General features: G+C 42.5%; 63 protein-coding genes, 4 tRNA genes and 3 pseudogenes (1 of these 70 cut by a window edge). 34 read left to right on the forward strand and 36 right to left on the reverse strand.

Translation table 11 applies throughout. The annotated features are described in order from the left end of the window. The 4 genes from Xets_RS14490 to Xets_RS14505 form a co-directional block, all read right to left on the reverse strand. The coding region (locus Xets_RS14490; protein WP_255430659.1) for a condensation domain-containing protein at window positions 1-1587 on the reverse strand (1587 nt) is incomplete at its 3' end. A 605-nt stretch (window positions 1588-2192) separates the two neighbouring features. Continuing rightward, window positions 2193-2408 carry a cold shock protein CspG gene (cspG, locus tag Xets_RS14495; RefSeq protein WP_099133603.1) on the reverse strand — a complete coding sequence of 72 codons (216 nt, stop codon included), beginning with the start codon at window positions 2406-2408 and terminating at the stop codon, window positions 2193-2195. A gap of 281 nt (window positions 2409-2689) precedes the next feature. After that, window positions 2690-3085: a structural protein gene (locus Xets_RS14500; RefSeq protein WP_187651974.1), complete on the reverse strand. Its 396-nt coding sequence runs from the start codon at window positions 3083-3085 to the stop codon at window positions 2690-2692. Beyond that, the gene (locus Xets_RS14505; protein ID WP_099133599.1) at window positions 3066-3398 is read right to left on the reverse strand and encodes a phage holin, lambda family; all 333 of its coding nucleotides are present in this window, start codon (window positions 3396-3398) and stop codon (window positions 3066-3068) included. The genes Xets_RS14500 and Xets_RS14505 overlap by 20 nt, the downstream gene beginning before the upstream one ends. 393 nt (window positions 3399-3791) lie before the next feature. On the opposite strand from Xets_RS14505, the gene adiA reads away from it, so the two are divergent. The 5 genes from adiA (at window position 3792) to Xets_RS14530 (ending at window position 9486) form a co-directional block, all read left to right on the forward strand. Continuing rightward, window positions 3792-6065 carry an arginine decarboxylase gene (adiA, locus tag Xets_RS14510; RefSeq protein WP_099133597.1) on the forward strand — a complete coding sequence of 758 codons (2274 nt, stop codon included), beginning with the start codon at window positions 3792-3794 and terminating at the stop codon, window positions 6063-6065. A gap of 17 nt (window positions 6066-6082) precedes the next feature. Further along, on the forward strand, window positions 6083-7426 hold the full coding sequence (gene adiC, locus Xets_RS14515; protein WP_099133595.1) for an arginine/agmatine antiporter: 1344 nt from the start codon (window positions 6083-6085) through the stop codon (window positions 7424-7426). Window positions 7427-7775: 349 nt separating this feature from the next. Next, window positions 7776-8222 (forward strand): hypothetical protein, encoded by a 447-nt coding sequence (locus Xets_RS14520; protein WP_099133593.1) that lies wholly within the window; start codon window positions 7776-7778, stop codon window positions 8220-8222. A 305-nt stretch (window positions 8223-8527) separates the two neighbouring features. Then, window positions 8528-8956, forward strand: a complete 429-nt coding sequence (locus Xets_RS14525) for a universal stress protein (RefSeq protein ID WP_099133592.1) — start codon at window positions 8528-8530, stop codon at window positions 8954-8956. A gap of 92 nt (window positions 8957-9048) precedes the next feature. After that, window positions 9049-9486, forward strand: coding sequence for a universal stress protein (locus Xets_RS14530; protein ID WP_099133590.1), 438 nt, complete (start codon window positions 9049-9051; stop codon window positions 9484-9486). Window positions 9487-9585: 99 nt separating this feature from the next. On the opposite strand, the gene Xets_RS14535 is transcribed toward Xets_RS14530, so the two are convergent. Then, complete coding sequence (locus Xets_RS14535) at window positions 9586-9768, reverse strand: hypothetical protein (protein ID WP_099133588.1); 183 nt, start codon at window positions 9766-9768, stop codon at window positions 9586-9588. Between the two features lie 279 nt (window positions 9769-10047). Between Xets_RS14535 and Xets_RS14540 the strand changes: the two genes are divergently transcribed. Together Xets_RS14540 and phoH are read left to right on the forward strand one after the other, a co-directional pair. Beyond that, on the forward strand, window positions 10048-11088 hold the full coding sequence (locus tag Xets_RS14540) for an endonuclease (RefSeq protein ID WP_099133587.1): 1041 nt from the start codon (window positions 10048-10050) through the stop codon (window positions 11086-11088). Between the two features lie 332 nt (window positions 11089-11420). Continuing rightward, entirely contained in the window at window positions 11421-12200 is a 780-nt protein-coding gene (gene phoH, locus Xets_RS14545; protein WP_099133585.1) for a phosphate starvation-inducible protein PhoH, read from the forward strand. Between the two features lie 104 nt (window positions 12201-12304). Here the strand turns inward: phoH and Xets_RS14550 are convergent, their stop codons facing one another. The 4 genes and pseudogenes from Xets_RS14550 to Xets_RS14565 form a co-directional block, all read right to left on the reverse strand. Next, window positions 12305-12463 carry a DUF2474 domain-containing protein gene (locus Xets_RS14550; RefSeq protein ID WP_167450564.1) on the reverse strand — a complete coding sequence of 53 codons (159 nt, stop codon included), beginning with the start codon at window positions 12461-12463 and terminating at the stop codon, window positions 12305-12307. Next, window positions 12444-13451 carry a cytochrome d ubiquinol oxidase subunit II gene (gene cydB, locus Xets_RS14555; RefSeq protein ID WP_187651975.1) on the reverse strand — a complete coding sequence of 336 codons (1008 nt, stop codon included), beginning with the start codon at window positions 13449-13451 and terminating at the stop codon, window positions 12444-12446. Before cydB ends, Xets_RS14550 begins: the two co-directional genes overlap by 20 nt. Next, complete coding sequence (locus tag Xets_RS14560; RefSeq protein WP_187651976.1) at window positions 13441-14790, reverse strand: cytochrome ubiquinol oxidase subunit I; 1350 nt, start codon at window positions 14788-14790, stop codon at window positions 13441-13443. Before Xets_RS14560 ends, cydB begins: the two co-directional genes overlap by 11 nt. Window positions 14791-14934: 144 nt before the next feature. Beyond that, a pseudogene (locus Xets_RS14565) lies at window positions 14935-15420 on the reverse strand (transposase); the annotation flags it as partial. 220 nt (window positions 15421-15640) lie between these two features. Here Xets_RS14565 and Xets_RS14570 point away from each other — a divergent pair. From Xets_RS14570 to Xets_RS28725, 4 genes and pseudogenes are all read left to right on the forward strand, one after another. Continuing rightward, window positions 15641-16015, forward strand: coding sequence for a hypothetical protein (locus tag Xets_RS14570; protein WP_187651977.1), 375 nt, complete (start codon window positions 15641-15643; stop codon window positions 16013-16015). Between the two features lie 131 nt (window positions 16016-16146). Next, window positions 16147-16977, forward strand: a complete 831-nt coding sequence (locus Xets_RS14575) for a hypothetical protein (protein WP_187651978.1) — start codon at window positions 16147-16149, stop codon at window positions 16975-16977. A 26-nt stretch (window positions 16978-17003) separates the two neighbouring features. After that, the gene (locus tag Xets_RS14580; RefSeq protein ID WP_099133574.1) at window positions 17004-17399 is read left to right on the forward strand and encodes a hypothetical protein; all 396 of its coding nucleotides are present in this window, start codon (window positions 17004-17006) and stop codon (window positions 17397-17399) included. 259 nt (window positions 17400-17658) lie between these two features. Beyond that, window positions 17659-17763: pseudogene (locus Xets_RS28725) on the forward strand (transposase); the annotation flags it as partial. Window positions 17764-18081: 318 nt separating this feature from the next. Here the strand turns inward: Xets_RS28725 and Xets_RS14590 are convergent. The 4 genes from Xets_RS14590 to Xets_RS14605 all read right to left on the reverse strand — a co-directional run bounded on the left by Xets_RS14590 (window position 18082) and on the right by Xets_RS14605 (window position 20762). Further along, window positions 18082-19221, reverse strand: a complete 1140-nt coding sequence (locus Xets_RS14590; RefSeq protein ID WP_187651979.1) for an ISAs1 family transposase — start codon at window positions 19219-19221, stop codon at window positions 18082-18084. Between the two features lie 591 nt (window positions 19222-19812). Continuing rightward, a complete protein-coding gene (gene nadS / locus Xets_RS14595) occupies window positions 19813-20109 on the reverse strand; it encodes a NadS family protein (RefSeq protein WP_099133572.1) in 297 nt (98 codons plus the stop codon). 46 nt (window positions 20110-20155) lie between these two features. Further along, window positions 20156-20509 (reverse strand): type II toxin-antitoxin system RelE/ParE family toxin, encoded by a 354-nt coding sequence (locus Xets_RS14600; RefSeq protein WP_187652033.1) that lies wholly within the window; start codon window positions 20507-20509, stop codon window positions 20156-20158. Window positions 20510-20686: 177 nt separating this feature from the next. Next, window positions 20687-20762: transfer RNA gene (locus tag Xets_RS14605), tRNA-Lys, on the reverse strand. A gap of 233 nt (window positions 20763-20995) precedes the next feature. Between Xets_RS14605 and cycA the strand changes: the two genes are divergently transcribed. Then, window positions 20996-22402, forward strand: a complete 1407-nt coding sequence (cycA, locus tag Xets_RS14610) for a D-serine/D-alanine/glycine transporter (protein ID WP_099133568.1) — start codon at window positions 20996-20998, stop codon at window positions 22400-22402. A 56-nt stretch (window positions 22403-22458) separates the two neighbouring features. Here cycA and Xets_RS14615 read toward each other — a convergent pair whose 3' ends face one another. Then, entirely contained in the window at window positions 22459-22842 is a 384-nt protein-coding gene (locus Xets_RS14615) for a DUF4440 domain-containing protein (RefSeq protein WP_099133566.1), read from the reverse strand. Window positions 22843-22983: 141 nt separating this feature from the next. On the opposite strand from Xets_RS14615, the gene Xets_RS14620 reads away from it, so the two are divergent. Continuing rightward, window positions 22984-23487, forward strand: coding sequence for a GNAT family N-acetyltransferase (locus tag Xets_RS14620; protein WP_099133564.1), 504 nt, complete (start codon window positions 22984-22986; stop codon window positions 23485-23487). Window positions 23488-24036: 549 nt separating this feature from the next. On the opposite strand, the gene Xets_RS14625 is transcribed toward Xets_RS14620, so the two are convergent. Both Xets_RS14625 and Xets_RS14630 read right to left on the reverse strand, forming a co-directional pair. Beyond that, window positions 24037-24939, reverse strand: a complete 903-nt coding sequence (locus Xets_RS14625) for a leucyl aminopeptidase (RefSeq protein ID WP_187651980.1) — start codon at window positions 24937-24939, stop codon at window positions 24037-24039. 767 nt (window positions 24940-25706) lie between these two features. Next, a complete protein-coding gene (locus Xets_RS14630) occupies window positions 25707-26618 on the reverse strand; it encodes a LysR family transcriptional regulator (RefSeq protein ID WP_099133609.1) in 912 nt (303 codons plus the stop codon). Between the two features lie 119 nt (window positions 26619-26737). Between Xets_RS14630 and Xets_RS14635 the strand changes: the two genes are divergently transcribed. The 9 genes from Xets_RS14635 (at window position 26738) to Xets_RS14675 (ending at window position 32509) form a co-directional block, all read left to right on the forward strand. Next, a complete protein-coding gene (locus Xets_RS14635; protein WP_255430661.1) occupies window positions 26738-27661 on the forward strand; it encodes a DMT family transporter in 924 nt (307 codons plus the stop codon). Window positions 27662-27704: 43 nt separating this feature from the next. Next, complete coding sequence (locus Xets_RS14640; RefSeq protein ID WP_099133559.1) at window positions 27705-28076, forward strand: hypothetical protein; 372 nt, start codon at window positions 27705-27707, stop codon at window positions 28074-28076. A 176-nt stretch (window positions 28077-28252) separates the two neighbouring features. Beyond that, on the forward strand, window positions 28253-28657 hold the full coding sequence (locus tag Xets_RS14645; RefSeq protein ID WP_338066714.1) for a GFA family protein: 405 nt from the start codon (window positions 28253-28255) through the stop codon (window positions 28655-28657). 341 nt (window positions 28658-28998) lie between these two features. After that, a complete protein-coding gene (gene uvrY, locus Xets_RS14650) occupies window positions 28999-29658 on the forward strand; it encodes a UvrY/SirA/GacA family response regulator transcription factor (protein ID WP_099133557.1) in 660 nt (219 codons plus the stop codon). 23 nt (window positions 29659-29681) lie between these two features. Beyond that, a complete protein-coding gene (gene uvrC / locus Xets_RS14655) occupies window positions 29682-31514 on the forward strand; it encodes an excinuclease ABC subunit UvrC (RefSeq protein WP_099133555.1) in 1833 nt (610 codons plus the stop codon). 56 nt (window positions 31515-31570) lie between these two features. Continuing rightward, window positions 31571-32119, forward strand: a complete 549-nt coding sequence (gene pgsA, locus Xets_RS14660; RefSeq protein ID WP_099133554.1) for a CDP-diacylglycerol--glycerol-3-phosphate 3-phosphatidyltransferase — start codon at window positions 31571-31573, stop codon at window positions 32117-32119. A gap of 144 nt (window positions 32120-32263) precedes the next feature. Further along, window positions 32264-32339, forward strand: a tRNA-Gly gene (locus Xets_RS14665). 3 nt (window positions 32340-32342) lie between these two features. Further along, window positions 32343-32416, forward strand: a tRNA-Cys gene (locus Xets_RS14670). Between the two features lie 6 nt (window positions 32417-32422). Next, window positions 32423-32509 (forward strand) — tRNA-Leu (locus tag Xets_RS14675). Window positions 32510-32640: 131 nt separating this feature from the next. On the opposite strand, the gene Xets_RS14680 is transcribed toward Xets_RS14675, so the two are convergent. From Xets_RS14680 to Xets_RS14710, 6 genes are all read right to left on the reverse strand, one after another. Next, window positions 32641-33657: a tyrosine-type recombinase/integrase gene (locus Xets_RS14680; protein ID WP_187651981.1), complete on the reverse strand. Its 1017-nt coding sequence runs from the start codon at window positions 33655-33657 to the stop codon at window positions 32641-32643. After that, a complete protein-coding gene (locus tag Xets_RS14685; protein ID WP_187651982.1) occupies window positions 33657-33884 on the reverse strand; it encodes a DUF4224 domain-containing protein in 228 nt (75 codons plus the stop codon). The genes Xets_RS14680 and Xets_RS14685 overlap by 1 nt, the downstream gene beginning before the upstream one ends. 69 nt (window positions 33885-33953) lie before the next feature. Next, complete coding sequence (locus tag Xets_RS14690) at window positions 33954-35336, reverse strand: DEAD/DEAH box helicase (protein ID WP_187651983.1); 1383 nt, start codon at window positions 35334-35336, stop codon at window positions 33954-33956. 42 nt (window positions 35337-35378) lie between these two features. Then, window positions 35379-36206, reverse strand: a complete 828-nt coding sequence (locus tag Xets_RS24765) for a Bro-N domain-containing protein (protein WP_370588248.1) — start codon at window positions 36204-36206, stop codon at window positions 35379-35381. A 10-nt stretch (window positions 36207-36216) separates the two neighbouring features. After that, window positions 36217-36714, reverse strand: a complete 498-nt coding sequence (locus Xets_RS14705) for a hypothetical protein (RefSeq protein ID WP_187651984.1) — start codon at window positions 36712-36714, stop codon at window positions 36217-36219. Between the two features lie 10 nt (window positions 36715-36724). Continuing rightward, window positions 36725-36901 (reverse strand): hypothetical protein, encoded by a 177-nt coding sequence (locus tag Xets_RS14710; RefSeq protein WP_187651985.1) that lies wholly within the window; start codon window positions 36899-36901, stop codon window positions 36725-36727. Between the two features lie 153 nt (window positions 36902-37054). Between Xets_RS14710 and Xets_RS28730 the strand changes: the two are divergent. Beyond that, window positions 37055-37183 (forward strand): annotated as a pseudogene (locus tag Xets_RS28730) (Arc family DNA-binding protein); the annotation flags it as partial. Between the two features lie 147 nt (window positions 37184-37330). Here Xets_RS28730 and Xets_RS14720 read toward each other — a convergent pair. The 12 genes from Xets_RS14720 to Xets_RS24795 form a co-directional block, all read right to left on the reverse strand. Further along, window positions 37331-37462 (reverse strand): Arc family DNA-binding protein, encoded by a 132-nt coding sequence (locus Xets_RS14720; RefSeq protein WP_187651986.1) that lies wholly within the window; start codon window positions 37460-37462, stop codon window positions 37331-37333. Beyond that, a complete protein-coding gene (locus Xets_RS14725) occupies window positions 37459-37725 on the reverse strand; it encodes a VRR-NUC domain-containing protein (RefSeq protein ID WP_187651987.1) in 267 nt (88 codons plus the stop codon). The genes Xets_RS14720 and Xets_RS14725 overlap by 4 nt, the downstream gene beginning before the upstream one ends. After that, the gene (locus Xets_RS14730; protein WP_187651988.1) at window positions 37685-37924 is read right to left on the reverse strand and encodes an ANR family transcriptional regulator; all 240 of its coding nucleotides are present in this window, start codon (window positions 37922-37924) and stop codon (window positions 37685-37687) included. Before Xets_RS14730 ends, Xets_RS14725 begins: the two co-directional genes overlap by 41 nt. 277 nt (window positions 37925-38201) lie before the next feature. Beyond that, a complete protein-coding gene (locus Xets_RS14735; protein WP_187651989.1) occupies window positions 38202-41135 on the reverse strand; it encodes a hypothetical protein in 2934 nt (977 codons plus the stop codon). Further along, window positions 41120-41605 carry an NUMOD4 domain-containing protein gene (locus Xets_RS28735; RefSeq protein WP_187651990.1) on the reverse strand — a complete coding sequence of 162 codons (486 nt, stop codon included), beginning with the start codon at window positions 41603-41605 and terminating at the stop codon, window positions 41120-41122. The genes Xets_RS14735 and Xets_RS28735 overlap by 16 nt, the downstream gene beginning before the upstream one ends. Before the next feature lie 49 nt (window positions 41606-41654). Continuing rightward, window positions 41655-41894, reverse strand: a complete 240-nt coding sequence (locus Xets_RS24785) for an Nmad5 family putative nucleotide modification protein (protein WP_255430663.1) — start codon at window positions 41892-41894, stop codon at window positions 41655-41657. 35 nt (window positions 41895-41929) lie between these two features. Then, a complete protein-coding gene (locus Xets_RS24790; RefSeq protein ID WP_255430664.1) occupies window positions 41930-42289 on the reverse strand; it encodes an Nmad5 family putative nucleotide modification protein in 360 nt (119 codons plus the stop codon). Between the two features lie 23 nt (window positions 42290-42312). Beyond that, complete coding sequence (locus Xets_RS14750) at window positions 42313-42507, reverse strand: AlpA family transcriptional regulator (protein ID WP_187651991.1); 195 nt, start codon at window positions 42505-42507, stop codon at window positions 42313-42315. A gap of 49 nt (window positions 42508-42556) precedes the next feature. Further along, window positions 42557-43126, reverse strand: a complete 570-nt coding sequence (locus tag Xets_RS14755) for a DUF2815 family protein (protein ID WP_187651992.1) — start codon at window positions 43124-43126, stop codon at window positions 42557-42559. A gap of 32 nt (window positions 43127-43158) precedes the next feature. Beyond that, entirely contained in the window at window positions 43159-44445 is a 1287-nt protein-coding gene (locus tag Xets_RS14760) for a DUF2800 domain-containing protein (protein ID WP_187651993.1), read from the reverse strand. Further along, window positions 44445-45287: a hypothetical protein gene (locus Xets_RS14765; RefSeq protein ID WP_187651994.1), complete on the reverse strand. Its 843-nt coding sequence runs from the start codon at window positions 45285-45287 to the stop codon at window positions 44445-44447. Before Xets_RS14765 ends, Xets_RS14760 begins: the two co-directional genes overlap by 1 nt. 15 nt (window positions 45288-45302) lie before the next feature. Continuing rightward, window positions 45303-45434 (reverse strand): hypothetical protein, encoded by a 132-nt coding sequence (locus Xets_RS24795; RefSeq protein WP_255430665.1) that lies wholly within the window; start codon window positions 45432-45434, stop codon window positions 45303-45305. A 209-nt stretch (window positions 45435-45643) separates the two neighbouring features. Here Xets_RS24795 and Xets_RS14770 point away from each other — a divergent pair, with 209 nt between their 5' ends. Continuing rightward, entirely contained in the window at window positions 45644-45844 is a 201-nt protein-coding gene (locus tag Xets_RS14770; RefSeq protein ID WP_187651995.1) for a transcriptional regulator, read from the forward strand. 20 nt (window positions 45845-45864) lie between these two features. On the opposite strand, the gene Xets_RS14775 is transcribed toward Xets_RS14770, so the two are convergent. After that, window positions 45865-46290, reverse strand: coding sequence for a helix-turn-helix transcriptional regulator (locus Xets_RS14775; protein WP_187651996.1), 426 nt, complete (start codon window positions 46288-46290; stop codon window positions 45865-45867). Window positions 46291-46716: 426 nt separating this feature from the next. After that, window positions 46717-47388, reverse strand: coding sequence for a S24 family peptidase (locus Xets_RS14780; protein ID WP_187651997.1), 672 nt, complete (start codon window positions 47386-47388; stop codon window positions 46717-46719). A 143-nt stretch (window positions 47389-47531) separates the two neighbouring features. On the opposite strand from Xets_RS14780, the gene Xets_RS14785 reads away from it, so the two are divergent. The 10 genes from Xets_RS14785 to Xets_RS14830 form a co-directional block, all read left to right on the forward strand. After that, window positions 47532-47729 (forward strand): helix-turn-helix domain-containing protein, encoded by a 198-nt coding sequence (locus Xets_RS14785; RefSeq protein ID WP_187651998.1) that lies wholly within the window; start codon window positions 47532-47534, stop codon window positions 47727-47729. Between the two features lie 11 nt (window positions 47730-47740). Beyond that, entirely contained in the window at window positions 47741-49909 is a 2169-nt protein-coding gene (locus Xets_RS14790; protein WP_187651999.1) for a VapE domain-containing protein, read from the forward strand. A 302-nt stretch (window positions 49910-50211) separates the two neighbouring features. Further along, the gene (locus tag Xets_RS14795; protein WP_187652000.1) at window positions 50212-50604 is read left to right on the forward strand and encodes an antiterminator Q family protein; all 393 of its coding nucleotides are present in this window, start codon (window positions 50212-50214) and stop codon (window positions 50602-50604) included. 743 nt (window positions 50605-51347) lie between these two features. Then, entirely contained in the window at window positions 51348-51671 is a 324-nt protein-coding gene (locus Xets_RS14800; RefSeq protein WP_255430666.1) for a phage holin, lambda family, read from the forward strand. Then, entirely contained in the window at window positions 51668-52069 is a 402-nt protein-coding gene (locus tag Xets_RS14805; protein ID WP_187652001.1) for a structural protein, read from the forward strand. Before Xets_RS14800 ends, Xets_RS14805 begins: the two co-directional genes overlap by 4 nt. Further along, complete coding sequence (locus Xets_RS14810) at window positions 52066-52542, forward strand: lysis protein (protein ID WP_187652002.1); 477 nt, start codon at window positions 52066-52068, stop codon at window positions 52540-52542. The genes Xets_RS14805 and Xets_RS14810 overlap by 4 nt, the downstream gene beginning before the upstream one ends. Further along, window positions 52523-52765, forward strand: a complete 243-nt coding sequence (locus Xets_RS14815) for a hypothetical protein (protein WP_187652003.1) — start codon at window positions 52523-52525, stop codon at window positions 52763-52765. The genes Xets_RS14810 and Xets_RS14815 overlap by 20 nt, the downstream gene beginning before the upstream one ends. Window positions 52766-53269: 504 nt before the next feature. Continuing rightward, on the forward strand, window positions 53270-53839 hold the full coding sequence (locus tag Xets_RS14820; RefSeq protein WP_187652004.1) for a terminase small subunit: 570 nt from the start codon (window positions 53270-53272) through the stop codon (window positions 53837-53839). A 2-nt stretch (window positions 53840-53841) separates the two neighbouring features. Then, a complete protein-coding gene (locus Xets_RS14825) occupies window positions 53842-55461 on the forward strand; it encodes a TerL protein (protein WP_187652005.1) in 1620 nt (539 codons plus the stop codon). Continuing rightward, window positions 55461-56638, forward strand: partial view of a DUF1073 domain-containing protein gene (locus tag Xets_RS14830; RefSeq protein WP_187652006.1) — the 5' portion only. The gene runs 277 nt beyond the window's last position; only the first 1178 of its 1455 coding nucleotides appear in the window; the start codon lies at window positions 55461-55463; its stop codon lies off the right edge, out of view. The genes Xets_RS14825 and Xets_RS14830 overlap by 1 nt, the downstream gene beginning before the upstream one ends.

Raw genomic sequence — 56638 nt, forward strand, 5'->3', positions numbered from 1 at the left:
CTGATTAGCACGGCGGTTCAGTTCGCCATAGCGAATAGTTTGCTCTTCAAATATCACGGCGGGGGCATTGGGTTGTTGCTCTGCCAGTGCTTCAAACTGGGAATGGACTAAGGTATCGGGCGGGAAATCCATTTGTGTGGCATTGAAATCTACTAACAGTTGCTGCTGCTCTGCTAGTGGTAATAGGGGTAAGTTTCGGATCTGGGTTTTCGGAGACGTCAGGGCGGCTTCTATCAACACCATGAGGCGAGATTGGAGTGCTACCACTTCAGCACGACTCAGGTAATTGGGTGAAAAATTAAACTCAAACGTGATAGGCTTATAGGCATCCTCACTGTTAGCGAATGCATATTGATGGACAGCAATGACAAGCGGGAACGGTGCGCCACGTTGTATTTGGCAGTATTTGAGTGTAGCGTCGGGTATATCGGCGTTCACGTCTATCCGCTCAAATGACAGCATGATATCGAATAACTGAGCACGCCCAGTCTTCTGCTGGATTTGTATGAGTCGATTGATTTCTGCGATTGGTAAGCGCTGACGTTTATAGCAACGGCGCAATTCTGCTGCGGTTTTGCCCATCACATCAAGGAAAGTATCATGGGGCGAAACGGTTATACCGACCGGAATCACCGATGAAAACATCCCCACCGTGTGTCTTTGTTTACTGTTTTTACGGTTATGCACGGGAATACCAATAACAATATCTTCATCTTCGGTACGGTTTGTCAGCGAGTAAGCAGTACGTGAGAAATAGCAAGCCAGCGCGGCATACATAAAATGCAGGACGGACAATCCATGTGCAGCGACAGTGTCTTCGATTCGCTGGAAGAGCGTGTTATCCAGTGACCAAATTAAAGGTTCGGCATGTTCGTTATCTGTTGTTTGCTCTAAAGTTGATGGCTGAATTAAGGCTGGCGGTAAGTTTTTATAGCGCTCTGACCAGAATTGTTGGTCTTGTAGATAGCGCTGTGAGTTTAAATAGGTGCGATCTTCATTAATAAAGTCGAGATAAGAAGGGGCCGTTTCGGTAAATTTTTCTCCTCTGATTAACCGAGTATACGTGTTAGCTATCTCTTCAGGAATAAGCCCTAAAGTAATCCCATCCCCGATGAGATGATGACAGCAGAAATGCCAGTACCAACGATTATCACTCACCCGTATCAGTTCAAAACGCCATAGTTCATTGTACAAATCAAACGGACGCATGAAGGCAGTACGGATATATTGTTCAGCCTGTTCTTCTGCGTTGTCATGATCTGAGAAATCGTGGATTGTCACGGATACAGGCAAAGTGTCGGTGAGTGTTTGCAGCGGTAATTCCTGAGTTTTAACGAGTCGTAAACGCAATGCATCATGACGATAAACAACGGCCTCAACAGCGCGTACTAGCAGCGCTTTATCCAACTTTCCTTCAACCAGAATCACTGAACCTAAGTTATAGCAGATACTATGAGGACGGAAGAACTGGTCGAGCCAGACAACTTGCTGGGGAGAACTGAGTGGGACTTTGTAAGAGGGAGATGCAGAAGCATTCTCTAATGAAAGTGGGTTTTCGTTGTTAATATTATTGCATGATATAGACATTGCTTAACTCCTGCTCGTGAGACTGGTTAACCGGGTTAATAATGAATTAAATTTGATTTATGTGGCATTACTGCACACTGGAGATATTGAAGAACTAACTCTTTATGAGCAGGTACTTTATTTTTAAAATTTCCGCTATAAAAGGGATTTAGACTATTTATTTTTGATAGGGGTTTTTAAAAATTCTGATGGTGTGCCTATGTGGCGAGTTTTGGGGAGGCTTAACAGAACATTCATGGCGCTCTATGGGGCTATCATATACTGGCTCTTAATGATTCAGTTCTTCAAAATCCCTATATAATGTTTTGTTCTTACATAATCTTCTTTGCGGTGTATTGAAGGCATCTGGCATAAATATCCCCTCGCTAGAAAAAGGATTAACTAGCACGGGAACACGGTGGGAGCAGAAGATTTGAGAGATTCAGGAAGTTAAGCTTTCAACGGATAGAACGCTTCTATTGATAATGAAGCCAAAGAGGAAGGGGCAGAAACCGGTCCAGTTTTATCCATACCGGCAACTGAAAATATTTTGACATCCCGTCACTCTGTCCACTCAAGCCAGAGGCTGTCTTCGTTATCGCAGAGGAAGGGACTCAGGGAAGATTTTACGCTGTAGGCACAACGTTTACTGCTGCCGGGCCTTTAGCACCCTTCTCGATAGAGAACTCGACCTTCTGGCCTTCGAACAGAGTGCGGTAGTCGTTACTCTGAATAGCGGAGAAGTGTACGAAGACGTCTTTGCTTCCATCAGTAGGGGAGATAAAACCAAAACCTTTATCCGCATTAAACCATTTTACTAAACCAGTCATTTTATTAGACATGTGATATTTCCTTTAATTGAGCCTTTTTAGGCGAATATGGCTTGTTTTACAGAAACTACTTAGCGCTTAATGGAGAAACTCAAAAAGAAAGGGATATCTGGGATAACGCCTGAGGATGAGAATTGCTTTAATAAACTGCTTTGTATGAGGTCTGTCTTTCAAACCGACCCAGCTATTAACGCATGATTGCGAATATTAAGCAAGTTATATTTTTAGTTATCTGGCAGGGAAGCGGGATACGATACTGTTGAAAATCACCGCCAGTAGGCGGTGATTAGAACTTATAACAATTCAAATGCTCGCTTAATGATCTCATCGGAATAAGGCTGTTGGCCGTTTTCCATTTGAATGATAGCTTTAACCAGTCGGCTCATTGTGGCGACATTTTCTACATCCACCACGGCACTGCTAGCTATGCCAACTGATTTACATACATAAACGATATAACTCTCGGTATTATTTTCATTCGGTGGTGCCCAGCGGGAAATAAACTGGCGAATAGTATTGTCCCCGTATTTGCGTTCGTAGTTGCGCAGAATTTTTAGCATCGCCCGTATGCCATATTCCGGCGCCCCAAATTGACAAAATGATTTGTCTGTCTGGATATCATGCAAACCCTGCCATTTATCACCGTGGCGGATATTGCCCGGGTTGTGGTTACGAATCCCTCTTGTCATTGTTATCTCCTAAACGTTTATTGATGGCACGAATGGCAAACTCTCGTATTTTCTCTACGCCAATAAAACCAACGGCACCGCCGAGGGCAGGTGAAATACTGTTTGGAATACCAAATAGTTCCAGTCCACTGGAAAATCCCCACGACAGCGCTCCACATAGTAGCGGCTCGACCCAGCGATTTTTCCGCTCCACACCGTCATAAATAAGTCGGCCGTAACAGATCATGATGGCCAAAATAGAACCAGAAATTTGCGGCCAAGCGTTTCTTAGACCGTTTAATAAATCGGCCCATAAATCAGGATGTTCTTTCATATTGTTCCCATAATTTAGTGATGGGCATCATCAGCACTTACTTAATGACGTCCCGTACTCTTCCATAGTAACGCTGGTAAAGAAAATCCACATGGTTACGCTATTGTGCTCTGGCTCTTACTAAACCCATAAACGCCAAATTTTAGAGATAGACAAAAAACAAATGGATTGCACAAATTCAAATAGGCACTATATTAATCAATGTGATTTTTAATCTTAAAGTTATATATTAACAAATAGTTAACTTAGATAATTATATTATTGATAGCTTTTACTGTGTCTCATTTAGCATCGTTAAATTTTCCTGATCGTATCAACTATTCGATGGTCATTGCCAAGTAACTCTGAATTTATCCTGTCAGTTCAAGTAGAGATAGAGTAAGGAATAATGTCATGAAAGTATTGATAGCAGAAAACGAAGTGGGTACACGATATCATAGTCACTATGTGGAAAATGCTGTGCATAGGTTGGCTGATAAATTAATCGAAAAAGACGTGGATGTTATTATTGCTGAGTCTTTTGATGATAGTTATACAATAATTTCAGCCAATGAATCGTTCGATTGTTTAATGATAAGCTGTGCACTCATCGATGATGATTTATATCGTCAAATACAGAAACTTCTCAATAAATTATTTGAACGACAGGAAAATGTTCCGGTCTTTTTGTTAAGTGATCGGGAAAAAGCGGTATTTTTGCTAAATCATGAATTACTGGAACAGCTAACTGAATTTGCCTGGATATTGGAAGATTCTGCGGATTTTATTGCGGGTCGTGCCATTGCAGCCATGCAGCGTTATCGTCAACAATTATTTCCTCCTTTAATGTCGGCATTGATGAAATACAGCCGAACCTATGAATATTCCTGGGCGGCGCCAGGGCATCAAGGGGGCGTCGGATTTAATAAAACACCAGTTGGTCGCTTTTATCATGACTATTATGGGGAAAATCTTTTTCGTACCGATATGGGAATTGAGCGAGCTTCATTGGGTTCGCTATTAGATCATTCCGGTGCATTTGGTGAAAGTGAAAGAAACGCCGCCAGAGTATTTGGTGCAGACCATTCTTATTCTGTCGTGGTCGGAACGTCAGGCTCTAACCGCACGATTATGCAGGCTTGTATGACCGAAGATGACGTGGTCATCATTGACCGAAATTGTCATAAGTCCATTGAACAGGGGCTGATACTGACAGGCGCCAAACCGGTTTATATGCTGCCGAGCCGTAACCGCTATGGCATCATCGGGCCTATCTATCCACAAGAAATGCAGGCTAAAACATTACAGAAGAAACTGAAACAAAATCCACTGTTCCAAGGCATGGCTAATCAGAAACCTGTTTATAGCGTAGTGACAAACTGTACCTATGATGGTGTCTGTTATAACGCTAAGCATGTACAGGAGTTATTAGATAAAAGTGTCGATAGAATACATTTTGATGAAGCATGGTATGGCTATGCGCGGTTTAACCCAATTTATCATGATCATTTTGCCATGCGTGGAGATCCGAAAAATCACTCTGGGCCGACAGTTTTTGCTACCCATTCATCTCACAAGTTGTTGAATGCACTATCTCAAGCTTCCTTTATCCATGTACGGGACGGACGCAAACCTGTAGAATTTTCGAGGTTTAATCAGGCCTACATGATGCATGCAACAACTTCTCCTCTGTATGCGATTTGCGCTTCAAATGATATCGCGGTTTCAATGATGGATGGCAATAGTGGCTACTCATTGACTCAGGAAGTTATTGAAGAAGCTGTTGATTTCCGTCAGGCATTAGCGCGTTTGAATCGAGATTTCAGTAAGAAAGGGGATTGGTTCTTTAAGCCCTGGAATCAGGAAAAAGTGACAGATCCTGTGACTGGTAAAAAAATGGCTTTTGAGGATACACCCAAGGAACTACTGACGAAAGAACAAAGTTGTTGGGTAATGCGTCCGGGAGACAGTTGGCACGGATTTGAAGATTTACCGGATAACTGGAGTATGCTTGATCCGATTAAAGTCAGCATATTGGCTCCGGGCATGGGGGATAATGGTAAGTTGAAAAAACAGGGCGTGCCGGCAGCATTAGTCACCGCATGGTTAAGTCAGCACGGTATCGTACCAACCCGTACCACGGACTTCCAAATTATGTTCCTATTTTCAATGGGGATCACCAAAGGAAAATGGGGAACATTGCTTAACACCTTGCTGTCTTTCAAACACCATTATGATGCTAATACGCCTTTGAATAAAGTTTTGCCGGATTTGGTAGAGCAGCACCCAGAGGTGTATGAGCATTTAGGATTGAAAGAGTTAGGCGATAAAATGTTCGATTATTTACGGCAGAATAATCCGGGTGAAAAACTGAATCGGGCATATGCTGGTTTACCCAAAATGGAAATGACGCCGCGAACCGCTTACCAGGCCATTGTGACCCATAATGTGGAAATGGTGGCACTGGACGATTTACCTCATCGCATTGCTGCGAACTCTATCATCCCATATCCGCCCGGTATTCCCATGCTGCTTTCAGGCGAGAACTTTGGTGATAAAACCAGTCCCCAAATTGGATATTTACACGCATTACAAAAGTGGGATCACGAATTTCCTGGTTTTGAGCATGAAACGGAAGGTACAGAGATTATCAATGGCATTTATCACGTCATGTGTATAAAAAAGTGAAAACGGGAAGATAAATTATGGCTATTGTTTCAAAGGCAAATGTTTCAGAGGCAAAAAAAGTCGGATTGATCCCCGTTACTCTGATGGTTGCGGGTAACATCATGGGATCGGGCGTTTTTCTCCTGCCTGCCAGTCTGGCCTCAACAGGAGGTATTGCGATCCTTGGATGGCTGGTAACTATCATTGGTGCCGTGGGGTTATCGATTGTCTATGCGAAAATCTCCTCACTGGATGACAGTCCAGGCGGTTCTTATGCCTATGCACGACGAGCCTTTGGCCCTTTTTTAGGCTATCAGACTAACATTTTATATTGGCTGGCGTGTTGGATCGGTAATATCGCAATGGTTGTGATTGGCGTTGGTTACCTGAGTTATTTTTTCCCTATCCTGAAAGATCCCATTATTTTAACCATCACTTGTACAGTCATACTGTGGATATTTGTCATTTTGAACATTATCGGGCCACATGTTATTACCAGAGTGCAAGCGGTAGCGACAACCTTAGCATTGATTCCGATTGTAGCAACCGCTGTATTGGGTTGGTTCTGGTTCAACGGTAAGACCTATATGGATGCGTGGAACGTCAGTGGATTGAATACCTTTGGCGCGATTCAGAGTATTTTAAACGTAACATTATGGTCTTTTATTGGCGTTGAAAGCGCTTCTGTTGCGGCTGGTGTGGTTAAAAATCCTAAGCGTAATGTGCCTATTGCGACTATTGGCGGTGTGCTGATTGCGGCCGTCTGTTATGTTCTGTCCAGCAGTGTAATTATGGGTATGATCCCCAACGCGGCGTTGAAAATCTCATCTTCACCTTTTGGTGATGCTGCCCGATTGGCATTGGGAGATACCGCTGGAGCAGTCGTTGCCTTTTGTGCCGCGGCAGGCTGTTTGGGATCATTGGGCGGCTGGACATTGCTTGCAGGGCAAACAGCCAAAGCTGCCGCAGATGATGGACTGTTTCCTTCAATCTTTGCCAAAGTGAACAAAGCAGGAACTCCGGTTGCGGGTTTGTTGATCCTGGGGGTTCTAATGACGATTTTCCAACTCAGTAGTATTTCGCCAAATGCAGCGAAAGAATTTGGCTTGGTCTCTTCCGTCTCTGTGATTTTTACCTTGATACCTTACTTATATACCTGTGCAGCTTTGCTGTTAATTGGTCATGGTCATCTTGGGCAAGAGAAAACGCGATATATCATTATTACGTTTATCGCCTTTATCTATTGTATCTGGGCAGTTTTTGGAACTGGAGCAAAAGAAGTGGTATGGACGCTCGTTGTTATGATGGTCATAACGGCAATGTATACCTTTAATTACAATACGAAACATCCTGTCCCTTTTCCGTTAGATAAAAAAGCTTAACTGCGATTTTTCGGTGTCACTATTTTGGTGCTGTCATTACAGCACCTTTTTTTGATCAAAAAACATTCGTAATTTGTGATCTTGCCCTAATATTCACGCTTCTGCGCGTAGTATTTAAATAACAAAGGAAATGATTTCATACTGGGTTCAGATGGTAAGGCTTTACCTGGCAGATTGTTATCTTTCTTTGTGGAGAAATAAGATTATGAAAAAATATATATTACTCATACCGATAATGGTGGCTTAGGGTTGTTCGGCTTGCGCAAACGATACGAAAATAACAAAGGCAACACATTCTTTAAAACCTGACAATATTGTTCATAAGCCACTGGTTTTCAGAACCGGCGACATGAAGGAATGTGGGTATGGTTATGTGGTTGGGGTATGGTCAAATGGCGATAGATGGTATGAATGTTATCAGCGTCTGATTGATACTTTTGGGCATCAGGCAGAATATGTGGCACTTGGCGGTATTAGTCTCGAACAAGTTTATGGAGTGCAGGAGTATGTGTATGATGAGGGGGAAGAAGATTATGTTGAAAGGGGGGCTTATATACCTAATACATTGTACCGAGATGTTCAAACAGGACTCAATACCGGCCCTTATATACAGCACTCCCAACCACAAAATGAAATAATCACATCTGTATCTTATTGTGCTCTTAATCTGTCTCTCCCGCGTTATTCTGCTCGTCTTACAGCCAGTATTCACGATAAATACCCATTCTTAAAAAAATTAAAAATATGTCATGACAGCTTATCGATAATCGCTTTTTTAAACGCCACTATTTTGTAATAGTATTCAATTTAATTTCACTCCACCGGTTCTAAGGTGGAGTGATTAGTTCTGGATTAATAAGACGATTTTTGAGCAGAAGTAGTAACATTTTCTGCTTATTATCTTAATCAATAAGGTTTGTGAAATAAATTATCATTTGATGTAATAGACAATTATGAGTTTGTCAGGCTAATCTCTATCCATGAATCTGAATAGGAGCTAACTTGTTTTAGGTGTTAGATAACTCACAGTAAGTTTTCCGCATTTCAATATACTAAAAGAAATCAGGATAACTTGGTATTTCGATAAGTAGGAGCGTGCATATGTACAAAACTATTTTAGTACCAGTAGATATTTCAGAAGAAGATCTAACCAACAAGGCTGTTGACTGCGCTCTTAAAATTGCCAGGGAAACAGGGGCCAAATTACATTTTTTACATGTATTACCCATTTCATCGGCGATTATTAATGCTTATGCATTAGGCTATATGGAAATTAAGGACAAGGCGACTATCAAGGCAGAACGGGACTTGAAAAAGTTGGTTGATTCCATTGAATTACCAAATCGTCAGCTCTCTTATTCGATTGCATTTGGTTCACCAAGAGACGAAATTACTGCTACAGCAGATGAAATTGGCGCTGATTTGATTGTTATCGGTTCAAGACGACCTAATATCACGACGCATTTGTTGGGTTCCAACTCTGCTGGAGTTGTCAGATATGCAAAAACATCTGTATTAGTAGTGCGATAATTATTGGTGGTAAGAATGATAATTTGTTGATTTTACTGCTTTTAACTGATGCTCAATAGCTAGCGGTTATATCCGATTACAGGGGAGTATGTATGTATAACACGATCTTAGTTCCAATTGATATTGCGGAAGATATATTAACTGATAATGCAATCAAACATGCTGAATATTTAGCAAAAATATCTAATGCAAAGGTTCATCTTTTTCACTCTGTGCCAGATATTTCCCGATTTTCCGTGAATTATAGTTACCACTATGATTTATTGAGTGCTTTTGCCAAAAAAGCAATAGCGAATTCTGAAGAGGAACTGAAAAAAGTCGTAGAACGAATGGATTTACCTAAAGATAGGGTATCATTCTCTGTTGCCTTCGGCTCTCCACGGGATAAGGTGTTGTCTACAGCGCGTGAGATTAATGCAGATTTGATTATTGTCGGATCTCGTCGGCCAGATATCTCAACTCACTTGCTGGGTTCAAATGCGTCGGGCATTGTAGGATATGCTAATATCTCTGTTTTAGTTGTGAGATAACTGACTGCATCCGGATAAAGTTGATTTTTATCTATAAAAACCGTGCTCGAACATAGCACGGTTTATTTGGGTTATGGAAAACTACAGAGAAAATTTCGGTTAATCAGAAAACGAATTCAGTGTAATATCTAACTGATTCTTACCGGCGATAATAATCTGAATCTGTAAATTGTTTTCTGAACTGTTAGTGGTAATAACGGTCACCTCTTCATTCCCTGAATATTTTTTTACAACTTCCAGTAATTCTTGCTCAAGTTGTTCAGTTTTAGTGCTAATGGCCATTTATCCTACTAAATTCAATTAAATATTTTAGGAGTGTCTTAATATTACCCAAATAAACAGAGCTCAATAGTTTAATAAGATTAATGTTTTTCCGCTTAATATGCCAATAAAATATGTTAATCGGTAGATTAAATTATATTATTATCAATTACATCAAATAATGTATTGACGTTTTCCTAATCGTTAAAGAGAAATCGACGAATAATATTTGTCATTTTAGAGGGGGATCAGGCAGGATAATAGATGGATGTTATGCACAATAAGTAAATAGGTATTATTTTGAATAGTAAAATAGGCCAGTTGGCACGTTATCTTTTGGTTTTTGGATTAACCCTCTCTTTTCATGCATGGAGTGCACCGACCAGCTTCGAACAAGCTAAAGTTGAATCAAGAAAAAATGTTTATAACGGACAAACAAAATCAGGCATAGGCACACTATATTGTGGATGTGATTGGCAATGGGTTGGCAAAAGTGGTGGGCGTGTTGATCTGGCTTCTTGCGGTTATCACGTTAGATCACAGCAAACAAGGGCTGCACGTATTGAATGGGAACATATGGTGCCAGCTTGGGTATTCGGGCATCAGCGTCAATGTTGGCGGAATGGTGGGCGGAAAAACTGCGTTGAAACCGATCCTGTATTTCGCATGATCGAATCAGACATGCATAACCTGGCTCCATCGATCGGTGAAGTTAACGGTGATCGCAGTAATTTTGGTTACGGAATGCTCGCCAGAAACACACCTAATATGTATGGTTCATGTAGCAGTAAGGTGGATTTTAAATCACATTTGTTTGAACCACGCGATAGAGTAAAAGGTATGGTTGCCAGAGTCTATTTCTATATACATGACCGCTATAATCTGACTATGTCACGCCAGCAGCAACAATTGATGATGGCATGGGATCGCCAGTATCCAGTGGATGCCTGGGAGCGTGAAAGAGATAACCGAATCGCCAAGATTATGGGGCACCATAACCCATTTGTGACTGGCAGCAAAAAGTGGGAATTGGGACATAAAAATTCAGGTCAAGGTTTAATATCGCAGCAAGGATTGATGGCGCAAAAAGGGGGAGAGGTACAGAGCCGTGCGCCAAAGCAAAGTAATTTGTATGCAGGGAATAGCCAGATATCAACCCAAAGGATGACATCAAAAACGGCGCAAGATGAGATAATTAAGGGGAATAAAAATAGCCAGATTTATCATTTTGCACACTGTGCTAGCTATAAAACGGTGGCAGATAAAAACGCAATTTACTTTCGCTCAGAAGCCGAAGCCAAAAAAGCGGGATATCACTTGGCTGGTAATTGTAAAAAGTAGTTGTTAATGCATTGCTAATAAAAATTAAACAATGTTTCAGTAAAATTTAACCTTTGAGCTTGTCATAAATAAAAAACTGTCATTATACTGACATCATAGTCCGTTAGATTACACCAAAGAAAACGGAAAGAGGCGAGGAATGCTAATGACAGATGCTAAAACTGCATTCTCGGTTAGGAGCCGGCGCGTAAGATCATGTCACTGATAAAAAGTGACGATCTTAGCGTCGGTTTTTTTATGGGCCTTTGATGAGCTTAAAAGGGAGCTCCTATCTATAAATAACATCGATGTTAAGACACCGCAAAGTGAGGCTAACGATAAGGTGTGCGACTATGGGTAGACAGAAAGCAGTGATTAAATCTCGTCGTGAAGTTAGAAGAATGTTAAAAAGGGACTCACGTTATCGGGATAACGATAATGTCACTTCACTGGTACAGCTTGGAGGTGTGGAAGCTATCGGAATGGCGCGTGAAAGCAGGGATATTTCAGAAATTATGCCGCGCAGCGAAGCACAGTATCGCTATATGCGGGCGATCAATAACAAGCAATTGATTATTGCTAATGGTGAAGCGGGTTGCGGAAAAACCTACGTTAGTGCTGTGATGGCGGCCGATGCCTTAATCAATAAAGAGGTTGATAAAATTATTGTGACGCGTCCGGTATTACAGGCAGAAGAAGATCTTGGTTTTCTGCCGGGAGATATGGCGGAGAAATTTGCACCTTATTTCCGTCCGGTTTATGACGTGTTATTAAAACGCATGGGAGCTTCATTTTTGCAATATTGCTTGCGTCCTGAAATTGGCAAAGTAGAAATTGCTCCTTTTGCCTATATGCGAGGAAGAACATTTGAGAATGCATTTGTGATCCTTGACGAAGCGCAAAATGTTACCGTTAATCAAATGAAAATGTTTTTAACGCGGTTGGGAGAAAATGTAACAGTGATTGTAAATGGTGATGTTAGCCAGTGTGATTTGCCGATAAAAATTACATCAGGGTTGGTAGATGCATTGGAGCGGTTTTCCGATGACGAAGCTATCAGTGTGATCCATTTCTCCCAACAAGATTGTATTCGTTCTAAATTATGCCAGAAAGCATTGATAGCTTACAGATAATAGATTTTAAATTGCATAGACACGTAGTATAGGAATAAATCCCCCAGTTAACTTTGTGGCTGGGGGATATAAGATATCGTCTCAGTAATTAGAAAAGTTAGTTATCACTTGATCTTCATTCCCGCCATTGTCATTAGAGTACGAAATAACGTGGATACAGCGTATAAGGCCATTACACTGCAAAACCAAATTGCCACCATCCAACCCAAGCGCTTCCAGAGTGAAGGGCGTTGTGATGCTGTTTTAATGGTAGCCTTGTTCATGGGTGATTTTTCCTCGGAAGACATAATAACTCCAAAAGGTATAAGTCAAAATTATCGGGATAATGAACAGAGCACCAACCAGCATAAAACCCAATGATTGAGGAGGGGAGGCCGCCTCTTCATAGCTAATAGAGGGCGGGATAATGTTCGGCCAAATGCTGATCCCTAATCCAGTAAAGCCCATGAAAATTAACAACAGTGCTGCCAAAAACGGGGTGTAATGGCTTGAGTTCTGGTTAGATTTCAATAGCAGCCAGCTTGACCATAATACCAATAATGGTACGGGCATGAAGAAAAATAGATTCGGTAAGCTGAACCAGCGTTCGGCAATCGTTGAGTGGGCAAGTGGTGTCCAAATACTGATAATGGCAATAATTGCTAGCATCAGCAATGTCAAGGGATGCAGAACACGATACATCTGTTGTTGCAAGTGGCCTTCTGTTTTCATCACTAGCCAACCACACCCCAATAAGGCATAAGCGATGACAAGTCCAATCCCACAAAATAGAGGAAAAGGAGCCAGCCAATCAAAATGGCTGCCGATATAAACACGATTTTCGACAGGAAAACCTGCAATAACTGCCCCAACAACGATACCTTGCATAAAGGTGGCGAGAATCGAACCGGCCATAAATGCCTTATCCCAGAAGTGTTGGTGCTTTGGTGTGGCCTTGAAACGAAATTCAAAAGCAACACCACGAAATATCAGGCCCAATAACATAATGGTCAATGGGATTGCCAATGCATCTAAAACTACCGCATAAGCCAGTGGGAACGCGCCAAATAACCCAGCGCCTCCCAGCACTAACCAAGTTTCATTACCATCCCAGACAGGAGCAACAGAATTCATCATCAGATCACGATCGGATTGCTCTTTAATCGCTGGATATAAGATGCCGATTCCAAGATCAAAACCATCCATCACGATATACATCATGGTGCTAAATATGATGATCAGGAACCAAATGAGAGGAAGATCAATGCCCATTTACTGACTCCTTATTTGGGACTGGTGGAAGACCTTTACGGATAAGTTTCATCATATAGGCGTAACCAACACCGAAGACGGCGGCATAGACGACAAAGAAAATAAGTAGGCTGATGCTCATGTGGATTTCACCGTGTGCAGATACCGCATCTTTGGTGCGCATTAAGCCGTAGACGACCCACGGTTGGCGGCCAATTTCTGTTGTGAACCAGCCTGCCAGAATTGCAATAAGGCCGGAAGGTGCCATCAAAAGCATAAAGCGGAGGAAGAGCGGGTTTTCATACAGGCGTTTTTTATGACGCAACCATAGTCCCCAGGCGCCGGCAAAAATCATCAAAATCCCCAATCCCACCATGATGCGAAATGACCAAAACACCATAAAAGCATTTGGGCGATCTTCCGGGGCAAATTCTTTCAGTGCCGGAACTTGTTTATCCAGACTGTGTGTCAGAATCAGGCTGGCAAGATAGGGGATTTTGACTGCATAACGTGTCTCTTCTGCTTCCTGATTGGGAATGCCAAATAGAATCAGTGGGGTGGCTTCACCAGGATGATTTTCCCAATGACCTTCCATCGCAGCGATTTTAGCCGGTTGATGTTTTAACGTATTCAATCCGTGCATATCGCCAATCACGGCTTGTAATGGGGCAATAATCAGGATCATCCACATCGCCATTGACAACATTTTCCGCATGGCGGATGAATCATTGCCTTTCAGCAAATGCCAGGCAGCAGAAGCAGCAATGAAAAATGCTGAGGCCAGGAATGCCGCAGTCCCCATATGCAGCAGGCGATAGGGGAAAGATGGATTGAAAATCACCGCGAACCAATCAACAGGAACAACTAGATTATCTATAATTTCATGGCCTTGTGGTGTTTGCATCCAGCTATTAGAGGCCAATATCCAGAATGTAGAAATAATTGTGCCGAGTGCCACCATACAAGTTGAGAAAAAATGTAGCTTTTCTCCGACCCGATGCCAGCCAAACAGCATGACACCAAGGAATCCAGCCTCAAGAAAAAATGCGGTCAGCACCTCATATACCAACAACGGGCCTGTAATGGTACCGGCAAAATCAGAAAAGAAACTCCAGTTGGTGCCGAACTGATAAGCCATCACCAAGCCAGAAACAACTCCCATACCGAAATTAACCGCAAAAATTTTTGACCAGAAATGATATAACGTTTTGTAGTCCGTATTACGTGTTTTAAGCCATAAGCCTTCCAATACCGCCAGAAAGCTTGCCAAGCCTATGGTAATGGCAGGAAAGATAATGTGAAAAGAAACAGTAAAGGCGAATTGTATCCTTGCGAGTTCAAGGGCAGTTAACCCTAACATAGTGACCTCTTATTGCAATCTTTGGGTATATGGGTAAACGAAGTTAGAAGGTGCAGACAAGTAGAACACAGGGAAATGGGGTATAATAGTGACAATTTTTTATATATTGACTATAACAGTTTGAGTGAAAGCCAGTTATATGATGTGTTGTGAGCAATGGATAAAATTTTTCAATGACGGCTTGATCGTTTCGATGATAAATCGTTTTGATAACATCATATTATGCTACTCAGCAAATCGGCGGGCTTTTATATTGCGGTGTTTTTAGTGATAAGCGTGATCTCGCTTTTTGCTAAATCGCCCGTGAGTTCCTGGCTGAGATAGCCTTTATTGCCGTAAAGAGAACCTGTTAAAAAACGGAAGGGGAGATACTAATAAAACGGGTATAACTGAGCAAGGTGGAAAAATCGTTGTGGTGATATTTCCAAATATGCACCAGATAAAAATGTTTAAAATCACGGTAATATGACAGATGAAAGAGGATCAAAATGGTCATGATTTCACTGGAACACATGCGATTTCGTCGGTGGCGTAGACGGTATCCGTTATCAAGACAAAACTGCGTCCAGTGGGGATGAAAAAACGACAAAAATTGTCGACATCGCAGAAAATTTCAACTAAGTTATTCATAGCCTGTTCCTCCCGGAGCGGTTTTTGGCGTTCACCAAAGTTTTGCTTCCGGAACAGACTTCTCGTCAATTTCTTATCCAGAATTCGGATTAAATATCATATCATGAAAATTAATTATTAAATAAAAGGTCAACATGAAAAAAATATTTTAAAACTAGCTATTAGCTTATTAGCTTTTAGTATTGTAAATATCGCTCATGCAGAAACTGACAAAACCCAATTGAATTCTATTACAAAAAAAGAATCTGCTCGACTTAAATATGAACTAATCGATTTTTCAAATGGTAAAAAAAGTTGTACCGATCAGGTTAACTATTTGGGCTATGTTAGCTCGGTTGGTATTTGGTATGTAGGCAGAAGTACGACTGGTAATACCAAAAATTGGATAAATATTGCAGTCATGGATAAAAACAGGAAAAATCGTGAAGAGTATTGGACGCAATATGATGCAAACACAGATGCAGGTAAAGCGATCAATACTGTAGCAATGTATACCGCTGCCAGTGGAGAAAAAGTCTCTGCTCAATGCACTGTAGGAAGTGATGGAAATGATTATAACATAAAATCTTTATGGGTTGGACCAGACGCTTGGTAATGTAGGGATGCATATCATGAGTTTAGCAAAGTTTGCGCTGAGAAATAATGGCGGCGGAAGATGAATGTTTATAATCCCAAGGTAAACCGCCACAAACATTATATTTAAAAAAATCAAAGGAAATTAAATGTATGAAATTTTTTTTGAAACGATTACAGACGATATTTTTTCTAAGTTTTACACTGTCTGTTTCAGCGGTACAAAGCTATGCCGCATTTAATGAAAATGATCCAGTCAACAACCGTTATTCAGCTTCATATAATCACGGGGAAAAGATAAATTGTGGGCGTGGACATTCTCCTCCATTATCGCATACAAAGAAAAGTTTGGGGGATTCACAATGCATTGATTTTTTTGTTGTTTACCCCCTGGCAAAAAGTTTAATTCCCATTACCAATATATTGCTAACTCACTCTGAGCCTAAGCCTAAGCCCAAGCCCAAGCCCAAGCCTAAAACTAAAACATGCGGAGTAGAGCTAACCACAACAAAGACTTGGGCTTTCAGTTCATGGTATAGTACCTTTACTCGTCAGGGTGGTTGTCAGATTAAGCTTAGGTTAATTTGTGATGGAAGTGAAAGTGCATGCTCCCCTTCTGTTGGAGACTATTCATCATCCAATAAATTTCAAGTGATAATATTTGATGATAAAACAAACTATAAAAAAGAAACTCTTGATCGCACTCAAAACACAGAAAAAGCTAACGTAACTCACCATTCGACCATCGTAGAATCAACCGATAATATGATGGTTGAAAATAAAGGAAGTGGAACAGCAAACATTTCATATATTACTTCTAGTTGTTATAATGACATAGGCCCTAGTTCATTTCATGTTAATTCAGGTTCAGTTTATTCTTTTACTGTAAAAACGAGCAATGCCTATAATCTAGTCCAGTGGTGGAGTTGTTGGGACAAAGTTAAAACAATCAGTTGGAAAATTGAATATACTACATATGAATAAGTACGTTAAAAAAGAGGTTAAATAAGATGAAAACATTTTCTATACTTGCTTTATTTTTGAGTATAATTAGCAATGTAGCGGCTGCTACACCTAAAGATACTACAAATAATACACAACCTAAATTAAATATAGTTGGCTCAATAATTAAGACGAATCCTGCAAAAGACTGCACTCTCAATGCGGGTTATCTTATTTCTCTATCTGTAGGATATGGTGGTAATAAAAACTGGACAACTTATACCATTAAAAATAAAGAAGGTGCCCAGGCTTGGTATTGGGGGGCTTATCAAGTTGATACCCCTGCAGGGAACGCCATGCTTGCAACGGCAATTTATGCTGCATCTAGCGGACAAAAAGTTATGATTCAATGTGACACCAATAATTATATTAGTTCTTTGATGGTAGGGCCTGATGCTTACTAATTCATTTAGTTGTATTATTATGTAGAAAACAGATGTTGATATTCAACAAATGCTAACTTTGCTACGAGCCTTGCCACCACCACGGCACATATAATTACCGAAATATTTAAGATGCTAATGATTAAAGCAGATTTCATAATTTTACTTTTATTTAAAAGTGTATAAATATTTATTTATTTATTTTTTCCATATGAAAGGTTAAAACCGATTTTAGTCAGTCAGCTTTAGCTGTGATACTGTGTTGCACGAGAGGTGCAATATGGATTACAGATATGGCAGCCACACGGTATTTAGGATTGAATATTATTTTGTGTGGGTAACGAAATACAGGTACAAAGTGCTGACAGGAGAAGTTGTGCTACGGTAAGTTAGGTCAGTTAACGGAAGAGATGATAAAGGCTTATCTGGCGCATCATTTTGAATCGAACTCGGATGATAACTTTAGGATGGACAATTGACGCATCGTTCAGCCGATGTGTATCGGGGCTTTCAGTCCGTTAATCACTCACCCACCGACTTGAGTCGGTGGGTGTTGGATTATTTATTTATGTTTGTATCAAAATTAAAAACTTTTCACAATCTTAGGCTTGGGAACTTACCGGAAGCGGACGTACGTTTGCTTCGCCAGATATAATCGCCTGTCAGATTGATATGTTCCCAGTCTAGGGCAAACGGGTCTAAATTATACTGACGTAAAACCCATCGTAAGGACTTTCAGCATATAGCTATTATCCCAACCTGCTTTATGTCGCTTGGTTTTAATACTGACTTTAACCGTTTTCTCGTTTTTTAGCAGGTTTAACGCGATTTTATTCATTAAGGCTATATTTTCTGCACCGTAACCACTTCTCAGGCGGTTTTTGTCTTCATGGAAACTCACATCCAACTGCCAGTGTAATTTCGATTCAATGTGCCAATGACTGCGTATTGCATACGCGATAAATTGGGCGGTCTTAGCCTGATGGCTGGTGATGTAGTAACGTCGTTCATACGTCTCCGCTTTCCCTTTGATTTCCCGATGAGATTCAACCACGGCAACTCCGCCCAACGTTTTCCATTGCGGATGCCGTTCTTTCAGCCCGTTAACATCACTGACCAGCCATACTTGCCGCTGTTCTATACGCCCATGATCCCCGTCGACACATCGGTTTCGGTCATGTGCTATCCCGGTAAAGTGAGTGGCCAGATGAGTATCTAAAAACAGCTTGATATCCTCATAAAATTCGCCTTGGTTGCCTTTTAACGCCAAGACATAATCAGCCTGACCTGTCACAATTTGCTCCGCTATCTGAGACTGACAACCCATCGCATCAATCGTGATTGTTGCTTCTTCAATATCCAGTAAGGCCAGCAGTGTGGGGATCGCAGTGATCTCATTGGATTTGTCCGACACTTTCACTTGACCAAAACACAGCTGATTGGCGACGGACCAAGCACTCACTAGATGGATAGCCGGGACACCCCTGGCTTTATCCAGCGTGCCTCGCATCGTTTTACCGTCTACCGCAATAATCTCTTCGGACAGGTTAGCCAGACTTTTCACCCACGCGGTAAAGGCATGGCTAAACTCGTGTGGATTGAGTCGGTTGAGAACATCATTGAAGGTATCATGACTGGGTATTCCGTTCGGTAACGCCAGAAATTGCCTGAACCAGTCTTCTTTGGTCTTGCCATATTCTTCAATATCATTGAAATTTTCATAGCCGCAGATGATGGCACAAATTGAGATAGTGAGAATATCGATAAGCGAGTGACGCTGAGTCCGGTTGACACGCGGATCGCTGAGATGCCCGAAGGCGTGACTGATAGAGGTGGTTTTCATCGTGGGGGTTCAGGGTGATGTGGACGGAAATATAGATGATAAACCACAATGCGTTATTAATGACACATTGAATGGGCAAAAGTATCTTAAAAAATTAATTGGTCAATTTAGACCCGTTTGCCCTGGTCTTTGTATGCCAGTACTCGCTTTCGAAAATCTAAGCTGTAGCCCATCTCATTTTATGCCTTGTCATCTTAGGTTTAGATATTATGTCATATTAGTATGATTTAGCTATAACACCAAATCAGGCGAGCATGTTTCACCTGCCTGCACGTTTTGGATCAAAAAGTTTTTTCAGTTTTAAAATCCTGCAAACCGAATCGCCAGAGCGCGCCAGTACTGGCGGCGTGGGAAAAATCCCGAACTGAAAGACGTGAAAAGATTTTCAGGCAATTCCAGCTTTTGGATCGCAAACGGATCGCGGGGCAAATATCAATATGATGATATTAAAGGAAAAATTCTATTTTACGTGGGATGAATGGATCACAAAATAAAGCCGCATATCATCATAGAAATCAGATGGAATGCGGCCTTGCAAGATATGCGGAACTGAAATTACTTTCTCTCCTTACATCAGGGCAAGGAAGAAAATTAAAGTGCGCTTAATTCACTAATCAGCGCAGGATTACGCTCAAGCATCTTAAGCAGCTTAAGTGATGAACCAGAAGGAATACGGCGGTGTTGCTCCCAACTTTGAATTAGGGAAGCAGAAACGCCAACAGCTTCGGCAAATTCACTTTGTTTTAACCCAAAGGTTTCGCGTAGGTTTTTTACATCAGGCAGACGGTGGCGATGAATATTTTCAACAGGAACGGAAAGCTTTCCTTTTTCAATCGCTACCATCTGATTCATGCTTTCAACCAGATCATCAAAAAGTTTTTTGTCCATAGTTTCTCCGTTGTATGAACATTGCCGCGTATCTACGCGGCGTTGATTATTGCAATTTGTTACTGATGGCTTTAAGTACTTCTTTCTCTTTTGGGGTTAAATCATCTTTTTTATTCTTAGGGTAAATCAAAAGAAGATAAAGCCTTCCTGTTTTCGTGATGGTGTAGTAGATGATTCTTACTCCGCCACTTTTTCCCATTCCTTCTCGCTGCCAGCGAATTTTCTTACATCCTCCAGTAGCGCTAATGGTACTACCTTGTTCATGATTCTTTAGTAAGTGCTCCTGTAGTTTTCTGAATTCATCATCGGTTAATAAATCAGCTCGATCTCTACTAAATACAGGGGTTTCGATAAAAAGTAGGTATTCCTTAAAAACACATCCTTGCCGTTTATGGAAAATAGTTTATTCGTACCTTGTACGAATGCCAATATAAAATCGTACATGGTACGAAAACTAAAAGAGCATGGGAAAATATAGCCCAAAAATCCCTATCGCCACTTTGTCGCCACTGGTTATAAAATGCAAAAAAGCCACTTGCGAAAAGTGGCTTAATACTATGATTTAATTATTAAAATTTGGTGGGTCGTGGGAGGCTCGAACTCCCGACCAATTGATTAAGAGTCAACGGCTCTACCGACTGAGCTAACGACCCAACACGATTAATTATTCTCCAACGTCAACTGGGCGTCAATGGCCTATATCCATTTTTTTACTAATTGAATAAAATACGCACAGAAAACCCTTAACTAATTGGTCGAATTGTAATCACTCTGTTTTTCATGTGAAATCCTTCTGTTAATAGCGCGGTTGTCTATGTCAAAATGTTCTATTAAACACAGCTTGAGGGTATTAAGGCCATGCTGTGAGAATAAATTGGATACAACTATGGAAGAAAAAATACAACCCACTCACACTACTGAAACTGGAAGCTCGCACTTGCAGCGAAGTCTCACCAACCGACATATACAGCTAATCGCAATTGGTGGTGCCATCGGTACTGGCCTGTTTATGGGATCAGGCAAAACCATCTCTCTTGCGGGGCCATCGATCATTTTTGTTTATATGATCATAGGCTTTATGCTGTTTTTTGTTATGCGGGCAATGGGAGAGTTATTGCTTTCTAATTTGCACTATAAGTCGTTTAGCGATTTCTCCGCGGATTTACTAGGGTCATGGGCCGGTTTTTTTGTAGGCTGGACTTATTGGTTCTGCTGGGTAATTACTGGTATAGCAGATATTGTTGCCATCACTGCTTATGTTGGGTATTGGGTATCCGGCTTTCCAGAATGGGGAACTTCGCTTTTGTGTGTTCTGATATTGTTAACTCTGAATCTCGCGACAGTTAAGCTGTTTGGTGAACTGGAGTTTTGGTTTGCCATGATCAAAATTATTGCCATTATTGCCTTGATTGTGACAGGAGGCATTTTGATTGGCATCAACTTTAAATCACCAGCAGGACATGTTGCAGCACTTTCTAATGTCTGGAATGATGGTGGTATGTTCCCCATGGGGTTAAGTGGTTTTTTTGCCGGGTTCCAGATCGCGATATTTGCTTTTGTTGGTATTGAGTTGGTGGGAACTGCCGCAGCGGAAACTAAAAATCCGATGAAATCTTTACCAAAAGCGATTAATGCTATTCCAATCCGCATTATCACGTTTTATGTGTTAGCTCTGATTGTCATTATGTCAGTCACACCGTGGCGAGCCGTCAGTGCGGATAAAAGTCCTTTCGTGGAATTGTTTATCTTGATCGGATTGCCAGCCGCCGCCAGCGTTGTTAACTTTGTGGTTTTGACTTCTGCGGCATCTTCGGCAAATAGTGGGGTTTTCTCTACTAGCAGGATGTTATTCGGGCTGGCGAAAGAAGGAGATGCACCAAAGCAGTTTAGCCTTCTTTCCCGTCGTTCGGTTCCTGCATCAGGGTTGATTTTTACTTGTCTGTGCCTCTCTTTGGGGGTCATTTTGATCTATTTTATCCCCGATGTGATGAGAGTTTTTACTCTAGTGACAACCGTTTCTGCGATCCTGTTTATGTTTATTTGGAGCATGATCTTATGTTCCTACCTGGTTTATAGAAAGCGTCGCCCAGAACTACACCAGGCTTCGGTGTATAAAATGCCATTTGGTATTGTAATGTCTTGGGTATGCTTGGTTTTCTTTGCTTTTGTTTTGGTATTGCTTTCCTTGCAGCCAGATACTCGCCAAGCGTTAGTGGCCACACCAATTTGGTTTATTATTCTAATGATCGGGTTTCAGATTGTGAAAAAGCGTAAAACCCGCCTTACTCATTAAGTAAAAGGATCCTGCTGATTAATTCTGATGGCCCAAATATTGGGCCATTTTTTATCTTAAACAGGTATGATCGTACCTTGATGAAATCTAAGCTGCCATTTACCGGTTGAAGATAATTGCCAAATTGATGAACGAAATGCTTGATTGAATAGGGTGCCAGTTCGATCCAATTCGTAAGACTGATAAGTTAATAATATAATATTTTCATCAAGACAACTCATAGAAAAATCTTTTGAGAAAAGTTGAAAAGTAGTTTTTATTTCCGTAGTTAATGCATCGAGCACCTCTTTTTTAGTATAAACATAACCTGATTTACTAATTTCTAGAAAGTCATCGTGTAATATCATATTCAGCCAATCGGCATTATTTCTTTTTTTACCGTGAAGACTCACTTCAAGGCTTTTGAGTAATTCAAAAATAGCTACATTTTCCTGAACCATATGAACTCCAAAAAAATAAATGGGTATGAAATAATTTCAGTGGAAAGCTGAATTATTACTTTAAATAGATATTTAACACACTATTTACATTTGTTTCTTTATCAGGTAATTATAAAGAGGGCAAGTTAAAAAGAGGTGTGTATGGAAATTATAATAAGGGCAACTGAGCCAGAGGATGCTGAGCATTATCAACGAATTTTTAGCCACCCTGATGTTTACTTCAATACGTTACAACGACCATGTCCTTCGCATGAAATGTGGCGTGAACGTTTAAAATTAAAGAAAACACAAGGGCATATTGATTTTGTGGCCGAAGTAAATGGCAAGGTCGTGGGTACAATAGCATTATTTACCTATGCTAATCCGAGACTTAGACATGTCGTGGGGCTTGGTATCGGTGTTGATGCGGCTTATTTTGGTAAGGGTGTTGGTTCAAAGTTGATGGCTTTTACCATTGACTATGCATTCAATTGGTTAGGCTGCATCAGAATTGAACTGGAAGTTTTTACTGATAATGAAAAAGCGATTGCCTTGTATAAAAAATTTGGTTTTGAAGCTGAAGGCATACGGCGTATGCAGTCGTTTAGAAATGGTCAATATTGTGATGTGATGGGGATGGCATTAATTAATAGTCGATTTGTATGATGCTTTTAGAGGTTATAGTAGTAAATAATAAACTGGCTCTTGGCAAAAGGAATTTTGCAGAAAACTTGAAATATGAAGACGGAGAAGAATTTCTCCGTCTTATATAATCATTAATATACTAATGTGAAGAATATATATTCTTTTAAATAGGCCACATGGCTGTTCCAACGGGAACAACGGCTTTTTCTTGCATAATTTCAACAGCCTCTTCAAAAGTTTCTTCTTCAAACCATTCGCTTAATTCGATAGTGATATCTTCCATATTAACCTCAACTTTAATAAGTTTATGATGATTAGACTATATGACGAATAATTTATCTATGATATGTTGCAGGTAACAATGCTATATGATAATGAAGAAAAATGGATTGTAAATAAATATGTTGTGCAAAAAATAAAAAATGCTTTTATCTGGTGTAATGGTACGATTCTATTAATTATGTATAAATATTTTACTGTTTAGTTGGTTTTTTAGACTTTGAAGTAATTATAATATTGTTTTTATTGGTTGCCATATATGAAATTGAATTTTATGAAGTTATTTTTAATCTAAATATTAAATAATTTTTTATGAAAAAATTTCTTCTTATCAAAGAATAGGTTTCCTCCTTGAAAAATAAGATCTAAATGGTGGCTACCCATTGCACCGCCACCTAATCCAAGATGCAGGCCAGGATGTCGTTCTTCAAAACCAGCGTTTAAACCGTACAGCCTTTTAACACCATAATTTGTCCCAATACCAAATTCTTCAATCACACTATTGCTTGGATTTGCGGATAAATATTTGTCAAAATCTTGGGAGAAAATAGGATCACGGCATGTAAAGTCAATGATTTGGCTATTTTTTACTTTTATTCTGAAAAAATCTTTTACGACACCATATTTAATAGCAAAAGGGATAGTGCTGAGAAAAGTACCACTAAAAGTGATACATCCTTCTAGATTGTGCAGTTTTGTTGCTATTTCACCAGGAGTGATATCATAACTATCTTTACCATCAATTGATGTCCATGATTGGTTTCTATTACTTATTATTTCTATTTGCTCAGAGAAAGCTTCATAAAAATGTTCACCATAATCCTTAAAGATAATTGATTTTCGCCAATTTTCTTGCATGACTTGCCTTATGGGAGATAAAAACTGAGGCCCAGATGATGTAAAAGGTTTTAATGTTGATGAAAGATAAAAAAACATGAAAACATCACATTTTTCAATTTGTTCAATTAAAATTGATGAAGGAGTAGAATCGAGAGGCAGTAAATAAATTTTCAGCAAAGGGAATTCTGTCGTGGCACTTGAAATATTTTCAATAATATTCTTATGTCGCTCATCCCATCCAATTAATAAGTTAATGATCTCTCCATTTTCTTTCTTTTTATTGACTGAAGGATGATGAAACAAGTTAGAAAACATGTTTCTTATGCTTTTGTTTTTTTCATCAATGATTAACATAATAACCTCATGATTAAAAATGAGTAAGCATTTTCCCGTTTTTTCTATATATGAATATAGCGGCATATTAATGATAATTAAGAACATATACCAATTTTAGAGAAATTACTTGGCTGCCCCGATAGTAGAAGTAGCAGTCTTACTGCATTATGTTTCAATAGATTGTTAAAAAATTTCTTTTTTAAGAAATTGCTTTAATGAGACAATAATACCTCTCATATTAATATCGAATTTACCTAATGCTATGACTATTAGGTTATGTTATAAGTCACAATATCACAACTAGATCATAACGTGAACAAATATATTGTAAATAATATGTATGTGAAATCGGATAGGAAATTATTTTTATCCGATTTTATCTGTGTTTTCAATTTATTAAAGATATTAAATTGTTTGGTTTATTTTTAGAGTTTTTTATTTGGGTGTTTTTACTTCTATTTCAATTAATTAATTTATTATCAGGATATTTGTTAACTTGTTTTAACAGGTAATCTCATAGAGACGGATATAATCGGATGGAAAATATTTATTCATCTTTAACATCTTAATCTAAGCTTAAACGGGAGCCTGGCCGATAGCAATTGATTAGGCAGGAGTCCGGATTGAAATTAGTATATCCAGCATGGCTAGCTGCTTGTTGAGCGATTTGTTGAAAAAAAATTTTTTGGCTAGGCCAGACCTGGAAGCGGATCAACCATTGTATAACGATACTCTTATTTATTGCTTATCCAACCAAGCGTGCCACAGTTGGTCATGCTGAATGATTATAGTATGCCCGTTTGGTGTGACCGTCCTGACAGTTTATCCTGATTTTGAAAAACCACATCTGCTAAAAAATCTGCTACTTTCCGTATCCTGGGGGAATGGGCTAAATCAGATTGAATAACAAGCCAGATGGGTTTATCTATGCCTAACTCAGGCGAAATACAAGTAAGCCCTGCGTTATTGGCTGCAATATGAGGTAGCACGGCTAATCCCAGATTCGCAGTTGCTGCTGCAATTTGAGAACAAATCGAAGTTGTTGCGACTGAAAGAGAGCGCCCTTGTAAGACTTGTTTAAGCCAGTTAACGGAAGGAAATTGCGAGTATTCACTTGTCCAGCCAATAAAATGGGCGTCGTTGTATTCACCTCTAAATATACCGGAAGTGCAGGTGGCTAAATAGGCTTCGCTTCCATAAAGGCCAAACCCCAGCGTTCCTAGTTGTCGGACATTAACATGGCCTTGCTCCGGTCTGATGATACGAAGTGCTAAATCAGCATCGCGGCGGTGAAGGTTTACCGGGTAGTTATCCGTTGTGATTTCTAATGTCAGGTTTGGGTGATTTTTTTGTAAGGTCAGCAAGTTTGGCATAATTAAATAATTGGATAATGTTTCGAGTGTTGCAAGGCGTACACTGCCTGCAATCGTTGCCCGTAGATCGGCTTCAAACAGAAATGAACTTGCTGCCATCTCCATGGTTTTGGCTTTTTCCAATAGTTCTGCGCCATCCTCTGTTAGTTGATAACCTGTTTGATGCCGCAAAAATAATGGCATTCCGAAGGTATTTTCCAGACGTTCAATTTTTCTCGATACCGTTGCCACACCAATACCAAGAAGCTCAGCTGCTTTACTGATAGTACCTGCTCGTTCGATTGCCAGGAATATTCGGATATCATCCCAAATAAGTGATTGCATGATTTGTTTTCCATTTCTGAAAATTTGATTACCAATTTTGCCTAAATATTTCAATTTTAAAAGATGCCACAATGATTTTGCCAAGGATCACTTTGTTTAAGATAAATTAAGATAGGGTAATGAATATGAAAACAACTCCACAGTTAGCGATTGTACTGACGTTAATTGCAACATTCTTTTGGGGATCAAATTTTCAGGTAACAAAATTTGCACTTACGAGTTTGCCTCCGTGGACAGCTTCTGTTGAGCGTTTTTTTTATGCAGTTATCTGTATTTTTATTTTTTTTGTATGGAAAGAGGGGATTCACAGTAATGTTTTGAAACAAAATTGGTTGGCTTTTATTGTTCTTGGAGCAATTGGTGTGGCGGGATTTAATGGGGCATTTTTTGTTGGTCTTCAAAGTTCCAACCCCGTTACGGCTGCTCTGATTGTGGCAACGACGCCTATCTCTGCCAATATTCTGGAAGCTATTATAAATCGTAGGTTACCTGGATTGATGCGAGTTATTGGTATGGCGATCAGTTTGTTGAGGGTTGCTTTGGTTATTACCAACGGTAAATTGATTTTGGGCGATGTAGTAATCGGAGATATAATCATTTTTATGGGAAGTCTTGGTTGGTCAATTTACACAGTGGGAACACGGGTATTTGTCAAAGATGCGACGCCATTGGCGACTACGAGCTGGACGATGCTTTTTGGTGCGATCATATTAGTGTTTATTGCGATTTTTGTGGAATCGCCAATAACTGCATTATCTTCCGGAACATTTGAAAGCCATTTGGCCTGTCTCTATATAGGTATTGGTGGTTCTACTGTTGCCTATCTTTTTTGGAATATGGGGGTTGCTATTCGTGGAGCAGGAAAAACGGCGGTATTTTTTAACTTTGTTCCCATGTTTTCACTCATTATACAGCTAATGATGGGAAATATACCCAGCTTGCCACAAATGATTGGTGTTGTTATCACTATTGTGGGTGTGCTCTTGGGGCAGGGAATATTGAGTGATGTCCGGTTCATGAACATTGATAAAAATAAAAACTAACATACAATCACCATGGTAACTAATTTATTAGTGGAGATCTGGTATGGAAAAATTTACTGATAAATTAATTAGCTTTGACCGATTTCTTTTACGGATACTGCGCTTTATTTTGCATGCATTCATTATCTTTCTGATCGGTATTATTCCTGGTGTACTGGGTTTTTTCTTGATCGAAAGCCATGCTATTCCTGATGCAATACTAAATTCAGTTTCAATGATTGGGACACAAAACTTGCATATTGAACCAGTCAGTACTCTGGGAAAATATTTTGCTGCCGTTTATGGACTATTCCTTCAGGCTATCTTTTTTATCGCAGTAGGTATGGTGGTGACGCCTTTTGTCCACCGAATATTGCATAGCTGGCACATAGATGATGATGAAGAGGAGGAGGATAACGAAGACGTGGAAAAATAAATAACTTATTTTCCTGTTATCAAGCCATAACTTGAAGTTTCTAGAACGTATTTGTATGGCTAAAAATTAGAGGGGCATTGTAGTGAATATGGTATTTTGATGAAATATAGTGGTAGATTTATTCAATCTCAGATATAAAATTTTTCCCTTTAAATTTATTATAGATAGAGAGTTAAATGATGAATAAAGGTCATTGTTTATGTGGTGTGGTGAGTGTGAAAACCAATCAACGCATTGAAGATATTCACGTATGCCATTGTGAAACGTGTCAAAAATGGAATGGGGGGCCATTTTTATCTGTAGACTGTAAGGATGATCTAAAAATAGAGGGAGCTGAAAATATTTCAACATATCCGTCATCCGAATGGGCAGAGCGCGCTTTCTGTAACAGATGCGGCACACATCTTTTTTACCACCTGCATCAACCAAGCGCTTATTATGTCCCAGTTGCTTTGTTTGAGAATAGTAATTCAGGTAAATTATCTCGCCAAATTTATGTGGACAGTAAGCCAGCGTATTATAACTTTGTTGAAAAAACCCCTATGCTGACTAAAGCAGATCTCCTTAATTTATTTAAATAATCGCTGCAATATGGGGGAAGTAACACCCTCATATTGTTCTGGGTTAAAATGGATTGCTATAAATAATATAGAGATATGTTATTAACAAAATATTAAATGAAATTAATTGGCTATATGTTTATTTCATTTCATTGATATGTAACAATTTTCTTTCTGTTTTGCACTAATGTTAGTATAATCTGTTATCTCATCCAAAAGGTTTTGATCTCATTCGAGAGAGAATGTTATCTTTTGTCAATTTATCTTATGCAAATCATAAAGATAAACTCAGCGTGTCCGTTTTGTTTTGGAGTTTATTAATTTTATCATTATTGTGGATATTACGTTAGTGGAGATGTTGTTTGATTAATGTTTTATTAGTTGATGACCATGAACTGGTGCGCATTGGTGTGAAAGGCGTCCTTGATGATATAAAAGGGATAAAAGTCGTAGGAGAAGCCAGTAGTGGCGAAGATGCGGTCAGATGGTGTAGATCAAACAGCACGGATATTGTCATGATGGATATGGGAATGCCCGGTATAGGAGGGTTGGAGGCGGCTAAAAAAATCATCCGTTATTCACCTGATACACGAGTGATTATGCTAACTATCCATACTGAAAGTTCTTTGCCCACAAAAGTAATGCAAGCAGGGATTAGGGGATATTTGAGCAAGGCTGCAGCGCCTCAGGATATGATCAATGCAATTCGGGCTGTTTATGCAGGCCAGCGTTACATTTCACCGGACATAGCCCAGCAGATGGCACTCAACCAGTTATCACCCCCAAAAGAAAACCCGTTGGATGAACTTTCGGAGCGGGAATTGCAGATCATGACAATGATAACTCAGGGGCGTAAAGTTAATGAGATTTCTGAGTTGCTTAATCTGAGTCCAAAAACAGTGAATAGTTACCGCTATAGGATGTTCAGTAAACTAAATATCAAAGGTGATGTAGAATTGACCCATATGGCAATACGCTGTGGATTGCTTGATGCGCAGAATATGGTAACTCACGGTGGGTAATAAGATTTGATGGGTGATCAGTCATGACGGAACTATTTAATTCAAATGCATTTTTAAAAACAGTTACCAGTCAGCCGGGCGTCTACCGCATGTATGATATCACTGGCACAGTGATCTATGTTGGTAAAGCTAAGGATCTAAAAAAACGGTTATCTAGCTATTTTAGGGCACAAGTTAGTAGTCGCAAAACAGAATCATTAGTGAAAAATATCGTCCAGATAGACGTCACCGTTACCCATACAGAGACAGAGGCGCTCCTGCTCGAACATAACTACATCAAGCTGTATCAGCCTCGCTACAATGTATTACTGAGAGATGATAAATCTTATCCTTATATTTTCTTGAGTAGTAATATCCATCCCCGTTTATCCTTATATCGTGGAGCCAGGCATGCGAAAGGAGAATACTTCGGCCCATTCCCCAATTCTCATGCAATACGTGACACTTTGGCTTTATTGCAGAAACTATTTCCTATTCGCCAATGTGAAGACAATGTGTATCGCAATCGTTCAAGACCTTGTTTGCAATATCAGATTGGGCGTTGCCTGGCCCCTTGTGTTAAGGGGTTTGTAACAGATGAAGAATATCAGCAGCAAGTTGAATACGTCCGCTTGTTTTTGGCGGGGAAAGATCAGCAAGTATTGGATGAGCTGGTTGCAAAAATGGAAAAAGCGAGTCAACAGCTTAAATTTGAAGAGGCTGCCCGTTATCGCGATCAGATCCAAGCAGTACGGCAAGTTACGGAACGACAATTTGTTTCCGGAGAAGGTGATGATCTTGATGTTATTAGCGTCGCTTTTGAGGCGGGAATGGCTTGTGTGCATGTCTTATTTATCCGTCAGGGCAAGATATTGGGCAGCCGAAGTTATTATCCTAAAATTCCGGCTGATACGAAATTAGATGAAGTAGTGCAAACTTTCCTTGGTCAATTCTATCTCCAAGGAAGTCAAAACAGGACGTTGCCAACAGAAATTTTATTGGATTTTGCATTACCTGAAAAAGAACTATTGGAAAAATCACTTGCTGAAATATCGGGCAGAAAAATTTATATCCAGGCACGGCCAAGAGGCGACAGAGCGCGTTACTTAAAATTAGCACGTACTAATGCCGCTACAGCTTTGATTACCAAACTTTCCCAACAATCGACAATTCATCAGCGATTAGAATCACTGACCACATTTGTCGGCCTTGAAAAAATCCAACGTATGGAATGTTTCGACATCAGTCACACGATGGGAGAACAAACTGTTGCATCATGTGTTGTTTTTGATGCTAATGGCCCGGTTCGTGCAGAATACCGACGCTATAATATTACAGGTATCACTCCAGGAGATGATTATGCTGCGATGAATCAAGTCTTGCGTCGTCGATATAGCAAAGCTATCGATCAGACAAAAATCCCGGACATTATTTTTATTGACGGTGGAAAAGGGCAGCTTGCACGTGCGATTGAAGTTTTCGATTCTTTGGAGGTTGAATGGAATAAAAAGTATCCTAAGCTGATTGGCGTTGCGAAAGGTAGTGATCGTAAGGTTGGGTTAGAAACTCTATTTTTTGAAGCGGAAGGAGAAGGGACGGCACTTCCTCCTGATTCACCTGCGTTACACGTTATTCAACATATTCGTGATGAATCTCACAACCATGCCATTACAGGGCATCGTCAACGTCGGGAAAAAGTGAAAAAGACCAGTACATTGGAATCAATTGATGGTATTGGGCCAAAACGTAGACAAATGTTACTTAAATATATGGGTGGATTACAACCTTTACGCAACGCAAGTGTAGAAGAGATCGCAAAAGTGCCTTCTATCTCTTATGCATTGGCAGAAAAAATCTATAATGCGTTGAAACACTAGAAGTATTGATGCACCATACTGATAAACTTAACTTGGGCAGATAGTTACTAAGCATTATGCAATTAAATATTCCAACATGGCTTACCCTATTTCGTATTGCCTTAATTCCATTCTTTGTTTTGGCATTTTACTTGCCATTTCAATGGGCACCGATGTTATGTGCCATTATCTTTATTATTGCTGCTGCAACAGATTGGTTTGATGGTTTTCTTGCCCGTTTGTGGAAACAGACGACGCGTTTTGGCGCATTTCTTGATCCGGTGGCGGATAAAGTTATGGTGGCTACTGCGCTGGTACTGATTGCAGAACATTACCATACGTGGTGGATCACTCTGCCTGCTGCGACGATGATTGCTCGTGAGATCATCATATCTTCTCTGCGTGAGTGGATGGCGGAATTGGGAAAACGCAGTAGTGTCGCTGTTTCTTGGATGGGAAAAATAAAAACTACAGCACAAATGGCGGCATTGGTTGCCTTATTATGGCGTCCTTGCATTGAACTTGAAGTGGGAGGATTCATCCTATTATACGCTGCTGCGGTCTTGACATTCTGGTCAATGTTTCAATATTTGAGCGCTGCATGGGATGATTTGCGTGAAAGTTGATCCGAGTGACGCAAAAATCATCGAACGAACGAGTTTTATAAATAATTGTATTGACTCATTTCGTGAAGTAAGTAGAATGCAACGCATCGAACGGCACATGAGGTTTACGAAACAAGTTAAGTAAATCAAGAGGTTCGAAGAAAGGCGGGAATAGCTCAGTTGGTAGAGCACGACCTTGCCAAGGTCGGGGTCGCGAGTTCGAGTCTCGTTTCCCGCTCCAAAAGGCGCGTTGGCAGAGTGGCCATGCAGCGGATTGCAAATCCGTCCACCTCGGTTCGACTCCGGGACGCGCCTCCAAATTCAGCCCAGGTGGTGAAATCGGTAGACACAAGGGATTTAAAATCCCTCGGCTGTAAGGCTGTGCGGGTTCAAGTCCCGCCCTGGGCACCATATAAAAACTTGCTGTTAAACAGTGAGTTAGGGTAAAAAAAGAGCCACCTTTGGGTGGCTTTTTTTATGACTCAAATCACGTTTCACTATTTGTTCACTATATTCTTTCACTATATTTTTTGACCATCCGTTTACTTTTTTTGTCCCCCAACGACCGGAACAACATTCACTTTTCTATCATATCTTGCCGTTTGAGTAATGTTTTTATGTCCAGTGATTTTTTGTTTTTCGGCCAGTGTACCCTCTAGATCTGAAATCCCTTTTGCTTTCAGATCATGAAATGTGAAGTTAAAGTCCAGCTCTGGAAATTTTTCAATAGCGGCGGCTCTGGCTTTTTTCCAGCGGCTGTTAAACCCATCACGGGTGTACTTAGACCCTTTGCGCTGGTGGAGCACATAAATACTGCTAACACCATTATCTAACGGTAACGCTTTACTCATTGCAATTACATTATCTAGCCGTTCTGTCCAGGCTTTGATTTGGGCAACGCCCGTTTTTCCCTGCTTAATGAAAATACCATCTTCCCGCACCTGCGCATAGGTCAATGCCAGAACGTCAGCCTGTCGGGCACAACACAGATAGGCTAGCTCCATTGCAACCTGAACTACTGGTGGGGCAACGGAGTAGATAGCATTGTATTCATCATCGGTGATATACCGATCCCTAGGAATTTCCTTGAATTGGCGAACACCTTTACACGGGTTACTACGTACAATTCCCCTTTCATACCCCCAGCCATATACACGAGACAAGAAATTTTTCTCGCGATTAGGCTGTGTCTTGGCTTTTAATCCGCGTTTATCCATGTACTTTCGAATATGCTCCGGTTTGATATTGTCCGGTAACATATTCCCAAATACAGGTAACAGCTTACCTGCATATTTTCGGTAATCTTTTTTGGTTTCGGTAGCCAGTGCGGAAAAATCAGGGGAAAGAAAAAACGCTTTAACCAAACCGTTTAGTGTCTCGTCATTTTTCTGATTGGCGATTAATTTTTCGTATGCAACCCAAACCTCGGCCTGAGTCGCTGAGAATTCACACAAACGGACTGTCCGGTTATCATAGGTCTGAAACTCATACGCTGATCTCCCCCGTCGAACGCGCGGAGGCATCCAGTTATCCGCGGGATTTTTGCGTTTTCTGCCCATTAGTCTAACGCTCCAAAATTGGGTTCTTGAGGAGCAGGAGCATAGTTTCTAACACGCTGGGACAGAGGGTTGTTAAAATGTTCCCACGTGGTTCTAGGTCGCCCGTCTCGTCGAACAATAAAAAATATGCCTGCGTTTTTCAGCACTGCGCATTGCTTTGACGGAATTTGGTAACCCGTCAGTTCGGCGATATCAGAATCGCTAATGATGCCGATTTTTACATCCATATTGACCTCGATTATCTATTAACCGTTCGTATTGAACGTCACAGTTACATAAACGGTGTTGCAGAAAATTTACCTCTTCTTCATTGCCTCTAATAAAATGTCTTGTACTTCGCGTTTTGAGTTTCGCCGTTCCATCACCATCTCATCCATCGTACGGGCTGCGATAATATGGTGAACAAACACAGGGCGGTTGTGTCCGGCTTGTATCTGTCGGGTAGGGCCGATGCGTTCAATGATTTGCTGGTACTGTTCCAGATCCCACCAGTGAGAGAAAAACACCAGGATATTTCCGCCGTCTTGCAGGTTTAACCCGTGCCCGGCGCTGGCGGGGTGGGCGAACATGACGGGGATCTTTCCGTTGTTCCAGTCGCGCAGTGTCTGCGGATCTGAATCAAGATGCGTCCCTTTCGGGAATGCTTTCTGTAAACGTTCTAAATCGTGTTTCCAGTGGTAGGCAACGAGCACCGGCATTCCAGCGGATTCATAGATGATGCTATCTAATGCCTGTAGTTTGGCGTCGTGCAGTTCCTGCCAACCGCCATTCTCGTCGGTATAGATAGCACCGCTGGCGATTTGCAGGCATTTAACGGTTTTGGCCGCAGCGTTCAGTGCCTCAACCCCAGTGCTACCTAATTCCATGAACATTTCTTTTTCCATCGCGCGGTATTGCTGGCGAACCTTGGACGGCAAATCGACACTGATCACGTTGTGGATAGGCTCCTGAATATCAAACCAGTCCGCCGCGTTTAGCGCGATGGTCACGTCATTCAACGCGGTTTGCATCTGCTCTTGGGCAAATGGCCACGGCTCCAGTTTCACCCATTGTTGCCCAGGGAAACGAATACTATTGAACCAGCGCGAGGTGAACGCACTGTACGTCCGGCCTAGTCGTTCGCCCTGATCGATAAACCACGCCTGCCCCCATAAATCGACCAGACCATTTGGGGAGGGTGTGCCTGTGAGATTGACCCAGCGTCTGACATGTTTATGTGCAACCTTTGCCAGTGCAGCGGCTCGCTTTCCCCCTTTACGTAGCCGGAACGATTTTAGCCGTGTACTCTCATCGGCAATGACGGTAGCGAACGGCCATTTATCACCTAATGTTTCCACCAGCCAGACGAGATTGTCATAGTTAGTGGTGAATACACTGGCATTGGTATTTTTGAGCGCGTCCATGCGCTCTTTTGCACTGCCTACAACGGGTTGAACTTCGATATTGTGGAAATGGTTCCATTTGTCCGCCTCGTCCGGCCATGTGGAGCGGGCTACACGTAACGGCGCCAATACTAATGTTGGTTGGGTTTCCATACCTGCCATGTAGAGATCTTCCATTGCAGTTAATGTTGCTACCGTTTTGCCCATACCCATTCCCGCCCACACGTTGCAGCGGGGTATATCCAGTTCGTGATTAATAATGAGGTTTTGGTAGGGTCGGGGTGTGAATTGTTTCATAGAGTACCTTTTAAACCCCGCGTTACAGCGGGGTGCTATGGGTTAAAATAATTCACTGATATCTACGCCGTGTACTTCAAGCCACGCTTGCCGTGGGTATATAACTTCGTGGCAATTTTGGTAAATGTTGTAGGCCATTGGGTAACCATCGGTGACGGGGTCATAAATATTATTTTCGTCCAGCCAAGCATTTAATACTTTCCACCCGTACATTATCCCCGTTGCGCGCCATACTGCTTGTTGAGACGCCCATTCTTTACTCGCACCGAAACGTGCGGCCATTTCTTCACGTTCCCGTATCGCTCTGTTTGCGACACGTTGGTATGCCGAATTACGTTGAAGAGCGGTTGCTTCTCTTTTTCGGCTGATTTGGGCTTTTGTACGAACAGCTTCATCACGTTCTGCGGTCACGGTTTCTACCGTGTGGTTTAGTTTAAGAATTTCCCCTGCTTGTAACTGCGCCAGTTCACGAAGGAAATGAGGATCTTTCACCAGTTCAGCGATTGATGATTGAGGCTGTATTTGGTATTTACCGGTTTGACGAATAGCCGGTAACACTTCTTCACATACCCAATCTTGAAAACGTTCAGCCGAAAGCAATTTGCTACGTAGTATGAGGCGGTATAAATCAGGTTCAGTTAAAAGGATAATTCCTTTTGGTTTGAAGCCTAAATTCAATTCTAGCGTCTGGCTAGAATTAAGTTTAATCAAAGACTTACAATTATCTTGTAAAGCTTCATGTGGGTTTTTATATCCAAGAACCTTAGCTACCTCTACCGCGAAAAAAACAGGTTTGTCTTTGTACAACAATCCTTGCAACTCAATACCTAACTCTTCGTTAGAGAAATTCATCAAAGTATTTTTAGCCATTGTTTTATTCTCAATGTTTGGTTAATGATGCCGGTTTAGCAATGAGTGATTTAAATCCATCAATAATAAAATCATCGATAAAATCATGTAGCCATGAATAATCACCGTCTTTCTCACTTGCGTTGTTATATTTGTAAAAACGCCACAAAGAGAGATGTTTGTCAGGTGCGCTAAGTTTCAGAAGCGGGCCTTCTAAAAGCGGTTTCTCAATCCGATAGATAAGTATTGTTTCAATCAAGTCCGCGGATAATTCCACCCCGCAGTTTTCGTATATAAATACGAAATTTCCATTATCATGTAGACCGAAACGTTTGTGGCATGAATTTAAATAACTTGTAGCAACGATGGTTCTTTGGGTTTTCACTATGTACTCAGCAAACTCCAGTATTTCTGTTTCAGTTAGTGGAGCGTTACTCATCATTTTTTCTTCGTTCAGAATGAAAGCGGGACAGTCGCTTTTAATTTCTTTTAGAAATTTAATACCTTCTTTTATTGTAACGTTTTGCATGTTTATACCTTTAGTTAGTGGTTTCTAAGTTTGATGCTTCTTGTGCTGCTTGCTGGGCGAATTCGATAAGCTCAAATGCAAGCGGTGATCCTGATTCAATAGTGCTCAGTAGTTGAGCGGTATCCAGAATGTTTCCAATAATTGAAAGCAAATCGGCGTGGTTTAGTTGCGAAACTTTTATAGCCATTGTCGGTATCCCTAAAATAATGAACCACGGTGGTTCATTTACAGTTAAGTAAACCACCGTGGTTCATTGATGTCAAGTCCACTGTGAGGCATAATTAAAAGTCCACAAAAGTCCACTAAGTAAACAAGAGGCCAAGAGGCCAAGAGGCCAAGCATGAGTAGAGAAGACGCACAAATGAAAATCCGCCTGCCTGCGGAACTTAAAGAACAATTAGAAAAAGCAGCAGCGGAAAATAAACGCTCAATGAATGCAGAAGTTTTGCAGCGTTTGTCTGAGAGTTTTGAAAAAACCAAATGGGTAACTATGTCATCAGGGCGAGGATATATTACCCCTGATTCTGTTTGCATCGACCCAAAATTTGTTGATCAAATGGATGACGTTGTAAAAACTTTGAGAATATTAGCTGATAAAAATAGTAAAAAGTAATTACTACTTTTTCAACCGTAATAGTATTTCAGCATTTATTGACCTCATATTTTCTTCTGCTGATTTCTTTAATTCCTCTGCTAATTCGCGAGGAATTCTAAGTTTAAATTGTAAGTGTTCTTTCGATTTATTCATAATATCCCCTCCAAATTTTTACTATCCAAAACCACTACCTCTTGCCCTAATGCCCTGAGCCGTTCGTGTTCCCGTAACTGGTCAGGGCGGGGCTTTTCGTCAGGGGCTTTGCACTCGACAAAAACGACCCGCCCGCTCGGTAATATACATATACGGTCAGGTACACCACGGCGGCCAGGGGAAACGAATTTATAGGCAATGCCCCCTGCTTTTTTTACCTCATTAACTAGATGTCGTTCTATTACGTTTTCTCGTATTTTCATTTAATTTATCCCTGTGATACTGTTTTAAACAAAATTCAGAACGAATTTCTGACCATTCGATATTTAACGCATTACGCGAATGGCGAGAGGCTTTATTCCACTCTTTTGACGCCCGTAAATAATCGCCCTCGCGTTCAATTTGTGCAGCCTCGCGTGCAGTCCGAAAATATAACGGGCTGTCTCTATATTTAAATGACATAGGAGAATTCTCAGTGACAGGTACAATGCCCACTAAATGCAATTGTAAGTGGTGATGGATCATCAGGATGAGCAATTAAGTCCGTGTGGTATATCTTTTTACAGTAAATAACAGAGTAACCGTCCTCTTTTATTAGAAATAATTTTCCAGTGACTGAACGACTATTAAATGAATACCCATTGCGCGTAGTCGTAATAACGAAGCAACATTTTTGACCAACAGCGACGGGTCTTGACTCGCCGTAGTAACCATTACACTCTTTACAACGTTCCATAATTTAATCCTTACGATATCTGTATGCTTCAAAGCCGCCAGCGCTCAGAGGTAAATCCAGTGCCCAGTCAGGATTTGTAGATAATAATGAACTTAGATGTTCAGGTGAGTAATCTGATGTATCAGGGGATTCACTGATGATTTCGTCATGTACGGTCAGCACGATGTCATAGCCCGCGGACTCTATGCGTGGCATATTGCCGGATAATATGTCACGGGCTGCTGCCTGAGTGACATTTTCCACTAGTTTCCCGCCGTAGGTTTTGAGCCGTTGCCATTTGCGGCTGTACGGGTTAGTACCCATGTAACTGATCTGCCCGTCGTCGAGACGGGGGGAGGGGTAACACACTGCACGACCTGATGGCAGAACAACACGGAGCCATGCGCCATCACGGCGAACTCGCAATTTACGACAGGGGATAGTGATGTTAGGTGAACTGATTGCCCGTTTTACGGCCTCTTCCAACTCATACCAGAACGGTACGGTAGCAATGTGGGCATTACGCCACATGCGTTTGAGTGAATCGCAGGTGATAAAAACTCTTTCTCTCAGGCCGTAGGTTTGATTCTGTTCGACTGACTTTTTATACCAACTCATCGCATCCCGCTGAACTTTTACCGGGATATTCGGCAGTGCGGCAGTGGCTAACTCTTCTAGGTCAAGGGCATAGGTCAGGGCAAAAGTAACAAAAGCGGCGACCCCGCCACCGTAACCGCAGTTATGGACTATCAAATGTCCTGAATTAGTCTTGATCGTGAATCTGTTTCGAGGTCCCGCATGTACAATGTCGTACACGTTGCTCCAATTCATCGATTCTTTTTTGTAATTCAGCAATTTTTCGTCTGTTTCGGTTATTATCTGCCTTTGTAACAAAGCGGATGTTACCGGGTTCATAACCTTTGTTGTTATCGATGCGATCCATTTCCAAACTGGGGTTACCAAATCCATCGAGAGTTTTAACATGCCTAAGGAAGCTACGTTTATCTTGTTGCCACTCGGCGCATACATGTATCCCTCTTCCCCCGTAGTTTCTGTACAGTCGGTTGTTAGCATTGTGGCAACGGGATACGGCTGCTGATAATCGATTGAGTAATCGTGTTCTAATCTCGTCGTCACCCAAGGCATCGGCATAACAATAGTATTTCTTACGATACGCTTGAGTTTTCTTTTTAGCGCATTGATTACATCTGGTACTTTTTCCCCTAATAAGATTGTGTAAGAGTACGGTGTACGGAATTGCATTGCATGAGCATTGGACAAGAACTCTGCGTTGTTTGTCCGCTGTTTTTTCACCCTCACTGATGACGGTAAGTTCACCGAAGCGAGTTCCAGACTCCGGTATCGCATACTTTTGTTTGAAACGATATGGCTCGCCGGCTTCCATCCAGAAGGTGTTAGTACTTGATGGTCTGGTGTCATCTTTACACCGTCCAGATTTACAGTCTTCTTGTACCCTTTGTTGATTACTCCTCTGTGTGTTACCCATGCTATCCCATCCCATAAAAGATCATCATTTTGAATGTTAATTAGTTTGATATACCCGCGTTTAGTCAGTACTAATGTATCGGGAGCTAAACACGCTAGCTCCATGACTTTGCCTATCTGTCGTTGATTCTTATCAACATCATCTACGTTCATTCCGTATGCACGGGCATAAGCCAGTTTATAGAGGTCTGAGCCAGTGCCGTTGTCATATTCGCTGAACGCTTTTAACTTCCAGTCTTCACCCGCCAGCCATGCCAACATGCGCCCCTCAATATTGGACAGGTCACTGACGACCAGTTTTTTACCGTTCGGCGCGATGATAACGCCACGCAGTGCCGAACTGGTCAATTCCATGATGTTGTCGAACAGCAGATCGGCGCAGTTAGATTTTAACGCCTCGATACCCGTGTCGATGGTATCCTGATTCAGCGTAGGTCTTGGTAGATTATCAGGCTGGAAAATACGGCCAGCCCACCGCCCTGTACGTGATGCACCGCAAAATTGCTTAGTTCCTCGTAAACGCCCATCACTACTAACCGATTTCATCAATGCCTTATATTTACTGGTGCTGGTAGTACTTGCTTGTAACCGGATAGATAACAATTCGCGTAATGCTGATGGGATATCGGGATCGGCTATTCGTCGTTCCAGTGTGCTTTTTTGCATATCGGGCAGTTCAACCCCAAACGCCGTGGTGATATGTCGTAACATTGCGTCACGTTGCGTTGCGGCCTGTACATCGCCGTCAGTCATTTCCTGTGTACGTTTTGCTAAACGTTTTTGCTCTTGGTCTACGGCTGACAAAGCGCTGTTAGCCAGATCAATATCCATGCAGATACCGCGGCGATTAATGTGTTGGTCAAGTTGCCACAATAAAACTTCTGTAGGGCTAAGATTCCATTTGGGCACCTTGCGGTAAACCTCTCGCATGGCTTCAATATCTGACCCAGCGTACTTGATAAAGCGTTGCCACTCTTCAGGGTGCGTTAGGCGTGTAGCACGCCTGTATTTACTGTTTTTTGGTCTGGGTTTGCAGAATAAATTTATCAGTGCTTTTCCCTCTTTATCTTTGGCTTTATCTGCATTAATCCCAAGCACATCACATAAAGTGCCTAATGAGCCTGGTAACCCATGTGCCAGCGCTTGAACCATAGTATCGTGTAATCGAACCAGTGGAATATCGATACCTAGGGTATGTTGCAGAATAACTGAGTCGAACATCCCACCGTTGTGCCAGACAGTAAGAATACTAGGGGTTGCTAGCGCCTTTTGTAACTCGGTTGGCATACTAGTTCCACTGGTGACATCCCAGACTTTCACGGGATTATTGTCTAACGCATAGGCAAACAACATAACTTCGGCGTCTTCGGCATAACGGTGTGTGCCACAGTTGATCGGGGTGTCGCTATAGGTTTCCAGATCGCAAAAGAGCAATTCTAAATTCGTTTCCATGTTGCGGCCTTTCGGTGACAGACGCGGCATGCTTTCGCGGCTTGAGTGATTGAGGAATAAATTGCGCCTGTTATGGGATGTTGAACTCGTACTGCCTGCTTATTTAATCCCGTAGCGACTGCATGCAGATGGTTTTCGCTATAACTGGCCCACTCCAGATTACAGGCTCGGTTATCCTGTTTATTTCCGTTTATATGGTTAACCGTTTCGCCTGAGCCTGCTAGAAAAGCTTCGGCGACAAGAGTATGTACAGTTCGGGCTTTTCGATGGTTATTCAAATGAAGATGTACTAATAGGTAGCCACTATTCGTTATTTGTTGGGCGATTATTTTTGGTTGGGTTTTCCGAAATGCTTCTTTCCCGTTGCGTAATAAATATCTTTGTTTAAAACTAACGCTTCTAACTCGCCCTTTACTACTTATTTCATAACGACCTTCATACCCTGAAATAACTTTCCATATTTCAGACACAACTTATCCCCCCAAATATGTAATCGGATATAAATAGATTCAGTTGTTTTTAATTAATCTCGGTCGGTAATCCTATTAGTTCGTTTAACGCCTCACGGCGAACGGCGGGAACCGGAGGTGCTTTTATTGTATCTTTAGGCAATAATTCGGTGGCTTCCGGCCATTCTGCTAATAAGCGTTTCACCGAGCGAAACTTTAATAATGCGGCTTCTACATTATTAGTAATATCGTCCCGCTGGTTATTTAATGCTTCGTGACGTTTTTCCAGTTCATAGAATTCATTAACCAACGGATTATCGGCTAATAATGTGGTCGTTTTGGGTGTTATTTTATATATATATAATCCCGGTTTTCGCGATAGCGATAACGCTCTCGTGCCCCGTTGAAATACGCAACGACCGAAATTCCCGCTAAATTAATTTCTATGTAGATAGCTTCGCGAACCGGCATGTCATCTACGCGTACTGATTCGGGTATTTTAGCCGCCAGTATTTTTATTTCAGACTTAATGTTCTGAATGGCGGTTTCCATAGTAATACCGCCAATGGCTTCGATTCTTATTTTCTCTGCCCAGTCTGCGCGGTCTTTATATAGTTGCTCTTCCTTTTCAAATATTCCGGCTTTGGCTAATGCGTTTTTAACAATTAATGATTTTACTTCTTTGGTTAATGTTTTCTGTGTCATGGTTTTTTTTATCCTAATGGTTTTTATAAACCCAAACGCTCAGCTAACCAAGCATCAATTTCATTTTTCCGATAATAGACTTTTCTTAAACCTAATTTAACGGACTGAGGGAAATTATGAGTTTTCTTTAGAAAATCATGGAAGCCGCTATTGGATTTATAACGTAAAAGTGTTTTCACTTCGTCTTTGGTATATAGGTTTTTTGCTTGTACTGTCATGGTTTTTTACCCTAAGAAAAGCCCCGTATAATGAACGGGGCAATTATGGTTAACTAAAAACGTCGGCTTCGGCTTCGGCTTCTGCGTCAGCCCCCTCGCTGATATCTTCAAAATCATCCACTGATGCAACACCGCCACCTGCGAATGCGTCCCCGTCTCGTAGAAATTGAACGCCAGACAGTGAAGCTGAAATACCGTTGCCGTTGTTTTCGTAGGCGAAAATATCGATAGTTGCGTTCACGTAACAGCCGGAATACGGGCGGCCATCTTGTGCGGTAAGTGGAGTACGGTCACGGTCAATAACTAACGGCCGTGCTTTGTTATTAGCGGAAATATACATATTGCCCGCGTAGCCGTCATAATCAGGTTTATCATCACCGTCACGGAAATTAAACCGCATGTTATTGCCGCGGATACTTTTAATAATACCCTCAGCTTTAGCGCCCCATTTATCAGTAGCCACTTTTAAAATTGCGGCTTCAATTTGTTTAATTAAATCAGTTCGCTCTTTTGGAATAAGGAAAGTGGAGCGAAATTTATAATCGCCTTGGCCGTTGACTTGGGTCGCTTCATATAAATCAGGAAATGCCAAACGTACATTTGGTAATTTAATTTTCATTGTTTATTTCTCTTTATTGATTAGATGTGTAATTAAACGAACATATCATCCGATACGTCGTCAAAATCGTTGATAGGGTTAATGTCTAATGCTGGACGCGGGTCTGATTCCGGTACGACGGTAGGTTTACCGTCAGCCCGAACAATAAGTGGTTCCAGTTTTGCCCATCGGCGAGGACTGTCTTTCTTGAGCAGTTTTTCGGCTTGGGTAGGGCTGATCAGTTTTTGGGAATACATTTGGTCTTGCTTGAGCCGGAATGTTTTTAACATTTCCTCAGCGTTTGCCTCAGCACTCCACGTTCGGTTACCCTGTTTACCCGCGACCAGTTTAAACCCAGGGATAGAGTGACCCGCATTCAGCTCATCGTTGACGCGAGCGCGGATGGATTTGCACCAGCTTTCAACAAAATCCACCTGTGCGTATTTGACAGCTAGTGTTAGGTTGCTGTAACTAGGTATTTGCTCAATGGCGTTTTCTATCTGTGGCTCTAATGGTTGCGTCAGATCGACAAAATCATCGATAACCGTGTTTAGCACATGCTCCGCTAATGCTGAACACGTAGCTTTGGCCTTGCAAAAACGGCACTGTTTATCACCTGGGGTAAAACTGTCAGTGGGTAATGTTTCTACCCCATCACACTGAGCAATGTTGAACGTGATAATGACCGATGCGGCGGCCTCTCTGGCGTGTTCCCCGAATTTCCGCAACTCGTCAGTACTGACCGTCCATTCCGACACATGGTTTAATCGGGGTTGGTGGATAAATAACCGTACCGTGTCGAAATCATACAACATATCGAACTGGTCGAGAGCGCCCAGGGCATATAGTATTAGTTGCTCATTCCTCTCAGCATCAACCCGTACGCCCCTGCCATATTTCAGATCGTGAATTTGCAGCTCATTGCCGTTGATGATTATCGCGTCAGCGGTGCCGAATGAATTTTCAACACCGATCACATCGGAAAAATCGACGCGTTGTTCAATCAATAACTCATTACCCTGAGCCAGTGACCACACCGTTTCGACATATTCACCGACTGCCTCTACCATTTCCTCATTAACGCACGGGGTGCCGGGTTTACGCAGGACGTTTTGCCCCATATATTCGGCGGTAGTTTGCCCCATAGTGAATGGCTCGCCCGCCAGTGTTGGGTTTTGGCGGTTGTGTAATACATTTTCAGCGAGGGCGTGGGCGACCGTTCCCTCCAGTGCGAACGGGGTTTCCGTGTTCGGTAGTCCAGCCTCCATTGCTAGGCTACCGTGACAGCGTAGCCAACGATGCGCTGCTGAGGGTGATAATTTTGCATGTACCTCCTGCATTATTCCCCCCACGCGTCTTCGGCCAGTTTTAGAACGTCAACTAATTTTTCTTGGGGAATGTCACCCAGCTTTTTAGCTCCGAATTTAGCCACGATACCTACCGCCTCACTACGGTAACCCCCCTTTGCCAGTCGTAAAAGTGCTTGTTGAGCCTTATCATAAAGTGCTGCATAATCAAGCTCTGGTTCTGGTTCTGGTTCTGGTTCTGGTTCTGGTTCTGGTTCTGGTTCTGGTTCTGGCTCAGCGGTCTGTTTGCCCTCGTTCAACAGTGACAACGCAAATTCGCGGCGTTCAGTAATGCCAGGGATATCATCCCAACTGGCGACCATTTCCAGACACAGATCTAAAATAACGGCGTTCGTTAGTGGTTTTAGTTCCTGCAATCCCTGTAGTGCACAGTCAAGGGCGTCTACCTGTCCGTTACGCTCAGTTTCGCCCACACCATCGATAACTGCTCTGGCCTGAGCCAGTTTATCGGCGGTCAGGTTGTAGGCGTCATTTTTGAACAACACGGCAATGGCGACTACGGTTTCCAAATCCAGTGTTTCGATATCAACAGGCGTGTTATCTACGGTTTTTTTAACACTGGATTTTTTCGGTTTAGTGGGTTGTTCGACGGTTGCCACAATAGACTGATCGTCGTTTGCAGCAGGTATGTTTGGTTTAAAGACTGTCAATGCTGAGATAAATTGCGCCATTAACTTGTTATGTTGCACCAATAGTTCAGCTTGGTAGGTATTCAGGGTATTTTGTTGTTCAATAAGTGAGTTTTGCTGCTCCAACAGCGCGGTTTTCCGCTCTAACAGCTCATTATTTTTATCTAAAGATGTTTCTAAGCTCATTTTCCAGCCCTTTTATTATAAGTACAGAGTAATTGGGAATTTGCTAGCAGGATTGCGTTGTAATTCTTCGAGTTTCCGTTGCCAGCGCAGGCGGCGAACGGCATTGTTTATTGGGTATTTATCAACAGGCATTATTTTTGGTTTCATGACCTGAACTCTTCTTTTACGTATAAAAAGTACACCCACTCTCTTGTTTCAGTGGGTGTGGTAGCCAAAGGACGATGGTTATTCTCTCTTTTAGGTAGGGTTAATTGCCTGATTTGTTAACCCGCTCAGGCGGTGCGGGTTTCCTGCTTTCCACAGTCAAGGAAAACTGATATGTTGGTTATTCCACAGTCAAAATAAGGAGTTAACTAATGTCAGAAATTAAGCATCCACCTGTTTGCCCTAAGTGTTCTATTGAGGGTATTGAACATATTTATAGCTCTCCAAGCGAAAAACAAAGTAAAGCAGGAGACCCGTGGTTTGAAGTGGCGCATTGTACTAAGTGTGGGCATGTTTATGGGGTATTTGCCAAAATAGTGTATGAACCCACTGTACCTTTTATTTATAAATAGCTTTTATTTCGCGATTAACATTAAATCTCAATAAGTTTTGAAAAACCTTTCACCAAGTTTTCAGCCAGATTTTCTAGTCTGGCTGTTTGAGCTTCCATTCTCTCACTGTCTATTGGTTTAGCTTCACGTATTACTATTTCCTTATAAGCGTCACGAATTGCAACTTGTATCCCTGATGGAAAGTTCTGGTACTTTGGCTCACTGTCGATTGGATGAATATAGGGGTTGGCCCCGTCATTTTCTGATAAATCACACTCCATAATCTCAGTTGCAGTACGCCCAAAGAAATTGGCAATAGTTTTTAACATAGAATATGAAGGATCTTTTACTTCGCCGGTTAGCAGCCTGTGTAACGTCGATTGGTGCATTTCTAAGCGAGAAGCTAGCTGAGTTACGTTTTTTATCCCGTGTATGGTCATTAAATAGGATACATTTCTGATTAGCATTTCAATTTACCTTGTTATTGTTAAGTTAGCTCACCATAGGCCACTCAGTGAATGACCTACAGTTAGCCGCTCTAATATTAGTAATGTTTCCTCCTCTTGGTTGAGTTTTGCGCTCGCACACCCCTACTGCCAGATTTACCCGTTCGCGCCCGTGCTCACTCTCGTGCGGGGCTAACCATCCCACCGACCGGATCGCGTCCGGTGGTACATCGCACTTAGTGCGTAGGGGTCTAAACAGTAGGTAGTGTGCTGTTCCGACTTTCTAAATTGTTAAAGAGCGGATGTTAATTCTACTTTTGCTTAAAAAATTCAATAATTAATTTATAGGTTAATTCAAGTATGAATGTCAACCCAAATTTTAATTAATGTTTATAGAAAGAAAGGCCGCATTTAGCGGCCTTTTATATGTCATTGATTTATATTTAATTAATTCTTTATTAGGTCGGGTTTTGCTATGCCGGCGACATAGTGAAGAGTTTCAACTGTATTTTTAGGAAGGCGAATAGGGGCGTGGTCTTCGTTGACTGGTATCAGATGGTAATTTCCATCCCTTTCAAATATAAAGGTTTTTACGGTGGCGTTGCCATCCGTAGTAATGATTAGCACTTCATCTCCGGGGTTAACCTCACGATTCGGTTCGACAACAACAAATTCTCCTTCTTTGATACGTGGTGTCACGGATGCCGCTTTACATTTTACTGCATAAGCATCGTGATCATAAGAAGGCCAGCGGAGATACCGGCTAGTTTCATATGTGTCAGGTGTTGTTTCGCTATTGTCATCGTTGATAACTACATCATCCCTGACTGGAATTAGAGAGAATGTGTGTGGGTAATATTCCCCATCCACCTCAACGACTGTTGTTGGTTGGGCGCTTTGCAAATCACATTCAATCAAATCAATAGTGGAAACCCCGAAAAAATCAGCTATTTGCTTCAACATTAAGTATTTAGGGTCTTTTATTTCACCTACTGATATTCGGTGCATAGTTGATTGTGGCATTTTCAAACGCTTAGCAAGCTCAGTGAAGCTGCCAATACCGTGCTTATACATTAGATACTTAATGTTTTTGATTAACATATCGGTGAGTGACGACATTCTTTTAGCCTTTCGATTATTTTTCAATCAAGCCATTTATGGATATTTACATATTCTAACTTTTTTTAAAATTAAATTTCAGATTGAATTTAATTCAATTTTGGGTATTCTGAATAATACACCAACTTAGAGGATTTTAATCTATGAACTATATTTCACCCCATAAAATGGTTAGAGAATTAAGTGAAGCGGGTTTCACTCAGGCACAACTGGCTGATCTGACGGGAGTTAGTCAGTCTTCTTTAAGTCGTATTTTTATGGATGAGAGAAACGATCCCCGTTTATCAACCGTTAGAGCTATTGAGCGGTTTTACACTGAGTTTGTAGATAATAACGAATAGGACGCGCTTACATGCCAGACCAAAAACACTGGGGGGCAACACCTGATGAATGGTTTCATTTCGACCTAATATTGGGACGTACAACGGAATTATTGCCCGTCGTGTGCAATCCCGATGCGGCTGTGTCCCCCGATTCAAAATTAAAAATGTTGGGTAAAACCCCTAGCTGCTATAACCGTTCGCAACGAGTAATCGGCGTCACTAAATGGACTGAAAAAACGATCAGCGATGCCGATATCACCGCATGGTCTGATGAACCTGATTACGGTATCTGTGTTCGTACGGGGCGGGGTTGGCTGGGATTGGACTGTGACAGCGAAGATGAAGAAGTACAGACTCAAATCCAGACTCTGTTAACTCAGATGTTCGGTAAGCTGCCGCCGCGCCGTTACCGCGATAACAGTAAAAAATGCCTGTACCTGTTGTCAGTTACAGGCGATTACCGTAAACGCATCCATCGTCTGGAGGGGGATTTAGGTATTATTGAGATGCTGGCCGACGGTCAGCAATTTGTGGCAGCGGGCACACACCCCAGCGGCGCACGTATTCAATGGGGTGGTGGCTTACCCAGTGATCCGCTCGAAATAACCCCTGAACAATTAGAAATGCTGTGGTCGGCATTGGCTGAACAACTGCCCGTTGCCGCGTCTACTGAGGCGAATGCTGTAGGAAAGTTACGTGATCGTGGGATATCTACGCCTAATGCTACTGACGAGACCGCCGACTATCTGGACGCGAACGGCTGGACATTGTCAGTAGGCAGAAATGGTGATCGCTATATTACATGTCCGTTTGCTGACGGGCATAGCATTGATAGCGACCCGACCAGCACCGCGTATTTCCCCTCAAGCACAGCGGGTTTTAAGGTCGGGCATTTCAAGTGCTTGCACGCTTCTTGTGCCCATCGTAATGATGGCGACTTCCTGATCGCTGTCGGGTTTGGGATGGATGATTTTGATGATTTGACCGTGACTGAAGTCGCCGAACCTGCGCCGTTGCCAGCGTTCAAACGCGATAAGTATGGGCAAATTGAAGCGACCATCGACAACGCATTCAAAGCGGTAACCCGTCCTGATTTTGTCGGCATTGATATTCGTTTCGACCAGTTCCGAGATGAAATTATGTTCGCACCGTCGGGTACGGATCAATGGCAGACATTCAGCGATGCTGAGTACTCACGCCTACGTATCACATTGGAGAAGCGCGGGTTTAAACCCGTGGGGCGGGAACTCGTTCGAGACGTTGTATTGCTGGTTGCGGATGAGCAGCCCTTTGACTCAGCTATCGCATGGTTGAATAGCCTGAAATGGGATGGCGTGCCGCGCATTGAACAATTCTACCATACGCACTATGGCACCGACGATACCCCATATACCCGTGCGGTGTCCATGTACACGTGGACGGCGTTAGCAGGGCGTGTACTATCCCCTGGTTGTAAAGCGGACATCGTGCCAATTTTGGTAGGTGCACAAGGGTGTGGTAAATCGTCAGGGATAGCCGCACTTGCTCCTGATCCTGCGTTTTTTGCAGATATCAGTTTTGCTGAAAAAGATGACGATTTGGCACGCAAGATGCGGGGGCGTCTGGTGGCTGAAATCGGCGAATTACGCGGCTTGAATACTAAGGAGCAAGAGAGCATCAAAGCATTCGTCACCCGCACCCATGAGAATTGGGTGCCTAAATACCGTGAGTTTGCCGTGCAGTTTCCACGGCGGCTGCTAATCATGGGGTCAACCAATAAAAACGAATTTTTAGGGGATGAAACGGGTAACCGACGATGGGCTCCGGTTGAGGTTACCAAAATAAATTTGTCTGCGATTAATGATGATTTATTGCAATTGTGGGCGGAAGGTGCAGCCGTTTACAAACAAACCGGTATCCAGTTTGGCGAGGTCGAACGGTTAGCGGTTGAAGTCCATGAACAGTATCAAATCAAAGACGCATGGTTAGAAATCGTCGAAAGGTGGCTAGATGAACCTGACTTGATGACTGGAGAAAAACCTCGTTCGCGTTCGTTTTTGCGAGCCAGTGATGTATTGCGTGAAGCGTTGGGTTTCGAACCTGCAAGAATTAGCAAACGCGAAGAGATGCGAATTAGTAATGTTTTGCAAGTTTGCAATTTTAAGCGCGTTCAGCGACGTGTTGATGGGAAGGTTACACGGATTTTTGAACCAGTGTAACAACCTGTACCAACCTAGGTTAGGTAGGTGGGTACACTTAACCTTTTGATTTTAAAAAGCAGTACCATCTGTACCAACTGTACCAACCTTTCTATAACTACCCCATATATATATATAAGGGTCGTATAGGAAAGGTTTAGAAATAGATGGTACAGGTTGATACAGGTTGGTACACAGCGATAACGCAAGATATTTAGCCCAATGCGACTAGCATTCGCGCCTAATACAAACACACCGGCACGTAAGCGCGACGACGTCTAGCAAAATATTGCGAGCTACACGAAACTACAGGACAAAATTCTATGCGTGATATTCAACAGGTTTTAGTGCGATGGGGTGGATGGTCGTCAAATCTAACCAACGTTGGCTGGTCGCCTGTTGCTGCTGGTTTTAGCGGCCTGCTGCCAGCGAACGGCGACAATCGGCTGACATGTAGCGATGAAGACGGGTTGATCGTGGATTTGTGCGTGGCACGACTCCAGGCGATAGGACAGGGTGACGAACTCGCATACATTCAGCAACACTACATCCACGGACTATCTAAACGGGAGATCGGGCGCAAGTTCCGTATTGACGAGAAGACGGTACGACACCGTATCCGGTGTGGTGAGTCTTTTATTGCAGGTTGTCTAGAAGTTCTGAATATTCAATTAGATATGGATATGGCGGTTAAAAAACAACCAAACAAACGTTAAACACTACTGCGGGACGCAAAAACTGTGTTATTGTGATAGAAATGGTTTTTATATCCTAGACAAGGCGCTCTACATTGAGCGCCTTTCTTTTTGGCTGAAAACTGAAAACTAGGAAAAATAGCACTTAGACACCGTGATTTATCTGAACACCAATAGTGGCAATTTGTTAACAAAATGTTATATCAAAAATTAGTCCATTATGGGCGAGAAAACTTGGTCTTTTGGGGCGTTGGGGTGTGTTTTTGACTGAGTTGAAAATCGCGGATGCGCCTAACCATCATTATGTTAAATAGCAGATAAATTCGTACAATTATCTATGCAATTAGCTGACCGCTCACAAACATCTGAAATCTTGCTACACGGGGGTGTATTGAGACGCAAATAGGGGTGAGCGGTCAGCTAATTGCATATTTGGTCGCCAACTACCGAGAAAGTGTTGGGTGCGTAGCGGAGTTACATGTTCCAGCCGACCGCAAACGCTCATATTGGCAGGACCACAATTTAGCATCTGAAATCATGCAGGCACAGCCTGTTATCAATACGCGCTGCGTATCTACCGCCCTCGATTCTGAGGGCACACTCTTAACGAGGTCGCAAATGCGGCCTTTTTCGTATCTGCAATCCTAACTATTTGATATTCATTCGATCGATATGGGAATTCCCATAACGACCTCCTATTAACCTACTCACAGGGGTAACCATCGTTCACCCCACGGACGCCCATTGTTCAGATGGGGTGGAATATGAAGATGAAAGAAAATCCTGATTTATGGGCTGACCTATTAAATGGCCTAAAAAACTCATGGCCGCAAATATTAGGCTCTGCGCTGGCGATAGCGATTTGCTACGGTCGCCTGATTTATGACGGCGTGGAACGAAAGAACCGCTGGGTCGAGGCACTGCTGTGTGGTGCGCTGTCATGGAGTGTGTCCAGTGGTCTGGAAATGTTCGGCATCCCTGCCAGTTTTGCACCGGCTATCGGGGGTGCCATTGGGTTTATTGGTGTTGAGAAGCTACGCGAGTTTGCTGTTCATGCCATTAATAAACGTTTGGGGGATAAACAGTGACCAGAGGCATTCGCAATAACAATCCGGGCAATATCGATCACCACCCAAAGAACAAGTGGCAAGGTCAGTTGCCCCATGACCCGAAGATTGAATCTCGGTTCTGTCGGTTCGAATCGGCTGAATATGGCATTCGGGCGCTGATGAAGCTGCTGTGTAACTATCATAAAGGTGGACACAACAGCGTATCTAAAATCATCAACCGGTATGCGCCAAGCTTGGAAAATAACACTACTGCATATATTAACGGTGTTGCTAAAGCGCTCAATGTTGACCAGCTCGAAAAGGTTGAGGTGAATAAACCGACGTTGATTGCGCTGGCTAAGTCCATTATTCAGCACGAGAACGGTAAGCAGCCTTACCCCGAAGAAACATTCGAACGGGCGTTTGAGATGCTATGAAACTCAATAGTCGGTACTTCACCCTCGGTGCTCTGGTGATTGTCTCTGGCCTACTGTGGTTCTATTACGGTGAGTATCGGGGCAAGGCCGAAGAATACCATAACTTAAAGTTAGTGTATGACGGACAGGTCATCGCGATAAACGAGCAGCAAGAACGTATCCAGCACCTCACAGAGTTAAACACCAAACACACTCAGGAACTTGCCAATGCCAAGACTGAAATTGATACTCTTCGGGCTGATGTTGCCGCTGGTCGTCGCAAGCTGCGCATCAAGGCCGTCTGCCCCTCCGTGCCTAAAACCGTTACCGCCGGCGGCGTGGGCGATGCAACCCCCGTCGAACTCACTGGAGAAACTGGATCAACTGTTCTCGATATCCGAGAAGGTATCATCAACGACCGGGCAAAATTAAGCTATTTGCAGGAATATGCTAAGGCTGAATGCAGAGGAAACAATGGAAAACCAACACCGTAAAATCACTGGCTACCGTGAATTAACCCAAGATGAAATTGATTGCATGAACAAGATTAAGGCGCTGGGTGAGGAATTAGGTCAGCTCTATGATCATCTCGTAGTAACACATACACAAACCGGAAATCACCAAATTGACATGCGTTGGCTAAACGAAGGCCGCACCGATCTGCAAAAGGGGATCATGTGCTGGGTTCGTGCAGTGGCTCAACCAACGACATTTTGATTGGTTGCCCCAGGGCAAATGATGCTGGGGTGGCAGGAGTAGGTTAGAGGGCAGTGTGGGTGAGAGGACGGTGGGAATGCTACCGTCCTATCGGAAGTTATAAAGATAGACAAGCATCGTAATTATCGAAAAACACGAGGCACGAAGTCATACAGTTAGCCCAATCACTACCAGTCTTATACTGGCAAAGTGCGGCGTAGGTCTGCGTTGAAGCTAAAAGCGTTGTGCCCGCTACTAGGCAAAGAAGAAGATACTTTTTCATAATGATCACCTACATCGTTTACAACATTACTACCACAAAACCTAATAACTCCATTTCAGTGTAATTAAAAGCGAATAATATTTAACAATTGATTAACGCTTGAAACTAAAACCAATATTTCTTTACCCGTTCTATGAGTGGTTAAAGGAATACCGATAACCCATGCTGCCACCCGTTCCCATCGCGTACCCAACGCACACGGGCTGGTGGCATTTTTATTTTCAATTTTAGGAACTAAAAACATGACCAGTAAAAAAATGACGACAAAACAAAAAACGTTTTGTCGTGAATACCTGGTCGATTTAAACGCAACACAGGCAGCAATACGAGCGGGGTACAGCCCGAAACGTGCTAGTGAACTGGGCTATCAGTTGATGCAAAAACCCTACGTTGTTGCGCTGATCGATGAGCTGAAACAGGCGCGCAACAAACAATTGGGTATTGATGCTAATTACGTGCTCATGCGCCTCGTTGAAATCGACCAGATGGATGTGGCAGACATATTGGACGAGGATCTCAGCATCAAGCCGTTGTCTCAGTGGCCCGAATCATGGCGACGGTATATCAGTGGATTCAATCTAGCTGAGATGTTCGAGGGCCGGGGTGATGAACGCGATATGGTCGGCATTCTTAAGAAAATCAAATGGCCGGACAAAGTTAAAAACTTGGAGCTGTTGGGCAAGCACGTATCGGTGCAGGCATTCCGCGACAACGTGAAGAACGAGCACACTGGAGCAGACGGTGGGCCGATTGAGGTCGCCGGTCTGACAGCAGAACAGGCCGCCGATGCCTACAAGAAAATGATGAGGTGATCATGCCTGTTCCGTTTCCGTTTGATTTTCGTAACCCCGATTATAACGAGGTATTTGAGTGGCGGATGGAACGGTTACAGCGCATTCGCCAGAATCCAACATTACTACCCGCGATGCGGACATTTTACCGAGATAATCCAGGTCAATTTATCATTGACTGGGGCATGACCGTAGATCCACGTAACGTTGAACGCGGTTTACCTGCCCGTATTCCGTTTATTCTGTTTCCTCGTCAGGAGGAGTGGATTGCTTGGTTCCTGGAGTGTTGGCGCACTCAGGAGCCTGGCATCACTGAAAAAACCCGTGATATGGGCATTAGCTGGCTGACCATCGCCACGGCTAGTTCGATTTGCCTGTTCAATCGGGGTGTTGCCGCTGGGTTTGGTTCTCGCAAAGAGGAGTACGTGGACAAGCTAGGATCGCCTAAGTCTTTGTTTGATAAGGCAAGAAATTTTATCAACCTGTTGCCCGCCGAATTTCGAGGAACGTGGGATATTCGCAAACACGCACCTCACATGCGAATTCTGTTCCCTGATACCGATTCGGTCATGACTGGTGAAGCGGGGGACGGAATAGGGCGTGGTGACCGTGCGTCGTTTTATTTTGTGGACGAGGCGGCTTTCCTTGAACGTCCTGAGCTGGTGGATGCGTCACTATCGGCCACAACTAACTGTCGGCAGGACGTTTCAACACCAAACGGTATGGCGAACTCATTCGCTCAACGGCGCCACAGTGGCAATATTCAGGTATTTACATTCCACTGGCGCGATGACCCGCGCAAAGATGACGTGTGGTATGCAAAACAGGTAGAAAAACTTGATCCGGTGACACTGGCGCAGGAGGTTGATATCAACTATCAGGCGTCTGTTGAGGGCATTTTGATCCCGTCCGAATGGGTGCAGTCTGCGATTGATGCGCATATCAAACTCGGTATTCAACCAACGGGTATTCGCATGGGGGCGATGGATGTAGCCGACGAGGGCAAAGATAAAAACGCCTTTGCTTGGCGGCATGGTTTCCTGATGCAGGACATCAAAGAATGGTCAGGCAAAGGCTCTGACATATTCGGCTCAGTAGAGCAGATCTTCGGCTGGTGTGAACAGAATACAATAGGTTCGTTTCGATTTGACTCTGACGGGCTGGGCGCAGGTGTACGGGGTGATGCCCGTATTATCAATGAACAGCGTACGGCTCAGCGGATGAACATGATAACCGCGACGCCGTTTCGGGGTAGCGGAGCGGTATTCGAACCCGAAGGTGAAGCGGTACCGGGTGATGCGTTCAGTGCCTCCCGCTTGAACAAAGATTTTTTCGCCAATGCCAAAGCGCAGGGCTGGTGGTCACTGCGCACCCGCTTTCAGAAAACGCACAGGGCAGTCGCTGAGGGACATTTTTACGATCCTGATGAACTGGTATCCATTTCTAGTGAAATACCACTGAAAGACAAATTGGTCATTGAGTTATCACAGCCCACCTATTCAGTGAATGGAGTGGGGAAAATCGTTGTGGACAAAAAACCGGACGGGACAAAATCCCCCAATCTGGCTGACTCTACCATGATTTTGTACGCCCCGATGGACATCTCAATGGAAATCTGGGAATTATTAGGACGAGGTAGCTAATGGCGAAAAATCGCAAATTACACCCCACGGCAGATAGTTACGAGAATATGCTCGCCCGTGTTGGGATGCACACCCCGAACCAGCACGCCGCATCTACCTATCGGCCAAACTGGACGAGCCGTAACAGGATGCTGATCGAAAATGCGTACCGTTCGTCCTGGATTATCGGGGCGGCGGTGGACTCAGTAGCCGATGATATGACGCGCAAGGGCATTCGTATTACGTCTGAAATAGACCCCAAAGCGCGTGGCGTGCTGGAATCTTTGTTTGATGAGTTGGAACTATGGGAAAACCTGAACAATATCATCAAATGGTCACGGCTCTACGGTGGTGCAGTTGGACTAATTCTGATCGAGGGGCAGGCACCATTTACGCCACTACGGCCAGAGACCATTGGTAAAGGCAAATTCAGAGGGTTATTACCACTAGACCGCTGGCAAGTGGAGCCGGATTTGAACCGTCGTATTAAAGAGATTGGTAGAGACCTCGGCAAACCTGAGTTCTACAACATCACAAATACAGGGCGCGGTATTCCGGCGTGGAAAATCCATCACAGCCGCCTGATACGGTTTGATGGCGTAACGCTGCCATACCAGCAGGCGCAGACTGAAAACGAGTGGGGCATGTCAATTGTTGAACGCATTTACGACAGGCTCACGGCATTTGATAGTGCCACAACGGGTGCGGCGCAGTTGGTCTATAAGGCGCATTTACGCACTTATAGCATAGACAAACTGAGAGAAATCATTGCGATGGGTGGTGCGAGGTTGGATGCATTGCTCAAACACATGGGCATGATCCGCCAGTTCCAGAGCAATGAGGGTATGACACTGATGGATAAAAACGATGTGTTTGAAACCCATCAATATTCGTTCAGTGGACTAGATAATGTGCTGGCGCAGTTTGCCGAGCAAATATCAGGCGCGGTGGGTATTCCGTTGGTACGACTATTTGGTCAGTCCCCGCAGGGATTTTCAACGGGTGATGCCGATCTGGCTAATTATTACGACAATATAGGAACCCAACAAGAACGGCGGTTACGCCAACCTATCCGCCGTTTATTGGACGTCATGCATCGTTCTGAGTTCGAACAGCCATTACCAGACGATTTTACGTTTGAGTTTAACCCGTTGTGGCAAATGTCAGACCTCGACCGCTCCACAATTGCTGTGAATAC

Source organism: Xenorhabdus sp. TS4 (assembly GCF_014467265.1).
Taxonomy (GTDB): Bacteria; Pseudomonadota; Gammaproteobacteria; order Enterobacterales; family Enterobacteriaceae; genus Xenorhabdus; species Xenorhabdus ehlersii.

Coding starts and splice junctions, on each gene's coding strand:
- cspG (WP_099133603.1), bottom strand. CDS start 2,408: ATGTCTAATAAAATGACTGGTTTAGTAAAATGGTTTAATGCGGATAAA.
- Xets_RS14500 (WP_187651974.1), bottom strand. CDS start 3,085: ATGACAAGAGGGATTCGTAACCACAACCCGGGCAATATCCGCCACGGT.
- Xets_RS14505 (WP_099133599.1), bottom strand. CDS start 3,398: ATGAAAGAACATCCTGATTTATGGGCCGATTTATTAAACGGTCTAAGA.
- adiA (WP_099133597.1), top strand. CDS start 3,792: ATGAAAGTATTGATAGCAGAAAACGAAGTGGGTACACGATATCATAGT.
- adiC (WP_099133595.1), top strand. CDS start 6,083: ATGGCTATTGTTTCAAAGGCAAATGTTTCAGAGGCAAAAAAAGTCGGA.
- Xets_RS14520 (WP_099133593.1), top strand. CDS start 7,776: ATGAAGGAATGTGGGTATGGTTATGTGGTTGGGGTATGGTCAAATGGC.
- Xets_RS14525 (WP_099133592.1), top strand. CDS start 8,528: ATGTACAAAACTATTTTAGTACCAGTAGATATTTCAGAAGAAGATCTA.
- Xets_RS14530 (WP_099133590.1), top strand. CDS start 9,049: ATGTATAACACGATCTTAGTTCCAATTGATATTGCGGAAGATATATTA.
- Xets_RS14535 (WP_099133588.1), bottom strand. CDS start 9,768: ATGGCCATTAGCACTAAAACTGAACAACTTGAGCAAGAATTACTGGAA.
- phoH (WP_099133585.1), top strand. CDS start 11,421: ATGGGTAGACAGAAAGCAGTGATTAAATCTCGTCGTGAAGTTAGAAGA.
- Xets_RS14550 (WP_167450564.1), bottom strand. CDS start 12,463: ATGAACAAGGCTACCATTAAAACAGCATCACAACGCCCTTCACTCTGG.
- cydB (WP_187651975.1), bottom strand. CDS start 13,451: ATGGGCATTGATCTTCCTCTCATTTGGTTCCTGATCATCATATTTAGC.
- Xets_RS14560 (WP_187651976.1), bottom strand. CDS start 14,790: ATGTTAGGGTTAACTGCCCTTGAACTCGCAAGGATACAATTCGCCTTT.
- Xets_RS14575 (WP_187651978.1), top strand. CDS start 16,147: ATGAAATTTTTTTTGAAACGATTACAGACGATATTTTTTCTAAGTTTT.
- Xets_RS14580 (WP_099133574.1), top strand. CDS start 17,004: ATGAAAACATTTTCTATACTTGCTTTATTTTTGAGTATAATTAGCAAT.
- Xets_RS14590 (WP_187651979.1), bottom strand. CDS start 19,221: ATGAAAACCACCTCTATCAGTCACGCCTTCGGGCATCTCAGCGATCCG.
- nadS (WP_099133572.1), bottom strand. CDS start 20,109: ATGGACAAAAAACTTTTTGATGATCTGGTTGAAAGCATGAATCAGATG.
- cycA (WP_099133568.1), top strand. CDS start 20,996: ATGGAAGAAAAAATACAACCCACTCACACTACTGAAACTGGAAGCTCG.
- Xets_RS14615 (WP_099133566.1), bottom strand. CDS start 22,842: ATGGTTCAGGAAAATGTAGCTATTTTTGAATTACTCAAAAGCCTTGAA.
- Xets_RS14620 (WP_099133564.1), top strand. CDS start 22,984: ATGGAAATTATAATAAGGGCAACTGAGCCAGAGGATGCTGAGCATTAT.
- Xets_RS14625 (WP_187651980.1), bottom strand. CDS start 24,939: ATGTTAATCATTGATGAAAAAAACAAAAGCATAAGAAACATGTTTTCT.
- Xets_RS14630 (WP_099133609.1), bottom strand. CDS start 26,618: ATGCAATCACTTATTTGGGATGATATCCGAATATTCCTGGCAATCGAA.
- Xets_RS14635 (WP_255430661.1), top strand. CDS start 26,738: ATGAATATGAAAACAACTCCACAGTTAGCGATTGTACTGACGTTAATT.
- Xets_RS14640 (WP_099133559.1), top strand. CDS start 27,705: ATGGAAAAATTTACTGATAAATTAATTAGCTTTGACCGATTTCTTTTA.
- Xets_RS14645 (WP_338066714.1), top strand. CDS start 28,253: ATGATGAATAAAGGTCATTGTTTATGTGGTGTGGTGAGTGTGAAAACC.
- uvrC (WP_099133555.1), top strand. CDS start 29,682: ATGACGGAACTATTTAATTCAAATGCATTTTTAAAAACAGTTACCAGT.
- pgsA (WP_099133554.1), top strand. CDS start 31,571: ATGCAATTAAATATTCCAACATGGCTTACCCTATTTCGTATTGCCTTA.
- Xets_RS14680 (WP_187651981.1), bottom strand. CDS start 33,657: ATGGGCAGAAAACGCAAAAATCCCGCGGATAACTGGATGCCTCCGCGC.
- Xets_RS14685 (WP_187651982.1), bottom strand. CDS start 33,884: ATGGATGTAAAAATCGGCATCATTAGCGATTCTGATATCGCCGAACTG.
- Xets_RS14690 (WP_187651983.1), bottom strand. CDS start 35,336: ATGAAACAATTCACACCCCGACCCTACCAAAACCTCATTATTAATCAC.
- Xets_RS24765 (WP_370588248.1), bottom strand. CDS start 36,206: ATGGCTAAAAATACTTTGATGAATTTCTCTAACGAAGAGTTAGGTATT.
- Xets_RS14705 (WP_187651984.1), bottom strand. CDS start 36,714: ATGCAAAACGTTACAATAAAAGAAGGTATTAAATTTCTAAAAGAAATT.
- Xets_RS14710 (WP_187651985.1), bottom strand. CDS start 36,901: ATGGCTATAAAAGTTTCGCAACTAAACCACGCCGATTTGCTTTCAATT.
- Xets_RS14720 (WP_187651986.1), bottom strand. CDS start 37,462: ATGAATAAATCGAAAGAACACTTACAATTTAAACTTAGAATTCCTCGC.
- Xets_RS14725 (WP_187651987.1), bottom strand. CDS start 37,725: ATGAAAATACGAGAAAACGTAATAGAACGACATCTAGTTAATGAGGTA.
- Xets_RS14730 (WP_187651988.1), bottom strand. CDS start 37,924: ATGTCATTTAAATATAGAGACAGCCCGTTATATTTTCGGACTGCACGC.
- Xets_RS14735 (WP_187651989.1), bottom strand. CDS start 41,135: ATGGAAACGAATTTAGAATTGCTCTTTTGCGATCTGGAAACCTATAGC.
- Xets_RS24790 (WP_255430664.1), bottom strand. CDS start 42,289: ATGACACAGAAAACATTAACCAAAGAAGTAAAATCATTAATTGTTAAA.
- Xets_RS14750 (WP_187651991.1), bottom strand. CDS start 42,507: ATGACAGTACAAGCAAAAAACCTATATACCAAAGACGAAGTGAAAACA.
- Xets_RS14755 (WP_187651992.1), bottom strand. CDS start 43,126: ATGAAAATTAAATTACCAAATGTACGTTTGGCATTTCCTGATTTATAT.
- Xets_RS14760 (WP_187651993.1), bottom strand. CDS start 44,445: ATGCAGGAGGTACATGCAAAATTATCACCCTCAGCAGCGCATCGTTGG.
- Xets_RS14765 (WP_187651994.1), bottom strand. CDS start 45,287: ATGAGCTTAGAAACATCTTTAGATAAAAATAATGAGCTGTTAGAGCGG.
- Xets_RS24795 (WP_255430665.1), bottom strand. CDS start 45,434: ATGAAACCAAAAATAATGCCTGTTGATAAATACCCAATAAACAATGCC.
- Xets_RS14770 (WP_187651995.1), top strand. CDS start 45,644: ATGTCAGAAATTAAGCATCCACCTGTTTGCCCTAAGTGTTCTATTGAG.
- Xets_RS14775 (WP_187651996.1), bottom strand. CDS start 46,290: ATGCTAATCAGAAATGTATCCTATTTAATGACCATACACGGGATAAAA.
- Xets_RS14780 (WP_187651997.1), bottom strand. CDS start 47,388: ATGTCGTCACTCACCGATATGTTAATCAAAAACATTAAGTATCTAATG.
- Xets_RS14785 (WP_187651998.1), top strand. CDS start 47,532: ATGAACTATATTTCACCCCATAAAATGGTTAGAGAATTAAGTGAAGCG.
- Xets_RS14790 (WP_187651999.1), top strand. CDS start 47,741: ATGCCAGACCAAAAACACTGGGGGGCAACACCTGATGAATGGTTTCAT.
- Xets_RS14795 (WP_187652000.1), top strand. CDS start 50,212: ATGCGTGATATTCAACAGGTTTTAGTGCGATGGGGTGGATGGTCGTCA.
- Xets_RS14800 (WP_255430666.1), top strand. CDS start 51,348: ATGAAGATGAAAGAAAATCCTGATTTATGGGCTGACCTATTAAATGGC.
- Xets_RS14810 (WP_187652002.1), top strand. CDS start 52,066: ATGAAACTCAATAGTCGGTACTTCACCCTCGGTGCTCTGGTGATTGTC.
- Xets_RS14815 (WP_187652003.1), top strand. CDS start 52,523: ATGGAAAACCAACACCGTAAAATCACTGGCTACCGTGAATTAACCCAA.
- Xets_RS14820 (WP_187652004.1), top strand. CDS start 53,270: ATGACCAGTAAAAAAATGACGACAAAACAAAAAACGTTTTGTCGTGAA.
- Xets_RS14825 (WP_187652005.1), top strand. CDS start 53,842: ATGCCTGTTCCGTTTCCGTTTGATTTTCGTAACCCCGATTATAACGAG.